At 61.7% G+C, this 51,688-nt stretch carries 53 protein-coding genes; 10 read left to right on the top strand and 43 right to left on the bottom strand.

What is annotated here, in order from left to right; all coding sequences use genetic code 11:
- Nucleotides 1-443 precede the first annotated feature (443 nt).
- Complete coding sequence (locus IEX25_RS16260) at nucleotides 444-785, bottom strand: hypothetical protein (RefSeq protein WP_188716409.1); 342 nt, start codon at nucleotides 783-785, stop codon at nucleotides 444-446.
- A 149-nt stretch (nucleotides 786-934) separates the two neighbouring features.
- On the opposite strand from IEX25_RS16260, the gene IEX25_RS16255 reads away from it, so the two are divergent.
- The 3 genes from IEX25_RS16255 to IEX25_RS16245 are packed head-to-tail and all read left to right on the top strand — an operon-like array spanning nucleotide 935 to nucleotide 1,523.
- The gene (locus tag IEX25_RS16255; protein WP_188716407.1) at nucleotides 935-1,117 is read left to right on the top strand and encodes a hypothetical protein; all 183 of its coding nucleotides are present in this window, start codon (nucleotides 935-937) and stop codon (nucleotides 1,115-1,117) included.
- The gene (locus IEX25_RS16250; RefSeq protein ID WP_188716405.1) at nucleotides 1,114-1,362 is read left to right on the top strand and encodes a hypothetical protein; all 249 of its coding nucleotides are present in this window, start codon (nucleotides 1,114-1,116) and stop codon (nucleotides 1,360-1,362) included. The genes IEX25_RS16255 and IEX25_RS16250 overlap by 4 nt, the downstream gene beginning before the upstream one ends.
- Nucleotides 1,359-1,523, top strand: a complete 165-nt coding sequence (locus IEX25_RS16245; RefSeq protein ID WP_188716404.1) for a hypothetical protein — start codon at nucleotides 1,359-1,361, stop codon at nucleotides 1,521-1,523. The genes IEX25_RS16250 and IEX25_RS16245 overlap by 4 nt, the downstream gene beginning before the upstream one ends.
- A gap of 3,284 nt (nucleotides 1,524-4,807) precedes the next feature.
- Here IEX25_RS16245 and IEX25_RS16240 read toward each other — a convergent pair.
- From IEX25_RS16240 to IEX25_RS16220, 5 genes are read right to left on the bottom strand one after another with little or no spacing between them, the layout of a single operon-like run.
- Nucleotides 4,808-6,823 (bottom strand): DEAD/DEAH box helicase, encoded by a 2,016-nt coding sequence (locus IEX25_RS16240; RefSeq protein WP_188716402.1) that lies wholly within the window; start codon nucleotides 6,821-6,823, stop codon nucleotides 4,808-4,810.
- Nucleotides 6,823-7,503, bottom strand: coding sequence for a hypothetical protein (locus tag IEX25_RS16235; protein WP_188716399.1), 681 nt, complete (start codon nucleotides 7,501-7,503; stop codon nucleotides 6,823-6,825). Before IEX25_RS16235 ends, IEX25_RS16240 begins: the two co-directional genes overlap by 1 nt.
- On the bottom strand, nucleotides 7,503-8,504 hold the full coding sequence (gene cas7d / locus IEX25_RS16230; RefSeq protein WP_188716397.1) for a type I-D CRISPR-associated protein Cas7/Csc2: 1,002 nt from the start codon (nucleotides 8,502-8,504) through the stop codon (nucleotides 7,503-7,505). The genes IEX25_RS16235 and cas7d overlap by 1 nt, the downstream gene beginning before the upstream one ends.
- Before the next feature lie 8 nt (nucleotides 8,505-8,512).
- Nucleotides 8,513-11,410, bottom strand: a complete 2,898-nt coding sequence (locus IEX25_RS16225; RefSeq protein WP_188716396.1) for a hypothetical protein — start codon at nucleotides 11,408-11,410, stop codon at nucleotides 8,513-8,515.
- 11 nt (nucleotides 11,411-11,421) lie between these two features.
- The gene (locus IEX25_RS16220; protein WP_188716394.1) at nucleotides 11,422-12,126 is read right to left on the bottom strand and encodes a CRISPR-associated endoribonuclease Cas6; all 705 of its coding nucleotides are present in this window, start codon (nucleotides 12,124-12,126) and stop codon (nucleotides 11,422-11,424) included.
- A gap of 80 nt (nucleotides 12,127-12,206) precedes the next feature.
- On the opposite strand from IEX25_RS16220, the gene IEX25_RS16215 reads away from it, so the two are divergent.
- On the top strand, nucleotides 12,207-13,175 hold the full coding sequence (locus IEX25_RS16215) for a WYL domain-containing protein (protein ID WP_188716392.1): 969 nt from the start codon (nucleotides 12,207-12,209) through the stop codon (nucleotides 13,173-13,175).
- Here the strand turns inward: IEX25_RS16215 and IEX25_RS16210 are convergent.
- From IEX25_RS16210 to IEX25_RS16115, 20 genes are all read right to left on the bottom strand, one after another.
- Complete coding sequence (locus IEX25_RS16210; protein ID WP_188716390.1) at nucleotides 13,165-15,636, bottom strand: phospholipase D-like domain-containing protein; 2,472 nt, start codon at nucleotides 15,634-15,636, stop codon at nucleotides 13,165-13,167. The two genes, IEX25_RS16215 and IEX25_RS16210, sit on opposite strands and share 11 nt — an antisense overlap.
- Entirely contained in the window at nucleotides 15,633-17,219 is a 1,587-nt protein-coding gene (locus tag IEX25_RS16205) for a hypothetical protein (protein WP_188716387.1), read from the bottom strand. Before IEX25_RS16205 ends, IEX25_RS16210 begins: the two co-directional genes overlap by 4 nt.
- Nucleotides 17,212-18,114, bottom strand: a complete 903-nt coding sequence (locus tag IEX25_RS16200; protein ID WP_188716385.1) for a DUF429 domain-containing protein — start codon at nucleotides 18,112-18,114, stop codon at nucleotides 17,212-17,214. The genes IEX25_RS16205 and IEX25_RS16200 overlap by 8 nt, the downstream gene beginning before the upstream one ends.
- Nucleotides 18,115-18,432: 318 nt before the next feature.
- On the bottom strand, nucleotides 18,433-18,585 hold the full coding sequence (locus tag IEX25_RS20440; RefSeq protein ID WP_368856829.1) for a YdcH family protein: 153 nt from the start codon (nucleotides 18,583-18,585) through the stop codon (nucleotides 18,433-18,435).
- A gap of 83 nt (nucleotides 18,586-18,668) precedes the next feature.
- Nucleotides 18,669-19,804 (bottom strand): IS3 family transposase gene (locus IEX25_RS16190; protein WP_370463878.1). Its coding sequence is split into 2 segments (ribosomal slippage): nucleotides 18,669-19,543 and nucleotides 19,543-19,804, totalling 1,137 coding nucleotides; the frame shifts between segments, so codons are not numbered across the junction.
- 504 nt (nucleotides 19,805-20,308) lie between these two features.
- A complete protein-coding gene (locus IEX25_RS16185; RefSeq protein ID WP_188716381.1) occupies nucleotides 20,309-21,055 on the bottom strand; it encodes a fumarylacetoacetate hydrolase family protein in 747 nt (248 codons plus the stop codon).
- The gene (locus IEX25_RS16180; protein WP_188716379.1) at nucleotides 21,052-21,990 is read right to left on the bottom strand and encodes a sugar kinase; all 939 of its coding nucleotides are present in this window, start codon (nucleotides 21,988-21,990) and stop codon (nucleotides 21,052-21,054) included. Before IEX25_RS16180 ends, IEX25_RS16185 begins: the two co-directional genes overlap by 4 nt.
- A gap of 3 nt (nucleotides 21,991-21,993) precedes the next feature.
- Complete coding sequence (locus IEX25_RS16175) at nucleotides 21,994-22,914, bottom strand: NAD(P)-dependent oxidoreductase (protein ID WP_188716377.1); 921 nt, start codon at nucleotides 22,912-22,914, stop codon at nucleotides 21,994-21,996.
- The gene (locus IEX25_RS16170; RefSeq protein ID WP_188716376.1) at nucleotides 22,911-23,645 is read right to left on the bottom strand and encodes an amino acid ABC transporter ATP-binding protein; all 735 of its coding nucleotides are present in this window, start codon (nucleotides 23,643-23,645) and stop codon (nucleotides 22,911-22,913) included. The genes IEX25_RS16175 and IEX25_RS16170 overlap by 4 nt, the downstream gene beginning before the upstream one ends.
- A 52-nt stretch (nucleotides 23,646-23,697) precedes the next feature.
- The gene (locus IEX25_RS16165; RefSeq protein ID WP_167624112.1) at nucleotides 23,698-24,495 is read right to left on the bottom strand and encodes a transporter substrate-binding domain-containing protein; all 798 of its coding nucleotides are present in this window, start codon (nucleotides 24,493-24,495) and stop codon (nucleotides 23,698-23,700) included.
- A gap of 19 nt (nucleotides 24,496-24,514) precedes the next feature.
- The gene (locus tag IEX25_RS16160; RefSeq protein WP_167624111.1) at nucleotides 24,515-25,171 is read right to left on the bottom strand and encodes an amino acid ABC transporter permease; all 657 of its coding nucleotides are present in this window, start codon (nucleotides 25,169-25,171) and stop codon (nucleotides 24,515-24,517) included.
- A 1-nt stretch (nucleotide 25,172) separates the two neighbouring features.
- Complete coding sequence (locus tag IEX25_RS16155; protein WP_188716374.1) at nucleotides 25,173-25,841, bottom strand: amino acid ABC transporter permease; 669 nt, start codon at nucleotides 25,839-25,841, stop codon at nucleotides 25,173-25,175.
- A 66-nt stretch (nucleotides 25,842-25,907) separates the two neighbouring features.
- Entirely contained in the window at nucleotides 25,908-26,915 is a 1,008-nt protein-coding gene (locus IEX25_RS16150; RefSeq protein WP_188716372.1) for a LacI family DNA-binding transcriptional regulator, read from the bottom strand.
- 130 nt (nucleotides 26,916-27,045) lie between these two features.
- Entirely contained in the window at nucleotides 27,046-27,306 is a 261-nt protein-coding gene (locus IEX25_RS16145) for a DUF6525 family protein (protein WP_188716370.1), read from the bottom strand.
- A gap of 5 nt (nucleotides 27,307-27,311) precedes the next feature.
- Nucleotides 27,312-28,532 (bottom strand): GTP-binding protein, encoded by a 1,221-nt coding sequence (locus IEX25_RS16140; protein WP_188716368.1) that lies wholly within the window; start codon nucleotides 28,530-28,532, stop codon nucleotides 27,312-27,314.
- An 88-nt stretch (nucleotides 28,533-28,620) separates the two neighbouring features.
- Entirely contained in the window at nucleotides 28,621-29,478 is an 858-nt protein-coding gene (locus IEX25_RS16135; RefSeq protein ID WP_229665337.1) for a DUF1206 domain-containing protein, read from the bottom strand.
- 199 nt (nucleotides 29,479-29,677) lie between these two features.
- Nucleotides 29,678-30,742, bottom strand: coding sequence for a DUF4942 domain-containing protein (locus tag IEX25_RS16130; RefSeq protein WP_188716366.1), 1,065 nt, complete (start codon nucleotides 30,740-30,742; stop codon nucleotides 29,678-29,680).
- A 4-nt stretch (nucleotides 30,743-30,746) separates the two neighbouring features.
- Nucleotides 30,747-30,911 (bottom strand): hypothetical protein, encoded by a 165-nt coding sequence (locus IEX25_RS16125; protein WP_188716365.1) that lies wholly within the window; start codon nucleotides 30,909-30,911, stop codon nucleotides 30,747-30,749.
- The gene (locus IEX25_RS16120) at nucleotides 30,908-31,381 is read right to left on the bottom strand and encodes a hypothetical protein (RefSeq protein WP_188716363.1); all 474 of its coding nucleotides are present in this window, start codon (nucleotides 31,379-31,381) and stop codon (nucleotides 30,908-30,910) included. The genes IEX25_RS16125 and IEX25_RS16120 overlap by 4 nt, the downstream gene beginning before the upstream one ends.
- Nucleotides 31,382-31,391: 10 nt before the next feature.
- Nucleotides 31,392-31,649, bottom strand: a complete 258-nt coding sequence (locus tag IEX25_RS16115; RefSeq protein ID WP_188716361.1) for a hypothetical protein — start codon at nucleotides 31,647-31,649, stop codon at nucleotides 31,392-31,394.
- A 601-nt stretch (nucleotides 31,650-32,250) separates the two neighbouring features.
- On the opposite strand from IEX25_RS16115, the gene IEX25_RS16110 reads away from it, so the two are divergent.
- On the top strand, nucleotides 32,251-32,556 hold the full coding sequence (locus IEX25_RS16110) for a hypothetical protein (protein ID WP_188716359.1): 306 nt from the start codon (nucleotides 32,251-32,253) through the stop codon (nucleotides 32,554-32,556).
- 355 nt (nucleotides 32,557-32,911) lie between these two features.
- Here IEX25_RS16110 and IEX25_RS16105 read toward each other — a convergent pair whose 3' ends face one another.
- Together IEX25_RS16105 and IEX25_RS16100 are read right to left on the bottom strand one after the other, a co-directional pair.
- Complete coding sequence (locus IEX25_RS16105; protein WP_188716357.1) at nucleotides 32,912-33,511, bottom strand: hypothetical protein; 600 nt, start codon at nucleotides 33,509-33,511, stop codon at nucleotides 32,912-32,914.
- A 96-nt stretch (nucleotides 33,512-33,607) separates the two neighbouring features.
- Complete coding sequence (locus tag IEX25_RS16100) at nucleotides 33,608-33,823, bottom strand: hypothetical protein (protein ID WP_188716355.1); 216 nt, start codon at nucleotides 33,821-33,823, stop codon at nucleotides 33,608-33,610.
- Nucleotides 33,824-33,927: 104 nt separating this feature from the next.
- Between IEX25_RS16100 and IEX25_RS16095 the strand changes: the two genes are divergently transcribed.
- Entirely contained in the window at nucleotides 33,928-34,089 is a 162-nt protein-coding gene (locus IEX25_RS16095) for a hypothetical protein (RefSeq protein WP_188716346.1), read from the top strand.
- A 7-nt stretch (nucleotides 34,090-34,096) separates the two neighbouring features.
- On the opposite strand, the gene IEX25_RS16090 is transcribed toward IEX25_RS16095, so the two are convergent.
- Together IEX25_RS16090 and IEX25_RS16085 are read right to left on the bottom strand one after the other, a co-directional pair.
- Nucleotides 34,097-34,345: a DUF982 domain-containing protein gene (locus IEX25_RS16090; protein ID WP_188716344.1), complete on the bottom strand. Its 249-nt coding sequence runs from the start codon at nucleotides 34,343-34,345 to the stop codon at nucleotides 34,097-34,099.
- A gap of 63 nt (nucleotides 34,346-34,408) precedes the next feature.
- Nucleotides 34,409-34,708 (bottom strand): hypothetical protein, encoded by a 300-nt coding sequence (locus IEX25_RS16085; RefSeq protein ID WP_188716342.1) that lies wholly within the window; start codon nucleotides 34,706-34,708, stop codon nucleotides 34,409-34,411.
- Nucleotides 34,709-34,793: 85 nt separating this feature from the next.
- Between IEX25_RS16085 and IEX25_RS16080 the strand changes: the two genes are divergently transcribed.
- From IEX25_RS16080 to IEX25_RS16070, 3 genes are all read left to right on the top strand, one after another.
- A complete protein-coding gene (locus IEX25_RS16080) occupies nucleotides 34,794-35,021 on the top strand; it encodes a type II toxin-antitoxin system VapB family antitoxin (protein ID WP_188716340.1) in 228 nt (75 codons plus the stop codon).
- Complete coding sequence (locus IEX25_RS16075; protein ID WP_188716338.1) at nucleotides 35,021-35,464, top strand: hypothetical protein; 444 nt, start codon at nucleotides 35,021-35,023, stop codon at nucleotides 35,462-35,464. Before IEX25_RS16080 ends, IEX25_RS16075 begins: the two co-directional genes overlap by 1 nt.
- A 133-nt stretch (nucleotides 35,465-35,597) precedes the next feature.
- Nucleotides 35,598-36,113 (top strand): hypothetical protein, encoded by a 516-nt coding sequence (locus IEX25_RS16070; RefSeq protein ID WP_188716336.1) that lies wholly within the window; start codon nucleotides 35,598-35,600, stop codon nucleotides 36,111-36,113.
- A gap of 148 nt (nucleotides 36,114-36,261) precedes the next feature.
- On the opposite strand, the gene IEX25_RS16065 is transcribed toward IEX25_RS16070, so the two are convergent.
- The 4 genes from IEX25_RS16065 to IEX25_RS16050 are packed head-to-tail and all read right to left on the bottom strand — an operon-like array spanning nucleotide 36,262 to nucleotide 37,865.
- Nucleotides 36,262-36,429, bottom strand: coding sequence for a hypothetical protein (locus IEX25_RS16065; RefSeq protein WP_188716334.1), 168 nt, complete (start codon nucleotides 36,427-36,429; stop codon nucleotides 36,262-36,264).
- Nucleotides 36,426-36,605 (bottom strand): hypothetical protein, encoded by a 180-nt coding sequence (locus IEX25_RS16060; protein WP_188716332.1) that lies wholly within the window; start codon nucleotides 36,603-36,605, stop codon nucleotides 36,426-36,428. Before IEX25_RS16060 ends, IEX25_RS16065 begins: the two co-directional genes overlap by 4 nt.
- A complete protein-coding gene (locus tag IEX25_RS16055; protein WP_188716330.1) occupies nucleotides 36,602-37,318 on the bottom strand; it encodes an ArdC family protein in 717 nt (238 codons plus the stop codon). The genes IEX25_RS16060 and IEX25_RS16055 overlap by 4 nt, the downstream gene beginning before the upstream one ends.
- A gap of 7 nt (nucleotides 37,319-37,325) precedes the next feature.
- Nucleotides 37,326-37,865, bottom strand: a complete 540-nt coding sequence (locus IEX25_RS16050) for a hypothetical protein (RefSeq protein WP_188716328.1) — start codon at nucleotides 37,863-37,865, stop codon at nucleotides 37,326-37,328.
- 803 nt (nucleotides 37,866-38,668) lie between these two features.
- Here IEX25_RS16050 and IEX25_RS16045 point away from each other — a divergent pair.
- Nucleotides 38,669-40,192: a S1 family peptidase gene (locus tag IEX25_RS16045; protein ID WP_229665335.1), complete on the top strand. Its 1,524-nt coding sequence runs from the start codon at nucleotides 38,669-38,671 to the stop codon at nucleotides 40,190-40,192.
- Between the two features lie 116 nt (nucleotides 40,193-40,308).
- Here IEX25_RS16045 and IEX25_RS16040 read toward each other — a convergent pair whose 3' ends face one another.
- From IEX25_RS16040 to IEX25_RS20155, 9 genes are all read right to left on the bottom strand, one after another.
- A complete protein-coding gene (locus IEX25_RS16040; protein ID WP_188716324.1) occupies nucleotides 40,309-42,060 on the bottom strand; it encodes a restriction endonuclease subunit S in 1,752 nt (583 codons plus the stop codon).
- Nucleotides 42,057-43,505: a class I SAM-dependent DNA methyltransferase gene (locus tag IEX25_RS16035; protein WP_188716322.1), complete on the bottom strand. Its 1,449-nt coding sequence runs from the start codon at nucleotides 43,503-43,505 to the stop codon at nucleotides 42,057-42,059. The genes IEX25_RS16040 and IEX25_RS16035 overlap by 4 nt, the downstream gene beginning before the upstream one ends.
- 3 nt (nucleotides 43,506-43,508) lie before the next feature.
- Nucleotides 43,509-45,950: an EcoAI/FtnUII family type I restriction enzme subunit R gene (gene hsdR, locus IEX25_RS16030; protein WP_188716320.1), complete on the bottom strand. Its 2,442-nt coding sequence runs from the start codon at nucleotides 45,948-45,950 to the stop codon at nucleotides 43,509-43,511.
- 4 nt (nucleotides 45,951-45,954) lie between these two features.
- Nucleotides 45,955-46,386, bottom strand: a complete 432-nt coding sequence (locus IEX25_RS16025; protein ID WP_188716319.1) for a type II toxin-antitoxin system VapC family toxin — start codon at nucleotides 46,384-46,386, stop codon at nucleotides 45,955-45,957.
- Nucleotides 46,387-46,397: 11 nt separating this feature from the next.
- Nucleotides 46,398-46,640, bottom strand: a complete 243-nt coding sequence (locus IEX25_RS16020) for a FitA-like ribbon-helix-helix domain-containing protein (protein WP_188716317.1) — start codon at nucleotides 46,638-46,640, stop codon at nucleotides 46,398-46,400.
- A 312-nt stretch (nucleotides 46,641-46,952) separates the two neighbouring features.
- A complete protein-coding gene (locus IEX25_RS16015) occupies nucleotides 46,953-48,317 on the bottom strand; it encodes a hypothetical protein (protein WP_188716315.1) in 1,365 nt (454 codons plus the stop codon).
- 153 nt (nucleotides 48,318-48,470) lie between these two features.
- Nucleotides 48,471-49,328 (bottom strand): HNH endonuclease, encoded by an 858-nt coding sequence (locus tag IEX25_RS16010; RefSeq protein ID WP_188716313.1) that lies wholly within the window; start codon nucleotides 49,326-49,328, stop codon nucleotides 48,471-48,473.
- Between the two features lie 2 nt (nucleotides 49,329-49,330).
- Nucleotides 49,331-50,974 carry an AAA family ATPase gene (locus IEX25_RS16005; protein WP_188716311.1) on the bottom strand — a complete coding sequence of 548 codons (1,644 nt, stop codon included), beginning with the start codon at nucleotides 50,972-50,974 and terminating at the stop codon, nucleotides 49,331-49,333.
- 379 nt (nucleotides 50,975-51,353) lie between these two features.
- A partial coding sequence (locus IEX25_RS20155) for a hypothetical protein (protein ID WP_229665330.1) occupies nucleotides 51,354-51,688 on the bottom strand: 335 nt, incomplete at its 5' end.

The raw sequence follows: 51,688 nt of genomic DNA, 5'->3' as shown, positions 1-51,688 counted from the left end.
GAGCGCGATGCGGACAGGAAGGTTTCGGGGAGGTGGTGCTTCTGTACCTTCAAGCTACCGAACACTTCAGACAGTTATCTAAGGCGCGATGAAACGGTCGTTTGTTGACATGTGCAACCCAAGGTGCCGCTGACCGGCGCTGTCGCTGAGAAGGGCAGGTGGCCAGATACCGGGCCCGCGTTCTCCTATCAGGGCAGCACTTCGGTAGCCCAAAGCCGTTCGAGAGGCGTCTTTTTGAACGCAGAGTGGGCTTCTGACGGCACTCTGCAGACATTGCCAAAAGAGAACCGCTTACCGGCTGTACATCAACAATACTCGGACTGTCCCCCTGATCCGCATTTCAGCGAATTACTGAGGCCTCTCTAAAGTTAAGCCGGTAAATACTACTCAGTTGGCTGAGGCTGTTAGCAGGTAAGTGGGGCAGATTGCGCGGCGGTGTGAGTTTACGCCGGTGGCACGCCCACCAGATCGGGTAGCGGGGGGATGCGCTCTCCAGTGCCGCTGAGGCCGAGGCGATCGCCGAGATAGGCAAAGAAGGAGATGCCGAGCTTTCGGCAGGTCTTCATCAACCCGAGCATGACGTCGCGGACTTGCCGGTCAGCGGCGCTCATGGTGCTGTCCGAGATCCGGCGCTTGGTTATGCAGGCACGCAGGTCGTTTTCGCAGGCACTGGTGTAGAGCGGGCTCGGGTCGCTCCTGGATTGTCTCGCAGCCCTTGAAGCGCGATCCCCTGGAGTTTCGGCTGTCAGCACCTTCTCGCGGCTGACACGATCGGTCTGGCTCACCTTCATCCTGGCTGTGCCGTGTCCATCAGCGTGGGCATCAGCAAACAGGCCACGTGCTTGTCATCGCGAGCATCCTCGCCGGGCTTGTCTGGATCGGCAATGCAGAGGATCATTGGCACGGTCGTCACGATTGCTTCTAGGGGGAATGCATGACCGAGGATGACATGGAAGCGGAGACGCGCAGGCTCAACGCCGAGACCCGCTTGCTCTTGGCGAAGCGCGAGCTGCGCGATGCCAAGTATCCGTGGCTGATGTTCGTGCCTTGGATGATGGTGGGGGCCATTACCGCCACAATCGTAGTTATGCTTGTGCTTGTGGGGGCAAAGTCATGACCGAGACCAAGAGCCTCGTGCTTGAGCATCTGCACGCCTTGCTTAAACGCCAAGACGATATGCACGCTGACCTGCGGGAAATGCGCATGTGCATGCGCGCAATGAACGGGCAGCTCAGCTCCCTTGATCACTTGGTGTCCGCTCTTGTTACCGCAACCTCGGCCAGTGATGGTGAGATCGAGCACCTCAAGGACCGCCTCGACCGCATCGAATGTCACCTCGATCTGACCGAGAGCCAGCGATGACCGTCACCAAGGAGCAACTGCTTGAGGTTCTGCAGGACATACACAAGCACCTTAAAGAAATCGAGCGCATGCTGGACGAGGCCAATGCTGAAGCACGCGAGCACCGGAAACAGATGCGCGTCCTGGCCCAGACTCTCGCAGACAAGGCCAAGTGCTCCTAACCCGTTTTGGGGAACTGGAACCTGCCCCATTACGGCAGAAGGAGGACGCCCATGTCTCTCCCAACCCCACATGTGGAACTAAGAAGCCAAGTTTGGAACCATCACTTATGTTGGGTCACGAACTCCCAACCCCTCGCGGGGAACTGAAACCACTCCACGCAGCCGCGCCAGTTCGGCGGCTTGGGCTTCCTTCTAATCCCAGGCGGGGAACTGGGACATACAGGCAACCTCGGCTTCGTTGAAGCGGACAGCGTATTCCTAACCCCTCCTGGAGAACGGGAACCTTCCGGGCCGCGTCCGCGAACTGACGCACCTGATGCTCTCCTAAACCCTCATGGGGAACAGGAACCAGCCTGCGCGCTCTGGTTGGCCATCTCCCGGACGGTCTCCTAACCCCTCATGGGGAACGGGGACGGTTGGGGGGTTGTTGTCGGCGCTGATCTGCTCGACCTGCTCCTAACCCCTCATGGAGAGCTGGAACAAGCCTTCCTCACCAGCAGAGTCCGAGCCGCATATCTTCTCCTAACCCCTCATAAGGAACTGGAACCATGCCGCGCGACTGGTCTGGCCGCAGCGTTTCGTACTCCTAACCCCTCATGGGAAACTGGAACCCCGTGGCCGAGGTCAGCCAGGGCAAGACCGGCTTCAACTCTTAACCCCTCATGGGGAAGGGGAACGGGCCTGCCGCTCGGCTGCGCGCTCTTCGATCTCTGCTCCTAACCCCTCATAGGGAACTGGAACCGATGCCAATAATCAGGTCAGCTTCGGCGGCTTTGCCCTCCTAACCCCTCATGGGGAACGGGAACCCGGGCAAGCGATTGCGTGGGCGCAAGCTGCATCACGCATTCCTCCTAACCCTTCATGGGGAATGGGAACTGGCTGGAGGGTGCCGGGAAGAGCAATTTCCTTGTACTCCTAACCCCTCATAGGGATCTAGAACTTGGCGATCGCGGAATAGATCGGGGTTTCCTCGGGGGTCTCCTAACCCCTCATGGGGAACGGGCGACGAGCCAGCGGGCTTGATACCATTCGGACTGCTCCTAACCCCTCATCGGGAACTGGAACCCGACAGGTGCGCGTGGGTAATCGTTTCACCACGGGCGTCCTAACCCCTTATGGGGAACTGGAACGTGGCGGGCCGCGTCGTCGTGCTGACCACCGACGGCAAGTCCTAACCCCTCATGGGGAACAGACACGGGCCTGATCGAGCGTGTCGCGCTCAAGCCGGTGATCTCCTAACAGCTCATGAGGAACAGGAACGTGATAATCTGTTCACGGCGAGCGCGTTCCGAGAGGATCTCCTAACCCCTCATGGGAACGGGAACCTTCATCGCCTTGTCCTTGGTCAGCCCGTTATCGCGCATCTCCTAACCCTTAGTGAGGAACTGGAACGCGGTCAGCCAGCAGCGGGATGTAGTGGTAGACACGCTCCTAACCCTTCATGAGGACCTGAAACTCCAAGTCTGGAACCATCACCTGTGTTGGGTCCACGAACTCCTAACCCCTTTTATGGGGAGCTGGAACAAGCCGGTTGGCGCGGCGGGCACGTTGGGGTTTGCTACCTCCTAACCCCTCATGGGGAACGGGAACGAGGACCCCAAGCGCCCGTCCCAACACAATACTGAATGGCCGTCTCCTAACCCCTCATGGGGAACAGGAACTCCTCCAGGGCTTTGCCGAATACAGTGTTTCCGACCTCCTAACCCCACATAGGGAACGGGAACGTGCGCCCGACTGACGACGGAACGCCTTGCCGGGATACTCCTAACCCTCATGTGGAACAGGAACTGTCCAGCGACCGGTTCAGGACGTTGCCGAAGATTGCCTCCTAACCCCTCATGGGGAACGGGGACCCGGCCCCGCGCCCCCTGCCGAACTTGGAGGATGCGTCTCCTAACCCCTCATGGGGAACGGGGACCTGGTGCCTTCTGGTCCGCAGTCATCATCGCGCTTGTCTCCTAACCCCTCATGGGGATCTGGAACGTGCGAATGTCCCCTTTCGCTTCCCCGGTAAGGGCGTCCTCCTAATCTCTTATGGGGACCTACAACCTTCAGAGCTCGATCTATCGTTGGCTCAGCCCAGACAACTCCTAACCCCTCACGGGGAGCGGGGACCCTCGTTGTTCAGGTCCTTACCCCATGCCGGAAGGTTTTCCCAACCCCTCCTGGGGAACGGGAACGCGGCATGGGCAGGAGAGATGCAGGCGGCGGGATCGGTCTCCTAACCTCTCATGGGGAACGCGACGACGGCGATGGGCTTGGCGTTCAGGTCGGGCTTCTTCTAACCCCTTATGGGGAACTGGAACGGGCATGTAGAGCGGCAGCCCGGTCAGCTGCATCTGCTACTAACCCCTCGGGGGAACAGAACCCACCTCACGCAGCCGCGCCAGTTCGGCGGCTTGGGCTTCCTCCTAACCCCTCCTGGGGAACTGGTACTGGAAGCGTCGTTGGTCGCAGGCAGCCCGTCGGCGTTTTCCTAACCCCTCACGGGAGCTGGAACCTGAGCGCGCTCGTCCCCGCCCCTGCCGTGCCGGATCTCCTAACCCCTCATGGGGAACTGGAACACTCTGCCGTCCATCGTGGCCTGATCGAAGTCAGGGACTTCCCAACCCCTCCTGGAGAACGGGAATACGCTTTTAGTCATTAATTACGATTTCCGGATCTTTGATCTCCTAACCCCTTATAGGGAACAAGAACCACCTTGGCGAAGGCAGCTGTTTGCTTCGCAAGCTCCTCCTAACCCCTCATGGAGAACGGGAACTTGCCCAGATTTTCTTGGCTTGCGGATCGTTGATACGCTCCTAACCCCTCATGGGGAACAGGAACGCGAGGTTGTCGAGCGCGTGGCCGTGATGCCGGAAATCTCCTAACCCCTCATGGGGAACGAGAACTACAACCCCGCCCGAATGGTTCGTGCCGGGCTATCACTAACCCCTTAGGGGAACAGGAACGGTCAGCAGGCCGAAGCCCTCGTTCGACACCTCGTTCTCCTAACCCCTCATGGGGAACAAGGACGCGTAACGGGATGGTCCGTTAGGTCAGCAACAGGCGGCTCCTGCTCCCCGCTGGGAGCAGGACTAATGGCTTTCCAACAGTTTCAAAAAGCAGTGTTCCTAACGCTCAAAGGAGTGTGCCTCAATGCGGACCGTAATTCCTATCAAGTGCATGATGCTCTGAGGCATCATCTAATCAACAGGTCCACTTCATGGCCCCAAACAGCAGCTCGTAAATCATGAGCTTCTGTAAGATCCTAGATCTGGAGAACCAGTATATCCCCTCAGCGATCAATGGGCTGTATTGCTATTGGCTGTATCCATGAGGCCCTCGAATGTTGGCACAATTCGAGTAAGCCGGATCAGCCGCTCTCCAATTTCCCGTGCGGTCCGCTGCTCTGCCTTCAGATGATCTCTTTCCGCCTTGCGCAGGATCGTCAGGCAGCCTTCAACCAGACGATTGATTTCGAGAAGGGGTGTTTCCCCGACATGGGGAAGCAGGATCTGTTCACGTTGCCGTACCCGCCGATCATAGCTCAGGTCGCTTAGAGCCTGCTCAAGCGACATGGGAATTGAGACTTCGATCCCGCCATTATCGAGCAGCCTTGACGGCATGTTCGACAGCCGCTCATCCGAAGCCCAGATGTGCCATGGCACCTTTCGGCGGTTCCCGTCAGGATCTACCAAGGAGACAGCTGGAGCGATCATCCGGAGCCTTAACGCCTCTTGGAGGAAAGCCTGGCGCCAATTCTGAGCAGAATGCAGCTCGATCTTGCCTAACTCACCAAGCCAAGCCGCCATGGCTGCGGCCTTTTTCGGGCGGTAATTCCTGAGCGTGGTTCGGATACCTTTATATCCTCGCCTCACCAGTCCCTCCTCCATAGCGCACCAGAAAAGTGCGGCGGCCCAGGCCGCCGACTGCGGCATCTTACGGAAGGTGCCATCAATCTGATCAAGATCATGCTCAGTTACGTCAAACCGCGCCCTCGCTCCGTCCAGAACACAGTCGATGAAGCGATCAATGGAAACCACCGGAGTTTCCGCGAGCAACTGACGCCGAACATGGCTGTACCATCCGGGCTCCGACTTCTCTGACCTGAATGATGTGACGACGACCTGACCATCCATGTCACCCCGTGCCACCCGGCCGATCCTTTGAACAAAGGAGCAGGGGTCGTGCCCGGGATTCATCAGGATCATCCCAGCTCGAAAGGTCACCCCCATCTCGACGCTCGCTGTTGCGATGAGCACTCGGTACTTGAGCGGGTCCGCAGCTCGGCCCACGACGAAAAGCCCATTCAGATCAAGATCGGTCGAGTCGTCGACTGAACTGATCGCCAGCCGCTCTGCCCAACTGATGCCGATCCCGTCGAACCAAGCTGCAAGGGCCTGTTTCGATGTCTGGAGATCCCGGACGGAGTCGAAAATTAGAACTACTTGTCCTGCCTTGCTATCGTTAGGGCGGGACAACGTTTCGATGATCTCCCGGCGGAAGGCTTCCAACGCCTCGACCATCGACCCATCCCGGCGGAACGTGACGGTAACATCACCATGGATCGCCCGCATGCCGACAGTCTCCTCAGGTCCACCAGTCACGACCGTTTCAGCTTCTACAAGGATGCTTTCTCGCGGGATGCCAAAGTGAACGAGCGAGGTGACCAGATCTATTGGGGTCGCTGAAAGAAAGGTGAGCTTCGCTTCCGTGGCATCCTGAGCCAGGAAGGTCGCGATTGCCATTGAAAGACCCATGCCGCGGGCCTCGATCGTGTGGAACTCATCAAAGACAACATGGTCGAGCCGAAGGAGATCGACGATGGACTGCACATCGGCTCCACCCTGAGTGAAAGCAGGCTTTAGCAGGTAGTGAGCAACACTCTCTGGGGTGGCAACGATCATGAGTCCCCCTTGTGGAAGACTCGCCTCCATCCGGATCTCCCGGATGCGGCGGCGGTTCACGTCGGCCTTGGGATCCTCTGCCCGAATGCGGCGGCCCTCGTCAGACGTCCAGAGACAGACCCGTTCAAGAACCTGGTCTTCCGCCATGCCCACATCGAGCAAGTCCTGACGAAGCCCTTCTGCAAGGTTCTGGGCCAAGCGCCGGGTTGGGACAATGAAGAGGATCCGCGCCCCTCGCTTGCGCATTGCAACTTGAAAAACGTAGCTCTTGCCCGCTCCTGTAGGAGCCGAGAAGATCCGTACCGGTTCCGGCGCGTCGAGCATCTGCTCTTGAAGAGGTGAAAGTCCCTCCTCCCCCACGGGAACAGCGTGCCGTGGAATGACGAATGAACACCGATCTTCCTCAGGCATCAAAAGGTCCTCCAAGAGCCGACGATGCGAGCTGCGTCCTCAAGCGGTTTCAGGCTTGTGAACTGCATGTCGTAGAGGGCGAAAACATCAACCTCCATATTCGGGTCAGTCGCCGGATCCTGGCCGAAGAGATGGGCCGTGTGGGCATTCAGACGTACGGCTGCCACATCAGGGGCTCGCTCCAGCTTGACGATCCCACCAAGGTGGCGGCCAGTCCGGATGATCAGGTAATCGATTTTCCGGCCGTCTGCCTCGCTTGCCATAAGGAATGGATCCGGTCCAAAGATGGCACCCTCGTAAATCGTTCCGGGGGCGACCTCCTGGATGTAGAACCAGGTCTTGAGGTTGCCTGTACCGGTGGCATCCATGATCTTCTTTTGGTAGCCGCCCTCGCTGTCCAGGTTTAGCCGCTTACCGATCTGGGGCAGGAGGGACGGGTTGACCGCCGTGAACACCGACGCCATCCATGGCAGGACCTCCAGGTCCCGCCTGTAGTCCTTTACCCTTGGAAGAGCCACGGAGGACGAAAGCGCTCCCATTGCATTGGCAATCGCATAGCTCATGGATCGGTCAGCCAGAAACTCCGCGATTGTTGCCGTGCCTGATGGTACAGGGAGGCTGTGGTAATGGAGCGGCGACAGGGTCGTCGCCCGTACTGGGGTGACGCCGGGCACGGTCATCAACTGATTCCTTCAAACCAGGCGTTGAAATAGGACGAGACTTTGCCGGCCGACGCGAGATAGCTGGCGCGCATCTCGGCATCATCGCCCTCGAGCATAGAGATCATTCCCTTTTGGCGATCCGCGATTTCGCTTCCAGGGACCACAACTGGCCAAGCGTCCTCGACCAGTCCACGGATCGCCGTTGCTGCAGCATCGGCGGTCGAGATGTCGGCACCGGCTGTACGAAGGGCGGTGATCATGGCGTAAGGACTGGCGAGTTCACGCTCGAAGCGGCCTCCACAAATTGCGACCACATGGTTCTTTACATTGACGCCGTAGATTGAGGTCTGGCCTCCGTAAGAGCCTGCGAGGCTGATCGACAGCAGAAGATGGTCGAGAGCCTCAGCCGGGGCCGTACGCCCGTTCATCGAAATTGCCTGGAGAAGCAGAGTGCCAGGTTTCACGAAGTGCCGTTCGAAGATGTTCACCGACGGCTGCTTTGTTTCCGCGTTGAAGAGGGTGCCATCCTCCGATGCGCGGTTGTGGAAGGTTCGGTCGACCGAACTGCCGTAGTCTTGCAGGGATACTGCATCCGAATACTGGGCCGCAGCCTTTACAGGCAGAAACTTGTTATCCTGCGTTGCGCTGTCACCGAATACGAAGGTGTTCAGGTCGAAGCGATCGCCAGCCTTCTCGCCCTTGCGGAGTACAGTCTTGTTCTGGGCCAAGGTACCGCCTGCGTTGAAGAACCGCAGGACCTGGAGCCCTCGGGCGCGCTCTCCGAATTTAAACTTGTTCGCAACTGCGCGCACGTGACGCTCGCCACCAACCTCGATGTCAGTGATCTCGGCGTCGGCATTACGGAAGGAGGCTGGAGAGATGACCTCACGCAGGACGAAAAGGGTCACGGAGCCTAAGTTCTTCAAGGCAGGCTGTGCGTAGGTCTTGTCCTTGCCTTGAGCCTCAAACAGGAGTTCGTCCAGATTGCCCAGGAAGGGCTTGATGTCATTGATCGGCATGGTGATCCTCACTTACCGGGTTCAGTTGTTTCCAAGGGCGGTGTTTCGGCGCCAGAACGGGGCCGGTAAGACTCCTCTGTGAAGGAGACCTGGTAGATGGCGAAGGCGATGCGACGGTCCTTTGAGACTGGCGGGCGGCTCCGAAACGTTTGGGGCCATGCCTGGGTCACGAAAACGGTTGCCGCGTCATGCGCCGCCTTTCGTGGAAAGGGTCCGTCTCTAAAAGAACCTCGATGATCGAGGCGCGCTGAGCGTTCAAACTCGGCCTCGAGCTGACCGGCGATGGCAGCAACCATCGCTGCCTCGGATGTTTCCCCGATCCGGATGCAACCCTCGACAGTATCGAGGGCGATCCTGAGCCCAAGGTTAAGTTCGTTGTTGCTGGCGTCCCGCTTTGGTGCGGCCTGAACCCGCGCCATAGCACGGGCAAATTCGATGAGCGCACTGCCCTTTTCAGCCTGCATTGCATATTCCTTTTTGGCGATGGTCATGAGAGCCATGCGCAGACCAACCAAGGCCTTCGCACGATCGTCAGGGAGGCGGTCTAGAATGAGGATCGCTTCACAGGTGGCGCCGAAACGGGTTTCCGGATCGAGGATCCGAAGCGCGACCTCGAGGCCGACGTTCTGCATATCCCTTGCGCAAAGCTGCTCGGCAATCCCGAGGAAAAAGATTGCCTCCGGAAGCTGTTCAATCCGAAGGCTGTTGCCCCCAAACGCTTTGCGCAGGGCCATCGGAAGGATGTCGAAGTAAACAAAGCCAGCCTGCGTCGAGGGCATTCCCTGGAAGACATGGACGGGGCGGCCAAGGCGGAGAGCGGACTCCATCATCATGCGGATCAGCGTGATCAGGTCTGCCGTCCGCGCCGGAAGGCTGACATGCCGGGCAAAGACCTTGCGCGCGCCATACTGATCCCGGTCCACATAAACCTTCCGCCCGGATTTCAGGTCGAGGCGCATCAGGTCGTAGTGATTGAGATCCAGAAAGGTATCGCGGAGGTCACTGCTCAGGCCCAGGGTCGCAAAGAGACCCATGGCTGTGGGTGAGGAGACGTGGGCCGGAATATCCCCAGCAAAATTTCCCGTCCTGTCCGCCTGCATCGTCCGCAGACGATGTTCGGCGACGGCGAAGTCCGCCACGAGGGTCTGCGACTTAGCGCTCTCGTGGGACTCGGGCCGCCCTTCGCGCCCAGAGAAGGCACTCACTTTGAGACCATCAATTCCAGACTTCGAGTTGATGGCAGCCTCGGCTGTCACCGGGGCATTGGTAAAGTGGCAATAACCGAAGGGAGCATTGACCTCCGCATCAAGGAAACGGCGCCGAAGGGTAACGTCGAGCCATTTCCGGGCCGCTCTAATGAAGCGGCTGCTTGGGTCGCCGATCTTTTCGAACAGACCGGCACGATCTGAGCCGTCACCGCAGAGCCATAGAGACAGTAGCCCATCGGAGCCGAAGACACGGTGGCGCAGATCGGGGTCGCGTGCTCCAAGGGCAGCGATCCAGGCCGCGAGGAGCGACTGGCGGCTACCCTGATGCTTGGTTTCTCTAACCCATTCTGGAGCTTCGAGGCCGAGTTCGAGGGCGAGTTGGAGAAGTTCCTGCTCTCGCACGGCAGCGTCCGGTACCTGAGTAGCCAACGCCTTTACGGTGGGCTCGGAGCATCCGAGGGCCATCACGATGCTTGCGGCATCCCTCAGGATCGCCAAGCGAGGGTCGTCCTCATCGGATATGAACCAAGGCTGGAAATGCTTGCCAGTGAACTTTTCGATCCCCGAGAAGGTTGGCGCAAATCCGAGTTCTCCAAAGAACGCCGTCATGACCTGCCGCCAAGCATTGTCGTTCAACAGATGAACGTGAACATAGAGAGCCTTTGACGCCTCGCGGCTGTCATCCCCAAAGGCCTCTTCTAGGTCTCCAATCTCAGCGCCGCCATCCATGATATCTCGACCACCTCGCGCGCTCACCTCGATCCGAAGATCGAGCCGCAGGCGCTTCGAGGCTGAACTCAGGGCCACCTCCATCGCCTCCTCAGCGACATCCTTCTGGCACACCAGAAGCAGCTCCCCGTCATGGTGCACCTCGATGAGGGGAGGGCATCCCTTCCGATCGTAAACAGCCACCGAGAAGGCTCGCTGAAGCTCGTCGAGAAGGAAGGGCGTGTGCGGCGACTTCAGGCTGAAGGCCGTCCAACCCTGCGTCACGGCCTTCGTTTGAAGATCCTCGAAGCGCTCCATTTCTTTGACAATATCGCCAATGGGGCGGGTGGTATCGAGGAAGATCCCATCGAGACGGTCAGCCAGCCGGACGTAGAGGCTATCCTTGGCCTCATCAATCCGAAGAAGCTTCATCCCGGGCGCACTCATATTGCTGCGGCTGATCTCGACGGCATTAATCCGTGCCAGGAGCGTCTCGGCCGGTATCTGAGCACCATGCAGGGCGAGAAACGACGAAATGCCGTAGCGGTCCATCAGCTCCATGATGTGAGCTGCTGTCAGTGCGTCGCTGCGGGACAGGCCGAGCATCTTGTCCGCATCATGGAGGAACGCCGTGGCCATAATCCGGGCGAGGCGGACAGGAAGGACGTCCTCATGGATGCCCGCTTCCCTCAGATCGATCTCGGCGAACACGGCTGCACCGCGGGTCACACTGGTGAGATGATCGAGAAGGGTCACGTTTCGGAATTTCAGTCGGGCAGAGAAGGCCTCTCGATCCACGTAGCCGCCCTTCCCGGACATCATCATAAGACGGGGTGTGCGGGATTCCATCCGCTTGCCGGCCGCGATGTCCTTCTGCTGAGTTACGGCGAGGGGGCCGTTATAGGCTTCTCGTTCCGCTTCCGAGAAAACATGTTCCGCAATGACGGAGCTAAGGAAGTTCTGAAAGAGGCGGGTCGAGACAGGGATCATCTTGGCCTCACTTACTGGGGTAGGATCGGGCAGCCAAAGCCGGCGCGGGTCTTGGCACCGAGACCTGCCATGTAGGCAAAGCGGACATCCTCCGGATGCCCTCGCATCGTAAGAGGAAGACTAAAGGCCGGCACGATCACCTTGCGGCCATTGGCTGCTTTGCGCAGATGAACAAGGCGCCGCGTCACCCCAACTGCCAGTGTCAGAGGATCAGCCGAGAATCTGATGTCCATCTCCCTGCCAGCACGACGCTCGAGGCCGCGACGGAAAGCGGCATCAAAGTCGACACTTCCGAACTCCTCGATCCATTCAGTTTCCGGGTCCTTGCCGAGCGGCTTGATCAGGATTGGACTCGCAAAAAAGACAGCCAGTTCGGACACCCCCTCAGCGGGCAAGCGCCCGAGGTGCCGACGGGCACCGGAACAATCGATGACGTCACCATTGGAGGAGTGAACTCGGATCCACTCGGGCCGGATCTGCATCAGACCGCGGGCGATCATCTCGGACGGCGTGGAGATCGTCAGGCCAGTGATGTTTGAGAAGCCGTCTGCCTGCGCTACCCCGCTCATCCCGAAGGTCCAAGGCTGCGCCTCAGGACCCACCATATCTTTGGAAGCGATCCCGGCCTTGTCCAGCGCGGCCACAATCGCAGCATTCATGCTGTCACAGTACCGAACTCGCTGTGGCTTTTTATGAAGATCAATGAAGATGCGCATGGCCAACCTCCTTCTGCTTGATAGAAAGTGACAGAAAGGACAGCTAATCATCAACAACTCTACGTGTCATAAAATCTGACATGAAGAGTAAGCTTCTTGATGCAAAAGTTTTGGAGTATCTTGCCTACTGGGAGCGTCAGCTCACAGCAGGCAGGCTGGCGGCGATGATGTGTGTGGAGCGTCAGCACGCCCAGTCTCACATGATTACGCCCTACGAGACGCACCCCCTCACCGTTGGGAAGCTTGAGCGTCATGGGCGAGTGAAGCAGTTTCCTGCGCTGTCAGGAGACGGTTCTCTGCCAGCTTATGCGGGCACAGCCCCCGCTGATGTACTTCAGACCCTGGCGGCACTCGAGTTTATGACCAAGGGTCATAAAGACACCTATAGAGATGGTTGGACCGGTCCTGTGGGATCTGCCGTCCCCTTGGAGAGATTGCCGGTCTTGGATCAGCTTCATGCTTCACATGAGGCGTTCAGAACCTTGTTCTCGGCATGTGCACGACAGGTCGCAGTGACCCTTCGCTATAGATCCAGAACCTCCGAGGCGGTTCATATGACGGTCAGCCCACACGCGCTCGTCGACGGATACCAACGCCCTCATTTCAGGTGCTATGTCGTTGAAGGAATGGCAGAGAACACGATGCTTGCTGGCCGGTATTTGCCTGGAACGAAAGGAAAGTACTGGTCAGATATCGTTCCTTACCGTGTCCTCGAAATAGAGGATGAACATCCGCAGAGTTACGTAAATGGCCGCGGCGACACCGATTGGCATCAAAAGGCCACATTACTGTTCAAATTAAGTGACTTGCTAAAGCCGCCACTGCGCGACGCTGTAGCCCAAGAGTACGAGGGCGCAGAGGGCTTTCACTATCCCTACCTGCTCATGCGGTCAGTTCGTGTCGCACTCATGCCATATATACGAAGGTCTCTACGCTGGCGTGTGTTTGATGACAGCCATCCCAACGAGATGTTTGTGGAAGTAGAAGGTGAGGAGCGAGACAGAATTATTTATGCACTGTTTGGAGTTAAGGGCTCGATCAGCCCTTAACGGCAGCGGCCTCGCGGTGTGCACTCTTGGAGAACAGCGCTTCCACCATCGCTCGGTGAGCGCTTGCGACCGTCTCCCCTTCGATGCCCAGCCACTTCCCATAAGCTTCGCTCATCGCGCTCATGAGGCCGGTCACGTCCGTACCCAACAGCTCGGCCTTGGTCGGCAGCGTCAAGAGATAGGCGATCTCGGCGAGTGGCTTGACGTAGCGCTTGAGGCGCTCCCGTTCGCGCGGTGAGACCGGTGCCGTGAGGCAGGCCTGCAGGCACCAGTAACAGGTCGCCCAGCATTCTAAAATGTCGTCTGGAACCTGATCGTGCTCCCCGGTCAGGTAGAGGTGGCGGATACCAGGGGTTTTGCCGCCGAAGAGCTCGAAGAGAACGCGCCCGATCACGGTCGGCCAGCTGTTCGGATCGCCCTCCGGAGGCAGAACCTGCAACCGCGATCCTTTGGCTTTGGAGTCTTTCGTAGCGGTTACTGGAAGGGCGGCCGTGCAGACGATCATCAACAATGCCCGCAGGCGGATGATGTCGTGATTGTCGAGTACGCCGCTTTCCCTGCGATCTCTGATCCGCTTGCTGAATGCGGTTACGGCGGCGACGATCTGCTCCTTCGTCGCCTTCTTCGCCGCCGCCGCCCTTCGATGCTCCGCCCGCTCGCGCTCCTCTTCCTCGTGCCGCGTCTTCTCGGTGTCGAACTCTTCACCGGCATCGAGCGCAGCCTGGCCATTGGCAGTCTCATCGCCGAGGTCGAATGCACCGGTCGGCAGCGGAGCATCCTCCTCATCGTCCCGCTCATCGGCGCGGAGGCCAATCACCCGGTTGAGAAAGCTGCGCACGACGGAAGCGTCGCTTCCGGCAAGGCTGTTGTGGGGGAGCTGGTTTTCCGTGCGTGGCCTTCGCCCGGCGATGAACTGCTCGTAGCTGAGCGTCCTGTACGCGGGAACGCCGCTTTCTTCTTCCTTGCGCACCTTCGGGGCTGAGATGGGTTCTTTGTCCGACGGCTCACCGCGTTCGATCCGCTCGAGAACATTCAGAACGTCGAGAAGCATCAGGCTCGCTTCGGTCTCGTCGTCCAGTTGCCGTAGTGCATTGTCGGCCTGGCGGGAGGACGTTTCTCGGACGACTGCACGTAGGCGATCGATCAGCGTGACGATCGATGGTGCGGAAACCCGCCCATCTTCGTGCTGAACCCGTGCGAACGCTGGGCGCTCCTGCGTTTCGCCGATCTCGAACCGCTTGGTGTCGCCGCTGCTGGCGAGCGGCATGAGGCGGCAGGGCATGGGTTTTCCATGCTGGTCGAGGAGAGTGATGGTGCACTCTGTCGGATCGAATGCGTCTGCGGGGTGCCAGGTGAGCGTGTCGACGCGGCACTCGAACCTGCCTGAATTCAAAGCTGCCAACTCGCCCAGCGGCAGCTCCTCGTCAAGGTTCAGGTCCGGTAGAGTGGCCGGATCGAGTTGCCGCTCACTCGTCAGAATGGCGCCGAGGCCGAGCGCATCGGCCATGGAACCGGGCGGGATGCGGCGATAAAGGCATGCCTCTTCGTTCGATCCTGCGAAGTCTGCATCGCCGAGCGCGGGTAGAGTGCAATTAGCGCTGCCCACCAGTACATGATCGGCGGTCGCCGTTTGAGCGATGATCGCCTTTGCGTGAATGAAGCGGCCGTTGCGGAAGTCGCCGCGGTCATAAAGGCGCACCCCCTGAACTTTGCCGAGCGCCCACTTCGGGAAGACAGTGCACTCAGGATCGATAAGAACCGAGATATCGCCAGGAGAGAGGCGCTCCGTCAGGTAGGAAAGCGCTGCCAGGTGTGGGTCCCAGTAAGGGCTGATGACGATCAGACGCTCGACGGGCTCGCCGACCAGGTCCGTGAAGCGCTTGCCGATGCCCGAAGTCTCCCCGGTGGTCAGAAGGGCGGCGAGCGTTCCGTCTGCGAGACCCACCGGGCCGGTCGCCGGGGCGGCTTTGGCGAGCCAGGATGCGCGTGTGAGCATCCAGTCGACCTGAGCCGCGGTCGCCTGCTGATCGTTGTTCAGAAAGCGGGAGAGATAGTGCCATCCCGCAGCAACGAGTTGCTGTTCGCCCGAACCTGGTTCGTCGGACATGACCATACCGGCGAGTTCGAGGTTTCCGCCCAAGCCTGGCGTCGTCAGGTTCGCGGAGCTGACGATCAGGCGCCCACGGCGGCGGCCAGTTTGCAAGAAAAGCTTCGGATGGAACACTCCCGGCGCGCCGATGCCGTTGATCGTGTAAAGTCGTCCCGCATGGTGGGGTAGCGCAGATGCTCCGCAAAGCGCATGAGTGAGCATGCGTCCGTCGGCGAGAACGAGATTGTTGCGACACCCGGCACCACGGAGCCGCGGGAGCACGATGTTCTCATAGGCATCAAAATCAATCCCGAAACTGGTCGCGACGCTCGTATGGAATTCCTTATCAGCAAAGCGTTCATAGAGCTTCATGCGACACCTGCCGCTGCCGCGCCGTATACAGTGAGCCCTTGGTTACCGACCAAGTGAATGTCTTTGAGGAATGTGATAGCGGGGCCGAGGCGCGGGTTCGTGAAGACTGGTCCATCCTTACCACGCAGCCTGAGCTTCCCTTCGTCCCGCTCAATCAGGAACGTGTAATCTCCAGCCCGGAGCTTTTGCAGGGCGACCCACAAGTGCCGCTGCACTACGCGCTGTTCCAGAATTCTTGCCAAAAGCGCTTCGAAGGGCTCGCCCGCATATGCTTCAAGGAAACGGGTTTCCGTCAGCAGGGAGTGAAAGGCTTTGGGATCGAACCGGGCGAGGACGGTGGCGATGTCGCGGTCTTCGTCGCGCACCCGCCTATGCAGGATGCCAAGAAGCCTTACCGCATTCCAGGCGATCTCCGGTGGGCAAACAATCATGTCGTTTCGCCCCGCGCGCTTCATAATAGAAACGGAGAGTGAGAACTCCGAGCCGTCGTCATCCGCTGCATAGGCGTTCAAGGCAGGAAGCGAGGCGTCGACGAAGGCGGTCCAGTGTGCCGGCGTCCCGGGTATCGTCTCCAGTATCTTCTCGACGCACAATGGGATCAGCCGCGACAAAGCAATGCCGGCCGGGTACTCGGCGAGAGTGTCGAGGGTGAACTTAAGCAGCGTTTCATAGGCAACGTGGCAGAGATCGTTGGCGTGATAGATCCACCATAGCCGGCGTTGCGCCTCGAGCTCGGGCGATCCGAGATCAAGCGCGCGACCATTCTGGTCGCAGCCAGCGAATAGTATCCAGCGTACTTCCTCGGGATTGGGATCGCGCCCGAGCAAGGCCGTGATCTTTAGTATTAGCAGGATGCTGTCGCGACGAGCGCACGCTCGGCCATCGGTGGGATCAAAGGGCGCGAGCAGGAGCTCCTGATAGAGATCACGCTCTTCACCTGAAAGCGCGATCTCGGATGGGGCGAGGGGACGGAGCTCGTCGAGCTCGTCATTCGTTACGTCGCCGCGTTGCACAATGTCATAGAAAGCCCTCGCCAACTCACCCGCGCTACTCTCGAAGACGGCTGCCAACCTCTCGCCGATTTCCTTACTGGGCAATGGAAGTTCGTGTTCGTTCGACGAGTCGAATATTCGGATCTCGAACAGCTGGCTGCGATAGGCTGCGCCATACGCGCCCCAGGCCTGCTTCAGGTAGTAGTTCTCGCTGCCGGGCTCTGCTGCCTGCGCGAAGTCGATGAATCCGTTTTGATTTGAGTCCAATATTTTCTGCGCCCATTCGATGCCGGCGACGCCGCCCTCGCCGCCGTGCCGGTAGGCGATCAGCGCATAGAGCGCTTCCGCGCGGCGGATGAAACGCTTCCAGGCCTCGGGGTTGGTGTCGCCGATCTTCTGCGCATAGGTTCGGCAGAGCCAAGCGTATAGTCCGTAGTATCGTATCCGAAGCGTCACGTTGCTGATGCCGGGAAGGAAAGTCTGGTACAGGCTGACACTGCTATTTTGCATTCCCAGCGGATCAAGGCCGTTCTTCTTTCTATACTCGGTCCACACCGGGTAGTTTATGGCTGCGCTTCCCTCATCACCCATCGGCGAAGACCCTTTCAGTAGTCGAGCCCTTGTGCTTCCTATCGGCCTCTTGCTGGAATGGGCCGTGAACGCGCCGGGGTACGGTGGGGGCCAGGTGCGGGTCTGCGATCCATCCTTCCAACCGATCCACTGTCTCGGGGGCGCCGAAGCGCTCGATGCGCTGCCGCCATGCCCACGCCGCTTGGACGGCACAGAGAAGGGCGTCGAGGTGATCGGCGCCGGGATCGTCGCAAAGGCCGTCCTGTGCGTATATGCCGAAGCCGTAGCGCCGTGGCGCTTCCTCGCGGAGGGCTTGCAGCAGAGCACCGCGCGCTTCGTGCTGATCGGCGGTCTGCTTCTTCCGTGTGTCGTTCTTGTAGCTGCGGCGACCGATGAACTGGCGGGCGAGAACGCCTGGATATGCCTCTATGGCAATGCGTTCCGGATCACCTTCCTGCAGGTGGGGAATGGTCACCCTTGAGGCCAGCAGGCGCGGGGCGCCCTCGAAGAACATCAGACCGACGGGTACGCCGTAGAGTTTTTGCGGGCTTATCGAACCCGCGGCCTCGTCGGTCGCGCGGCGATGTTCTTTATCGCCAGCAACACGGTTCTCTTTATAGCCGTTCAGCGCCTCACGGAAACCGTTTCGACCCAACTGGCCTGCATGGTGAACGTATGCGGCCCATGACTGGGGCCAGCCGATGGTCTCGACAAAGCGGCGGGACTGGCCGAAGGGAAAGTCAATCCCGGCAATCCATGGGCCGGGCATTGCGAGGGCAGCTTCGAAAATTTCATAACTATGCCACTCCTGGAAAGACTGCATGCGCAGGGCGTGGTCGTCCAGCGTGCAATAAATACAGGTGATGGGCTTACGCCGTGAGGGTCTGCTTGTGAAATCAATGCCCAGAATCTTCATAGTAGAACGGATAGCCAAGACCCGGGGAAAGTTCGAGGTTTTTGTTCTTCAAGTCCGTCAGGGCTCAAAAGCAGATCTGATGGTGAGGCGGCGTAAACAAGGTAAGCGCGCGGCCCAAGTGCCGATCGAAATTCCATAAAACCCGTTCATCGCGGCCGCGATAGCGCCTGCAGGGCCTCATAGGCAGGCTGTTCTAGCAGGCCGCTGAAGTAGTCAGGCTTGGGACAGCTATGTTATAAAAAGAGAAAAGCCCCCGGCAATTACCGGGGGCCTTGCTTTCTGGAAGCTGCGCCGGCAGGTGCCGGCGCTGGCTTGGCCTCAGGTCTCAGCGGTTTCGCGCTGCAGCAAGGCAAGCTCGTCCTTGATCTCGAGCTTTTCCTTCTTGATAGCGGCGATCTCCTCGGCGCCTGCCGAAGGGCGCTTTAGAAGCTCCGCGAGCTGATCCTCGAGCGCCGCGTGACGCGCGTTCAGCGCTTCGATCCGGCCGGTGATAGAGGTGGTCCGGGATTTCCGACCAGTTTGCCGCTTCGCTAAGCTCGGGCATGGGGTTCATGTCAGGCAGCGGCTTTCAGGTTCTGGTTGGCGGTATCATAGACCTCAGCTGGCGTCAGCAATCCATGCGATGAGTGCGGACGTTTTTTGTTGTAATAGCTGATCCAGGCGCCGATCCCCTTGCGGGCCTCGGAACCGGTCTCAAAGGCGTTCAGGTAGACACATTCGTATTTGAGGGAACGCCACAGCCTTTCGATCATCCGGTTGTCGATCCAGCGGCCACGCCCATCCATGGAGATCTTTACCTTGGCATTCACCAGCACCTCGGTGAACTCGGTGCTGGTGAATTGCGAGCCCTGATCGCTGTTGAAAATCTCGGGCGTGCCATATCGGGCCAGCGCCTCCTTCAGAGCCTCCAGGCAGAAGCTCGCGTCCATGGAGTTCGACAGCCGCCAGCTGAGCACCTTGCGGCTGTGCCAGTCCATGATCGCCACCAGATACAGGAACCCCCGGCGCATGGGGATGTAGCTGATATCGGTGCACCAGACCTGATTGGGGCGGGTGATGGACAGGCTCCTGAGAAGGTAAGGGTAAATCTTGTGCTCCGGGTGCTTCTTGCTGGTCTTTGGCTCCTGATAGATCGGCACCAGACGCATGAGCTTCATCAGCCGGCAGACCCGATGGCGCCCGCACCGATGCCCCTCTCGTTGCATGTGGCGGGCCATCTGCCGTGAACCATGCCACGGCGTCTCGAGGAACTGCCGGTCGATAATGGCCATGAACTTCAGGCTCTCGGCGCTTTCGCCGCGTGGCTGGTAATAAAGGCCGGAGCGCGCCAGCGACAGCAGGCTGCATTGCCGCCGGACGCTGAGATCAGGGTGATCCTGCTTCACCGCTTTTTGCCTCCAGTGCCGAGAATGAGACTGGAGGCTGCGGACAAAAAATCGCGTTCCACAACCAACTGGCCGATCTTGGCATGCAGCTTCTCGATCTCACCGGCGGAAATCGCCGGCTCGGCAGCGTTGTTGCCGTCAAAGGCCGAGGCCATGTTCTCAATCGCGGTTCTCTTCCAGCCCGTGATCATGGTGGGGTGGATGTCATACTTCTTGGCCAGCTCAGCCGTCGTCAGTTCCTCGCGAATGGCTTCAAGAGCCACCTTCGCCTTGAACTCCGCCGAATAGCGCTTCCGTTTCGTCATGCGGATCAGTCCTTCGTCAATCGCCAGAGCTTAGCGACTGGTCCGAATTCCTGCGACCACCTCTGAAAAGATCGTCCAGACCGCAAAGCAGACGGTGAAGGCTGCGGTGGACAGGCTCAGCGCGCGACGCGCATCGCCGGAGGCAGCGGGAATGGGGACGGACATGGATGCTCCGATGGCTGACGGGGATCAGTGGCTGTCAGAAGCGCGATGCCGAGAAGCCGGGCAGGACCGGCCACACCGTGACGCTTCGGGAATTGCCGCATCGTTGCGAGCGGGCCGGTGGCGCTTCGTTGCGCCGGGCCATGAACCAGTCCTTAGCTTATGAGGGGTGCCCCCGCCCATCCATTCGGCGTTCCCCGCCCGCTGAAGATGTTTTCAGGGGCAACCTGCCTGCTTTGTGCCTGCAGTGCCTGTATCCTGGTCAGTTTGGAAACCCGTGCGGGACGAGATAACGGGCTTGAAGTCGATCGGGCAGAATCATCTTGTCGCTCGAGGCAACGGTTATTCGGCCTTGTAGTGCAGGCTGGCCGAAACCTCGGCCCCGCAGGCGGTGGCGCGGGCGCGCGTGGCGCCGTTCAGCGGCAGCGGGCCGATCCTGGCCCCGGTGATGATAAGATCGCCCCGGCGCAGCGGCAGGCCTTGCTGCGCGGCATGACTGGCAAGCCAGGCCAGGAAGGACAGGGCGTCGTCCGGGCCTTGCACGGTTTCGGCGGCCTCGACAAGCTGGTCGTCCAGCCACAGGCGGATGCCCAGCGGTCCGCTCGTCGCCTCGCGCCAGCCCTCCAACGGGTCGCCCAGCACGATCCCGCCCGCGCTGAAGGCGTCGGCCATGGCCTCCAGCGGAGCGACCGCCGTCCGGTCGGCAAAGCGCGAGGCGACGATTTCGAAGCAAAGCCGCACCTCGGCGATGGCAGCCAGGACCGCGGCCTCGTCCGCGCCGGGGGCAAGATCGGCGCCAAGGATCAGGGCGGTCTCGACCTCGATGGAGGCGTCGGGGGGCAGGGGCGGCGATGTGTCGCCCGAAGATGCGATCAGCCCGCCGGGCAGGGCGCCGGCATGACGGTCGCGACCGCCCAGCAGCGCCATCTTCCAGGCCCCTCCGCCCAGTTCGGCGATCACCGCGCGCTGCACGGCATAGGCCGCCGCCGTATCGGGCGGCGTCACCGGCAGGCCCGGCGGACGGGGCGCGCCCTTGCGGATGTCCAGCAGCGTGCGGGCGGCGGCGGCGGCGTCAAAGGCAAGGGTCATGGCAGGCTTTCGTTCGTTGGCAGAGCGGGCATCGCGGTGCGGGGAATGACTGCGCCCGGATGGGTCACGACAACCGAGGCAAGCCGCGCTCCGGCGGCAATGGCCCTGTCCACCGCCAGTCCCGCCAAGCGCGCGGCAAGAAGCCCCGCATCGAAGCTGTCGCCCGCGCCGGTGGTATCGACAGCCGCCACGGGGGGCGGCAACTCGTGTCGTTCACTCCTGTCGCTTCCGGTGGCGCAGCGCAGGACGGGTCCGCCGCCGGTGGTCAGGATGATCTCGGCATCGGTCATGCGGCGCAGGGCGGCGATGGCCTCGGCCGGGTCGGCGCTGCCGAAGCAGGCCGCCATGTCGTCAAAGGAAGGCAGCAGCAGCGAAGCCAGCTTTGCCGCACGACCGATCACATCCCTTGCGGTCGCGGCATCGGGCCACAGGGCAGGGCGGTAGTTGGTGTCAAAGACCACGACCGCCCCCTGCGCCCGCCGCTGGTGCAGCGCGTCCAGCAGCGCCTCTCGCCCCTCCGGGCGCAACACGGCCAGGGCCACCGCGGAAAGGAACAGCGTGTCGGCATGATCCAGGGCGCTAAGGTCGGTGCTGTCTTGGAACATGTCCCGGAAGGGCGACTGGTCGCGCCAGTAGGCGAAGCTGCGCTCGCCTGCCGCGTCGGTGGCGACGAAGCTGAGACCCGGCCGTGCGCCCGGACGTTCCAGCAGGAAGCGGGTATCGATGCCTTCCCCTGCTATCTGTGCGCGAAGCCACTGGCTGTGCGGGTCGTCCCCCAGGCAGGACAGGTAGCCGACCATTCCCGGCCCCATCAGCCGCGCCAGGTAGATGGCGGTGTTCAGCGTGTCGCCCCCGGCCCTGCGGTCGAAGGTCGAGGGGGCGTCGCGCCGGCTGGTGAACTCGATCAGCGGCTCGCCGATGGACAGGACGCGCATGGGTCAGCCGGGATAGGGGGTGGACAAGGGCTGGCCCGCGAAATGGGCGGCGAGGTTGTCCAGCACCAGTTGCGCCATGGCCCTCCGCGCCTGGACCGTGGCCGATCCGATATGCGGCGTCAGCACGCAATTCGGCGCATCCAGCAGCGACTGCGGCACGTCCGGTTCGTCGTCGAAGACATCCATTCCCGCCCCGGCAACGGTGCCCGAATGCAAGGCAGCAGCCAGCGCCGCCGTGTCCACGACCGGCCCGCGGGCCACATTGACGACGATCCCCTGGGCGCCGAGCGCAGACAGGACGGCGGCATCGACCAGGCTGCGCGTCGCCTCGCCACCCGCTGCGGTCACGAACAGCAGCTCACAATCCTGCGCCAGGCTGACCGCATCGGGGCGGAAGCTGTCGGGGCTGTCGGGCCTTTCGCTTCGGGCGGTATAGCTGACACCCATCCCCAGACCGCGCAGCATGTCGGCCAGCCGCCGGCCGATGCGGCCATAGCCGAGGATCCCGGCCCGCCGGTCCAGGACCGAGGAAGCCAGCCCCAGCTTGCCGCCCCCGACCCATTGGCCCGCGCGGACGAAGCGGTCGCCCTCGGCCACCTGCCGGCCCGTGGCGAGCGCCAAGGCCAGGGCCATTTCCGCCACGGCCTGCGACAGCACGTCGGGCGTCGTGGTCACGGCGATGCCGCGGCGCGCGGCCTGGGCCAGGTCCACCGCATCGACGCCGACGCCGTTCACCGCGATCAGCCGCAGCGCGGGAAGCTGCGCCATCTGCGCCGTCGACAGGCCGACATTGCCTGCGGTCACCACCGCCTCGACATCGGCGGCATTCGCGATGTCGCGCAGGACGTGATAGTCGCCTTCCAGCCGCTGGGCCATGTCCTGCGGCTTGAGGTCGGCGAGGCAAAGGATCCGGGGCCGGGTCATGCGATCTGTCCCAGGAAGTTGCGCAGGCGGTCATTCTGCGGGTTGCCGAAGAACGCATCGGGCGCGCCTTCCTCGACGATGACGCCCTTGTCCATGAAGATCACGCGGTCGGCGACGGCGCGTGCGAACTCCATCTCGTGCGTGACGCACAGCATGGTCATCCCCTCGCGGGCAAGGTCGATCATCGTGTCCAGAACCTCCTTGACCATCTCGGGGTCGAGGGCCGAGGTCGGTTCGTCGAACAGCATGATCCGCGGCTTCATGCACAGCGCGCGGGCAATGGCCACGCGCTGCTGCTGGCCGCCGGACAGCTGGGCGGGATACTTGTCGGCCTGTTCGGGGATCTTGACGCGTTCCAGGTAATGGCGGGCGGTCGCCTCGGCCTCGGCGCGCGGGGTCTTGCGCGTCTTCATGGGCGACAGGACGCAGTTCTCCAGCACGGTCATGTGCGGGAACAGGTTGAAGTTCTGGAACACCATGCCGACGTCCTGGCGCACCTTGGCGACGTTGTCGCCGCCCGCGGTCAGTTCCACGCCGTCCACTACGATGGAGCCGGACTGGATCGGTTCCAGCTGGTTGATGGTGCGGATCAGCGTGGACTTCCCCGACCCGGACGGGCCGCAGATGACGATGCGTTCCCCCCGCCGCACGGTCAGGTCGATATCCGCCAGGGCATGAAAGCCGCCGTAATACTTGTTGACGGCGCGCATGATGATCGCGTCTTCGGTCATGGTCCTGCTCCCTGCAAGAAGCGGCCCGGCCGCGGGGGCCGGGCTGTCGCGGTTACTCGGCGGTCTTGACGAAGTCGGGCAGCGGCTCGCCCAGCCATTTCTGGTGGATTTCGTCCAGTGTGCCGTCGCTGCGGGCGGTCTGGACAAAGGCGTTCACCTTTTCCAGCAGCGCGTCGGATCCTGGCGCCACCGCGATGCCCTGCACCTGGCTGGACAGGTCGAACTTCTTGTCGAACTTGCCTGCCGCGACCTTGTCCACCTGCAGGAAGACCACGTTCGACAGGCCGATCAGGTTGACCTGGCCCGACAAAAGCGCCTGCACCGCGCTTGCGTCGTCGTCGAAGCGGCGGATTTCCGTGCCTTCGGGGGCGACCTCGGTCACGCCGGTGTCCTGGGTCGAGGCGCGGGCCACGGCAATGGTTTGTCCGGCCAGGTCGGCGGGTTCCGCCACCTCGGTTCCCGTTGCGCCATAGACGGCGATGCTGATGCCCGCATAGGGGGCCGAGAAATCGACTCGCTGGGCCCGCTCCTCGGTGATGCCGAGCGAGGCGACCAGGACGTCCACCTGCCCCGACAGCAGGTAGGGGATGCGGTTCGGCCCCGTCACCGGCACGATCTGCGCCTGCACCCCCAGCGATTCCGCCAGGGCCTTGGCCACGTCGGCGTCATAGCCGTCGGGCGTGCCCGAGGCGTCCTGGATGCCGAAGGGCGGGAAATCGACCAGCATCCCGACCTTGATCGTGCCGGCGCTTTCGATGGCGGCCAGGTCTGCGGCGGATGCGGGCATGGCAAGGCCCAGGGCCAGCGAGGACGCGGCCAGGGCGGTGAACAGGCGACGGTTGAGCTTCATGGTTTCTCCTCCTCGAGATTCAGCGGGTGACGGCAAGGCGCATCCGCGCCTCGAGCCTGCGGGCCATCAGCGACAAGGGCCAGCACAGGATGAAATACAGGATGGCCACGGTGCCAAAGACCAGGAACGGCTTGAAGGTGGCGTTGTTGACGATCTGGCCCGCGCGGGTCAGTTCGGTGAAGCCGATGATGGATGCAAGCGAGGTGCCCTTGATCAGCTGCACCAGGAAGCCCACCGTCGGCGCGGTGGCGATGCGCATGGCCTGGGGCAGCACCACATGGCGCATCCGGTGGGGATATGACAGCGCAAGGGCCGTCGCGGCTTCGGTCTGGCCCGAGGGGACGGCCTCGATGCTGCCGCGCCAGATTTCGCCCAGATAGGCGCTTGCGTGCAGCGTCAGGGCGACGGCGGCGGCCAGCAGGGGGTCGATCGGCAGGCCCACTACGGCCAGCCCGAAATAGACCAGGAACAGCTGCATCAGCAGCGGCGTGCCCTGGAACACCTGGATGAAGCCCGCCGAAATCCGGCGCAGTGCCTTGCTGCCCGAGGTGCGCGCCAGGGCGATCAGCAGGCCGCCCACCGCGCCGCCCAGGAAGGCCACGGCCGACAAGACCAGCGTCCAGCGGACGGCCATGACGATGAACATCACGTCGGCGGATGAAAACTCGCGGATCATGTCAGCGGCTCGCGGGATAGGTGAAGAAGGCGCGGCGGACGACGCCGAACAGCGTGGAAAAGCCGAGCGCCAGCAGGAAATACATCACCGTCAGGACCAGGTAGATCTCGAAGCTGGCGAAGGTGCGGGCGTTGAGGTCCGCCCCCGCCGAGGCCAGGTCGTTGGCCGAGATGACCGAAACCACGCTGGAGGTCAGCATCAGGTAGATGAACTGGCTGGTCAGCGCCGGATAGATGTTGCGCAGCGCGGGCACCACGACGACATAGCGGAAGATATGGACCGGGCTGAGGCCAAGCGCCCGCCCGGCCTCGATCTGGCCCTTGGGAATGGATTCGATGCCCGCGCGGATGATCTCGGTCCCGTAGGCGCCGACGTTGATGACAAGGGCCACAAGCGCCGCCGTGTTGGGCGACATCGAGATGCCTACGGCGGGCAGCCCGAAGAAGATGAAGAAGATCTGGATCAGGAAGGGCGTGTTCCGGATCACCTCGACATACACATCGACCAGCCACCGCAGCGGGCGGATGCCCGAGGTCTTCGCGACCGCGCCCAGCAGCGAGACGACAAGGCCCAGGATCATCGCCAGGAACGACAGCCGCACCGTCAGCCATGCCCCGTAAAGGAGCAGGTCGAGGTTATCGAAAACCGGCTGGAAGTTGAACTGATACATCTGCCCTCCCCTGCGGATGTGTCGCTTCCCTTATTTAGAACGATCTAAAACAGAATCGACTGGAAGTCAAACCTTTTGGAAGCTGCTGTCCCTGACGACCAGCCGGGGGGCCACGATGTCGCGTTGCGGCACCGCGGCCGGATCGGCCAGCCGACGCGCCAGAAGCCCTGCCGCGTTCCGCCCGATGCGTGGCGCGTCCATGGCGACGCTGGTCAAGGCGGGATGGGTCAGTTCGGCCAGGGGAAGGTCATCCAGGCCCACCACCGCGATGTCGCGGCCCGGTTCGCATCCCGCGCGGCGCAGGCCCGCCATCAGGCCGGCCGCAAGCACGTCGTTGAAGCACAGGACCGCATCGGGCCGTGTCCCAAGCGCGAGGATCTGCGCCGCCGATTGCGCCGCGCCTTCCCAGGTCAGGTCTGCCTCGACAACGCCCGCATTGGTGATCCCGGTTTCGGCCAAGGCGCGGGCAAAGCCCGACAGCCGTTCCTCTCGGGCCGAGGTACGGGCGGTGACGGACAGGAATGCAAGGCGGCTAAAGCCTTGTTCGACCAGATGGCGTACGGCAAGCCCGACGGCCGCGACATAGTCCGCGCCGGCGAAATCCAGCGGCGGCCCCACTTCGCGAAGGGCCTGGACCAGCGGCATTCCCCATCCCGCGATGCGGACCGAAAGCTGGGGTTCCGTGCCAACGGCAGGGCAGAGGATGACCCCGTCCACCCCATGCCCGCGAAACCGCTGAAGGATGGCGTCCTGGCGCCATGGATCATCCCGGCTGTTGGCAAGCAGCACCACACGATCGTCCTGCGCCATCACATCCTCGACCCCCGACAGGAACTCGGTGAAGAACGAGTTGACGAGGTTGGGCACGATCACGCCCACCGTCCGGCTGGAATTATTGCGCAGCCGCGCAGCGCCGATGTCGCGGACATAGTCCATCTCGGCCATGATCCGCTCGACCCGCTCGCGGGTGTGGTCGGCAACCAGGGGGGATTTCCGCACCACCAGCGATACCGTTGCCCGCGACACCCCCGCGGCCTGCGCGATTTCTTCCAGCGTCACCCGTTTCTGCCGCATTCGCCGTCCCCCCGTGGCCTTGCGTTATGCGCCAGGGGCGGGGCGGGCTGTCAAGCCTGCTGCAGAACGGCAGTGCGATGACGACCGTCAAGTGGATGCCTGCACCGGTGGGACGTCGAGTTGCCCTGTCTCAGACCGGATAATCCGGCCCCCACGTCCTGATCGCGTCCCGGCGCAGCATCGCGCGTTCAATGGCGTCAAGCCGGTCGCAGCGGTCTTCCGCATTGCCGTTCCGGCCCGCCTTCCGCCAGATGCGCGCGGCTGAACGCGCGCTCCAGGGCAGGGCGGCCCGGGCCAGCCAGCCGCGAAGCTCTGGCGGCAGATGGTCGAACTCCTCCATCGGCCGGGCGCGCAACCGTTTCCGGAGCGAAGTCGAAAGGTTCCCGCCCATGGTCGTCAGGCCGCCCCGCGAGCGCCCCAGGCGGGGAAGGGGTCGGGCAGCTTGGCCCAGCTTTCGGGGGCGAAATCGTCACCGGCGACAAGGGCGGCGTCAAGGGCACCGGTGATTGCGGCAGGGTCCATGCCTGCGCCGATGAAGACGATCTCCTGCCGCCGGTCGCCCCAGGGATCTTGCCAAAGGCGGGCAACGGCATCCAGGCCTTCGGTCACCGTGGGCCAGTGCTTGCGCGGCACGCCCGCCCACCACCGCCCCAAGGGACTGACCGAGGAGATCGCCTCGGCCAAGCTGAACTCGGCCACCCAATCCGGGCGCGAGGCGATCCAGAAATGGCCCTTGGCCCGGATCACGCCGGCCAGGTCGCCGTTCAGAACCGCATGGATCCTGGCGGGATCAAAAGGCCGCCGCGCGCGATAGACGAATGAGGAAATGCCGTATTCCTCGGTCTCCGGGATGTGGCGGTCGAAGCCGTAAAGCTCTTTCGCCCAAAGCGGATGCTGATACGCCCGGTCAAAGTCGAACAGCCCGGTATCGAGGATCAGCGCAGCATCGACGCGGGCGAAGTCGGTCTCGATCAGCCGGGCATCTGGGTTCAGCGCGCGGATGATGCTGCGTGCCTGGGCCAACCGGTCGCGGCCCGCGGCCGTGATCTTGTTCAGCACGATCACGTCTGAAAACTCGATCTGGTCGGTCAGCAGGTTGGCCAGCGTCCGGTCGTCGCCACCGCCCAGGCTTTCGCCCAGGTCGGACAGGACGTCGTGGCTGGAGAAATCGCGCGTTAGGTTCGCGGCATCGACCACGGTGACCATCGTGTCCAGTCGCGTTACGTCCGAAAGGCTGTGGCCTGCATCGTCACGGAAATCGAATGTCGCGGCAACGGGAAGGGGTTCGGCGATGCCGGTCGACTCGATCAGCAGATAATCGAACCGGGCTTCTCGCGCCAAACGGCTCACCTCGGCCAGCAGGTCGTCTCGCAGCGTGCAGCAGATGCAGCCGTTGGTCATCTCGACCAGGGTTTCCTGCGACCGCGACAGTTCGGTTCCCGCGCGAACCAGGTCGGCGTCGATATTGACCTCGGACATGTCGTTGACGATCACCGCGACGCGGCGGCCGTCGCGGTTGTTCAGCACATGGTTCAGAAGCGTGGTCTTTCCGGCGCCCAGGAAGCCCGACAGGACGGTGACGGGCAGACGGGGATCGTCCAAGGATGAAGGGGGCATCGGCGTGTCCTGAAACGTAATAACGTAACACTCCCTATATCCGGTCACCGGGACGCCATGCAAGAGGCGATTGCGCCGGGGCTGCGGGTCAGCGGCCCCCGGTCGCCCCGCCGATCAGCTTGTCCGCCAGGCTGCGGATGTTCGGATCCGAGGCTTTCGGGACGATACGGTAGGCCGCATTGACGAAGCAGAAGATCGCGAATCCGACCAGGCCCAGGCAGACCCCGATCACCAGAAGCCGCCCATACGCCTGTTCCGACAGCCAGGAAAACGCCTCTCCGACGCCGCCGGCCTCTTGGGGATTGGCCCGCCAAGCGGCGAACAGGAACAAAAGCCCGATCACCCCGATGACGACGCCCTGCGCCATCACGCCTGCCTTCAGCACGCTGTTCCACCGGGCGGTGAAGTGGTTGGCGCGCAGGTGCTTGCGATAGTCGTTGCGCCAGCCTTGCCGCAGGTAATAGGCGCCGGCACCCAGGATCAGCAACGCGACAAGGCCGATCAGCCAGCGGCCCCCCGGCCAGGCCATGATCGCACCGACATAGCGCGGGATGCTTGAGCGTTCGCCTTCGGACCCGGAACCGAACAGCAGCGAGAAGGCCAGCACCCCGATCCCCAGGTGGATGATGCCCGTCACCACCATGCCCAGCCGGGCGACAATGCCCTTGGCCTCGCTGCCGTAATCCTCAAGATCCCAGACGGCGTCGACCACGCGCCAGACGGCATAGGCCGGCATCCCCAGAAGGATCAGGAACAGCGCCGCCCCGCCGCCCCAGCTGTTCTCAAGCCAGCCAAGGGCCGAGGACGTGTCCTGCGCCTGTCCACCGCGATAAAGCGACCAAAGCGAAATCCCCGCCACCGCCAGATAGACCAGCCCCCGCCCGCCATAGCCAAGCCGCATCAGCGGGATCGCCCATCCCATGTCGTTTCCAGCCATCTTCGCCATGTCTCATCCCCCTGCTTGCGCCTGCGCCACCGGCGCGCCTATCGCAACCGGGTCGACATGCCCTGCGCATGCAGGCGCAGCACGTCCTCGATCTTCCTCATCGGCAGTCTCCTCATCGCGCCCCTTCTTCCGCTGTCGCAACAGCTTCTGGGTAGCGCAGGTGGTCTGCCTCAGACCCGCCCCGCGTGACGGAGCCCGCTCAGATCAGCCTGGTCGGATGCGGCTGGAACGGGTGGTCGGATGATCGTGGAATGCCCGGTCGGATGTTCATGGAATGTGTGGTCGGATCACCGTGGTGCGCGCACACCTCGTCCATGATCCGGCCGTCACCGCATGACGGCTCAAGGATCTGCTCGCCGCCTGACAGGTGCAGGGCGCTGACAATCTCCTGCGCCACGCGGCGGGGCGTGGGGTAGAATTGCAAATCGCGGACAACCTCCGTGCTTGGCCGCTTTGCCTCGGCCTCAGTGGGTGCGTCGGGAAGAACCTCGCCATAGAACTCGGCCAGGGCGCGGTTGATGTCGCGCCGTCCATCCTCGTTGAAGATCAGATGCACGTTGCCGTTCTTGAAGGCGCGGATGAAGCCCGCGCAGCAATCGGCCTCGCCGTGCCGCTCGGCCTCCTTCATCATGTCGGCAAACTCGCGGTATTCATAGCGTGGCTGGCCGCGATAGACGCGCAGGGCGTTCAAGGTGTCCTTCAGCCGCTCCTGGCCCCATCCGTTCCAGCCGGTCGCGCTGCCGATGATGATGCGCTTGGGCAGGCCCTCGACGCCGATCTTGACCTTGGAATGGCTCTTATAGGCGGGGTCCAGATCGCAGAAGCACTCGGCCAGACCCTTGAGGACGTGAAAGCGGGGGTCCAGCGGGTAATCCCCGAACACTTCCGCAAGATTGGGCAGGGTGAAGGGCAGGGGGTTGGTCAGTTTCAGATCAAGCTGCTTGCGGTCCTTGGCACTGGCAATGCGCTCGATCTGCAAGCCGTCATAGACATGCTTCCAGGCCGAACGCAGCAGGGCAAGGCGCACATCGCGTTCATAAAGGCTCGGGCTGCGGGAAAAAATCTGCCCGCCATAGGCTCCGCCGATGCAGGCCGCGACGTTGATTGCCGTCTCGGCCTGGTTGAACTCGGCAATTGCCTCGGGAATGGCCGCGGCCTTCTCGTCATACTCGGCCACGATCTCGGACAGGCTGCGGCGCAGCGCCGGCGCTGCATGTTCCTGCGTCTCTCCGATCTTCGGAAACTCGGTGTTGTGATAGGTCATGTCGTCATCCTTGGCCCAGGAAACGCTCGAAGGCGGTTCGGCCGTTGTCCGTTACTTCCCAGACCTCATGGCCGTGGCGGCGCGCGAAGCGCCAAGCCATGGCCTCGGTGTCATGGGCGCGGGGAAGGGCGCAGGGATGCGCCCTTGTCTCGATGATCCGCCATGTCATGCGGTCGCCTCCTGCCGGGCGGCGAAGGCATCAAGCATGAGATACAGTGTTTCCATTGAGGGACCGTCGCCATAGACAACGGCGCGGCCCGCAAGGGTCGGGTCGGCTTCGCACTTGGCGCGGACGCGCCTGTCATGATCGAGATAGGCGTTGACGGTGAAGCGGCTTTCGCCTGCGCCGCTGTCATAGAAATAGACGTGCCACTTGAGAAGCTGGCCGGGGTTGTCGTCGGCTTCGGCCATCAACTCCTGCGCGGCCAGGGTCTGAACCTCGACGGACCGGGCGCAATCGCGGATAAAGCCGTTGCTCTTTGGTCCCTTGAAGTCGGCGCTGTCGCGGATGCCGAACACGTTGCCTGGGCAACGCTCGGCCACAAGGCGGGCCAGGATCTGTGCGCTGCGGGCGCTGCCGGTGGCGGCGACATAGGGCGCCGGGTGCATGTCGATCTGGACCACGGAAAAATAGGTCATCGCCGCCTCCTTACTGGCTCAGGGCGGCATAGGTGCCGCAATCTTCGTAGCGGATGATCGGTTCGCCGGTCTTGGACAGGCCGCCCCAGCAGGGGCCGACGAAACCTGCAATTTTCGGCTGGCCCTGCAACTCAGGGCGCAGGCGGGGGCGGGTCTCGGTCCCTGTGATCTCGGTGCCCATGTTCTCGACCCATGCGGCCAAGTCGTCGGTCAGCACGCGGCTCATGCCGCTGTCGTCGGTCATGGTGACAATCTCGAACAAAGCCATTCCGGCCTCCTTGTGGTGGTGCCCTTTGCCGGTCTGGTGCCGGATAATCGGGCGGGGTTTCTGGCGAGGACCGCGAAGCGGCGCCTCTCCTGAAACCCTGCCTCCCGGCGAGGGCAGGAGGGGGACCCAGGCAAGGTTGGACGTCAGGGGCGAAGGGGAGGGGGATCACCCGGCCTGCACGAAGCCGCAGGCGCAGGAAGGCCGGGGAAACCCCTTCGCCCCGTGAAGCGGACGGCCTTGCGTGGGGAAACCGGCGGTTCCCATGAACGGACACGCGCCCTTCGCGCGTGGCCCCACAAAGGGCAGGGGCGTTCGGCTTGTCCGAATCCCCCGGCCAGGCGCGGTCCCGCGCCTTTGCCTCGATCCCCGCCCTTCGCGGGGGTCTCTCCATCATCTTTCCCGCTCAAAGCTATCCAGCCTGCCGCCCCTCTACAGGCGGCGGGCCTTGCAGGGCGGCGAGCTGGACGCGCCCATCAAAGAGCGAAGGGAAGCGAGCCGCCCTGTGGGAAGGTTTGACCAATGGTATGGGAGTCAGCCACAAAGTATTGACGGCAATGTTCCAGTGGCATTTCTGCTGTCGTATCAGTGAGAGACGTTAAGAATGGCAATTGAATTAGCTGTTGCGGACTACCTGCGGTTTGCAGGCACAGGCTTGTCATTAACGGGAACCAGTATCTTGGCTTTCCGAGTTACGGGGCTTCTGAAAGCACTAGGGGAGGTCGCGAAAATACATGAGCAGAACATCAAGCAGCTTGCAGTAGCTGTGGAAAACCCACGTGTAGACCTCGTGTACGCAGTCAACTCGCCTAAATGGATCGCTGATGCACAGCGGCAGTGGGCACTGTGGCTAGGCTTTTTTCTAACAATTTTTGGAGGTGCCCTCCAGTTTGCTTCTACGATTTTTTGACGCTGTTGTTGTCTGCCATTAGACAAAATTAGCCAGCTTGGCATGCAACTGCTCTAAATGCACCCAACCGCCCGCCCGGTTGACCACAGGCTGACGCTCGATCCCTGTGGTCTCGCTTACAGCCTGCTTCGGCCTCCCGCCTCCACTCCCAAGGTCGTTGCGGCGCGAGGCTGGACAACCGGGTTCCCCCGCAAGCGATCTTCACCCGACAGGGCCGAGACTGGACCCGTTAGCCGACTATTGCGGCTTTTCCCGCGCTGGCTGGCTCGGGACGAGACAGACGGCGCGGGAAAAGCCGCAAAGGAGGGGCAGGGGTCAAGGCTCGGGGCGAAGGCCGGCGACAGCCGGGCGCAGCCTAGAGCGCGGTCCCGGCCAAAGGACGGGAGGCGGCATAAAGAAGCCACGAGTTGATGAGGACATAAACTATTACAACTGCTGCTAGATATTCAATATATATGTTTTTCTTTATAAGACCATAAACTACTGCTGGCGCAGCAAAGACATACATACCGATGGCAATCATCATGGTAATGCCATATGCCGCCCAAAAACCTGCAGTATGCTCGTTTTCAAATATGACCAGCACTGCGGCAAGAGTAAAAACAGAAAATATTGCAAAGACAAATCCGTCCCATAATATCATGGGAGCTTTAAGACCTTCGCTCCTTGTCTTGTCATTAACATCATCTTTGCGCCTATAGCTCATCGCAGTATAATATACTACCATTGCTAAAAACGCTCCCACTGGAATATTGAAGGTTTTTAACGTTATCGGTGCAGCATCAAACGCAGCTTCTAAATAGGCCAGAACCTCATCAGCCTTCGAAAATATCATTACTAATATTGCCGTCAAGACACCGAAGCCGAAGGATACTTTTAGATTTAGCCACCTTTCATGCAAGAAACTTAATAGCTCTTCGTCTTTAATGTGCTTCTTAATATCTATCTTGAACATCGAACCACCTCCTAGATGTTAGAAGTGAAATAATGATTTTTCGTCTCGTAGCAAAGTGATATTTCATTACTGAAATGCTTGCCGAGATTCGTCCTGTCACTGGTTACTTGCAGCGTCATAGTCTGCCAGCAGTTTTTCCAGGCCCAGCATGTCGCACAAGAACCTGACCGCCTCCGGGTCATTTTCTTCTGCCTGAAAGGCCGTGGCATAGAAGTTGTCGGACAATGCTTTGAGGGCACTGGCCCGTTCGGGCGTGAGGTCTTCATCGGTCGATGCGTATTCAATGTCGGCGGCGGCGTCCCGGGCTGCCATGACGATTGCCGTGACGATTATTGGCAGATTTCCAGTCATTGCCTGCTTGTGTTGGGTAAGGTTTATGGCGGCGGACCAGACAGCGGAACAGGAAGGAATGGAAGATGGCAGATGATGTTGTTCGCAAGGTGGTGGGCTATCTGCGGCAGATCGAGGATCTGGCCGATAAGGGTGATCTTGACGGTGTTCTGCTTGAGGCGCGTCTTGCGCTTCGTCTTTGCAATGCCCCGTCCCGCAGCGACACGACCTCCGGCGCGGGGGCGTGAGCCACTATCAATCGCGAACGAATACCCCGGCTGACGTTAGTGCCTGGATGAACTCGGCCCTGACTTGCTCGGGCGTCACAGGGCCTTCGGCAAAGGCGATGCAGGAACCGGCCGCCTGTCGGTAGGCAGGATCGGCCGGATCGCAATGTTCCATCAAGGCCCTGCCCATGCCGTTGGCATCATTGACGATGCGAAACCGGTTGTCGGTCTCCTGGTAGGCTACGGGCCTGATCGTGCGCAGCCCATCCTTGGTCATCGTTGCCTCCATACCTGTGAAGGATCAACGCGGCATTGGGTGCGATGTTTCCGCGACGGGGGCTCAGGCGCGGCGGCGCAGGATCACCAGATAGAGGAACATGCCCCAGGCAAAGAGGTCGACCACCCGCTGGATATAGACCAGCACGAGGTGCAGGCCGTTGCCGATGAGAGGCAGCAGCGTCAGCGCCTCGCCATGATAATAGAGCGTCATGGCGAAGGCGAAGTTGACCAGCAGCAGCAGGACCGCCGCAGCCTTCAGCCCGCCGAGTTCGTCGGCGGGCGTGCCGTGCGCGAAGCGCAGGGCATCGACCGGCTGCAACACCAGGAAGCGGATGCGGCCCGTCAGGGTATCGGGTGGCATGGCCTGAACTTCATTCTAACTTGCCCCTGATTATGCCATTGTATAGACTAATTCGCAATTACTGTGCATACCCACTAGGACGCACATGGGCAAGTTATCCATCCGCGATGAAGGCGTGAACGATCTGGCGGAAACGCTGGCGGAGATGCTCGGTGTCACCAAGACGGAAGCGGTGCGGCAGGCGATCCAGCACGAGATCGAGCGCCTGCGATCCATCCCGACCATCGAGGACCAGATTGCCGCCTTGCAGGAGAAGGTGAAGGACTACGGCTTCAAGTCTACGCACATCGTTCCGCCGAAGGGCAAACGCTGATGTTCATTGATAGCTCTGCCTTCCTTGCCATCCTGGGCAACAGGTCTGACGCGGCCTTGCTGGTGGAAAAGATCAAGAACAGCCGCAAGCCGTGCAAGACCTCGGCCAGCGTGCGCCTCGATGTGGTCATGGCCTTGGCCGAAAGCCGCGCGGATACGCGCGGCGTCTCTGCCAAGGCGGTTGAACAGGCCACCGAGATATTCGACAGCCTGCTTCAGATCCTGAACGTCTATGAAATCGTGGTCAGCCCGCGCATCGCAGCGGATGGATGCAGGCTTGCGGCCCGGTTCGGCCCGCAGGCGGATCACCCGGCGAAACTGACGGTGCAGACCTGTCTGGCGCTTGCGGCCGCGGAGTCGCTGCACCTGCCGGTGCTGCACAGCAACCCGGCGATCGACAGGATTACGCAAGAGGACTGGACCGCATGGCGGGAAGCAGGATGACGGTATCCAAAGATGCCGCATCAACCTTCATGTTCGATGATGCGCCCGCTAGTTCCTGCGTAGTATATCGCCTGACAACCCGAGGCAGATCGGTAATGATGAGGCCTCTACCCTAAATTTTGCGAGGCTTCGCTTGTTGCTTCCTCTCTTTGCATCTCTCGGTCTCGTCGCCGTTCCTGCAATCCTGATTGTCGTTCTTGCCCGAGTGGAAGGAAGTCGTATCGTAAACGCGCTTCGCTTTGCCGCCGCTTTTCTTCTTTTTGCTCCGCTTGTTTTGGGCTTACGCAAGCTCATCAATGCACCAATGACTTGGCCTGACATGGGGCATTATTTAGGGGGCAGCGAGGAGCAGATAGCCCTTGTCGCGTTTCTTTTCACTTGTGGTCTGCCTGGCTTACTTTGGCGTCGCGCACCACGAAGGGGCTTCTTTGTCGCTTATCTCACCTTCCGCGCAGTGCTCACGTTCCTCGTGACTGCTGGAAGCATTGTTAAGCGCGGGCTTCAGTCTGGGCTTCCTGAAATTCTCGCGTATGTAGCTATTGCAATTTTTCTTTTCCTCTGGTCACGCCAAGGAAAAGCAAACGGTGACGTTCGTTCAGAAGCTCGCAAGCAATACAACCAGCGGGTTGAACCCACTTTTAGAAGCTGATGGCTGACGGCGCAGCCGTCTCCGCTTGGCCGCGTTCGCGGCTCCTGCGCGGACAGCGCAGGGCCAGGCGGGGCGGGGCCGGCGGCTCCGCCCCGCCTGGTCAACCAGATCGACACGGAAAAGCCCCCGCTGCTGCGGGGGCCGGGTGTCAGATCGCGCTGATAAGCCGTTCTCCGCGCGTGGGGTGCATTTCGTAAATCAGAACCTCGATGCCGAGGCGGGCGGCGCGGCGACTGCCGCGCAGCTCCGCTTCTGCCAAGGTCGCGCAGATGATGGGCAGGTCGTCGGGGTCGTCCCGGATCTCGTAGGTCGTCACAAGGAAACTCCCGGCTTGAGACTTCCGGCCGCGTCCAGCCAGCCGCGCGTGGCGGCGCAATCCATGCAGATGCAGGTGCCGGTTCCCTCGACCACGACCGGCGCGAGATAGACCCAAGGGTTGTTCCTGCCGCATTTGCGGCAGGACAGGACGGGCAGGGGGTGGGGGCCGCTCATGCGGCCGCCCCTTCTTCCTTCTCGGCGGGCTTGCCTTTTGCCAGCCATTCGGCGGCCTTCTGCGCCTCGCTGGCGGCTTTGAAGATCAGCCGCTTGTCGTCCGCCATAGCGCGCAACCAACTTTGGACATAAGCGCCGGACTGGTCAAAATCGGGGGTCAGGCCAAGCCGGGCGCAGGTCATGCAGTTGCCAATCTCGGCGATCAGTTCCTCGAACGCATAAGCCTTGCGGTCGTTGAAGCGGGAAAAGCGGTCAAGGCGGCTCTTGTGGCCGGTCCAGTGCGTGGCCTCATGGGCAAGCGTGGCATAGTAGCCTGCGGCGCTGTGGAACGTCGCAATCGGCGGCATGTGAATGAAGTCCTCGGCGGGGTTGTAGAAGGCTTGCGGCTCGTCACTGGTGCGAATGTCCGCGCCTGTGGCGGCGAAAAATGCGTCAAGGGCGGGGTCGGCCTCGGTGCCAAGGTCGCGGGCAGGCTCGGCGGGGGTGCCATAGTATTCGGCGGGCAATCCGTCGATCTGCTCGGCATTAAAGACCCGGTAGGCTTTCAGGTAGGGCAGGCGGCGTTCCTCGCCGGTGTCCGCGTCCTCGCGCTCAAAGGTGCCGTATTTGACAACGGTTGAGGATTTTTCACCCTTGCGGACCTGTCCGCCTGCTTCTTGGGCCTGCTTGTAGGTGAACCAGCGGGCGGCGCGGTTGGGGCGCTTGCGCCCCACCGGCCGGTCACTTCATGCCTTCGGGAAGCCATGCCGCGATCTTCGCGGCCTGTTCCTCGGTGACGGCAAGGGCGCTGCACAGATCCCCGTCGCCCCGGAACAAGGCTTCAAGCCGCTCGGCCTTTTCGCCCTTCTTCATCTTGGCGAAGGTGGTTGCGGTCAGATGCTCGGGGGCGAGGTCCAGCAGGTCGCGCCATAGGTCATCGAGATAGCCGCCAGCCACGCGGGAAAAGAAATTGGCGGCGGTCGGTGTCCAGACTTCGCGGATACTGGGCTGCGTTTCCTTGTCCAGCATGGCCGCCATGTCCGTGCTGCCACCGCGATAATGCGCGGCAAGGAAGCGGGCCAGTTCGCCCTTCACATGCTCTGCACCCTTCTTGCGAAAGGCCCGGAAGGACTTGGCATGATCCTTGCCAAACATATCGCGGGCCGGGTTGTCGGTCAGCCGCGCGTCAAGCTGGTAGCCGTTGGCCTCGGTTGACGGCCAGTTCGGAACGTCCTCGGTGGAGAGGCCAAACGGCTTTTCCCAACGCAGCGCATGGCTCAACTGATATCTGCGTCAGCGGTCCCGCCCGAAGGGACGAGATGGGCAGGGTAGGGTGACCAGAGCCGGCGGGCGAGGGACTGGCTCGGGACGAGACAGGCATCCGCGCGCCGCAGCCGAGAGCATCGCGCTGACCAGCTCGGGTGGAGGCCGGCTCGCCGGCCGGAACCGGGGACGCGACCCGAAGGGGGACGCCCTGTTTAGTCGAGGAACAGGGCTGAAACCTGCATCAGAAGACCGAGGCCGGCGGGCAGTATGAACCGAGTATCGTGTAAGCTCTGTGCGGCTTGCCCGAAGCGCTCACCGTGGCGCCCAGTTCGACACGCTGCGGCTGCATCTCGTCACGCTGGCCGCCATCATTGCCTTGTGGGCGTACTCGGTTGGGCTTGAACCGGGTGTTTGGCCAGTCTGGCTAACCGGGTCTCGGACCTGATCTGAATGAGTTGATCGTCATTGAGGAGGTTTTCGCATGCGTCGTCTTGCACTTGCCGCAGTCGGCATTGCCGGTATCGCCCTGCCGCCGCCAGCTCATGCCCAAGAACGCTGAGCCTCGCCCTTCGTGACTGACACGCAGAGTTATGGATCGGAAATCTGCGGCCGCTCGGACCGCGGTCGGGGGATTTCTGTTTCCTTGTTTCCTGCAACAATGACGGCAACACCGGCAAGGCGACATGCGTCTATGAGCGGCCCCATATCATAAGCGATATCTTTATGCAGTTTTGGCTAGGCTGCTTCATCCATGCCTTTGACAGTGCGCCAGGCGCGCATGACAATGGGGCGAAGGTAAAGCCATCTGCCGGGTGCGTATGCGCAAGATAGCCGCCATCAGTGTCGTGATCGGGATTGCCGCATCTCCGAGTCATTCCTTCACGGTTGAAGACATGTGGGGCGAGTTCGACGCCGCATCGCTCACCTATGATGAAAAGCGGTTTCTCCAGATCAGCCTCGCCTTTGAGGGCACCTACACTGCGCTGATGGACGGCGCATGGGGCAAGGGGAGCCAGCGCAGCTTGGAAGAGTGGGCGGTCCGGAACGATCTTGATCTGCCGGTGGAGAACTGGGAGGTCGTCCTGCTGGCGACCGGCGGCCTCGAGCGCTTCGAGGCCCAAGGCTGGGAACAGCGCTATTTCGAGCCCATGGATATGTCTTTCGCCGTCCCTGCAGGCCAGATGCAGGCCCAGCCGAGCAGCGACGCGTTCCTGAACTATGCCCACACGGCCAGTTCCCTGCGCTATTCCCTGACAATCGGAGATTTGCCCCAGGTCACGCAGATCCACAACTATGCCTTGGGAAGCGCCCTAGCCATCTCGACGCCCTACACGCTTCGCCGCGACGCCGTGCAGATCACCTCCGTCGAGCAGCCGGAAGGAAAACTGCTTTACGTCCGGTCCGACCTGCGCCGTGGCGGCTGGTCGACCATCGTCCTGTCCGTCCTTACAGGCGACCGCCACCTCCTGAATGCAGTATCCGGCAGCATTGCGAAGGGCCGTCCCGCGCCCTTCGATCTTCCCACAGGCGGAAAAATCGCTACAGGCATCGGCTCTATGGCGACGATTCTGAAGGAGCTCGAAGACGACAAGGCAGACGGTGGTGCTGACGCATTGACCATGGAGAGGGGCATGACCGTACCGCCTGCGGCGCCTGTCACCCCGCAGCAGCCTGTCGTGGCTGCCCCGCAGCCGATGCCAGCTGCACCTGCGGAGCCAACGAAGACGGGTAACGGCACGGGCTTCGTTGTCTCGGCAGAGGGTCATTTGCTGACGAATGCCCATGTCGTGGAAGGATGCGAAAGCCTGGAGGTCGCGGGCCATCCGGTCCAAGTGCTTTCGGTCGATGAAGGCTTTGATCTTGCCTTGCTGGGGGGTGCGCCTTTGTCAGCGGACGTTGCCGCGTTCGCGCCTCGCCCGGCATCCCTGAACGCGGACATCACCGTTGCAGGCTATCCCCTGAACGGCCTCCTGTCGGGACTGAACGTGACACGGGGCAGCGTGACGGGGCTGAAGGGACTGGGGGGCGATGCGACGACGATGCAGATATCGGCCCCGGTTCAGCCTGGCAACTCGGGCGGCCCGGCGGTCGATTCATCCGGCCGTGTGGTGGGTGTGGTCGTGGCCAAGCTGGATGCGAAGAGGGTGGCGGACGCGACCGGCGATATTCCCCAGAACGTGAACTTCGCGATCCGCGGCGAAATCGCCAAGCTGTTCCTGTTCCAGAACGGCGTGGAGCCGGTCATTGCAGAGGACCTGGCCCAACCGCTGGATCCGGTGGAAACGGCGCGCCATTTGGATCAGGTGACGCGCTTGGTGGAGTGTTTTGGAACGGTGCGGTGACGGTCATGGCGTGCCGCCGGGCCGATCCGCGACAGGCAAGGCTGGCCCGATCGGGAGGGCATAAGATGGCACTTTCGCTGGGCCGCAGCAGGCGGCGCGAAGCCGGGCAAGGGTGCCTACTCGGCCGCCGCCATCGTTCTGGCAGGCGGAGCGAGGGCTTCTTGCAGAAGCGCCTCGAGAAGGCGGGCTCGGGTAGTGTCGGCGGTGGTGAGGGCGGCCTCCAACCGATCGCAGAGGGCCATGAGGGCATCGACCTTGGCCACGATCCGCAGTTGTTCGGCGAGGGGTGGGAGCCAGAACGAAAGGTTGCCGACTTCTGTCAGGTTAACGTTTTTCAGCCCGACTGCTGAACGAATAGGGCGCTCTATCTGCTCCCGAACAGCGCCTGAGTTGAGGGCCAGCCAAATATAGCGAGAGTTGATGGCATCCCTGAGTGTTTGCAGGCGCACCAAATAACCGGCAAAGGCCATGCCAGCGGCTTCAGGCGGAACCACTGCTGCGCGCCCGACAATATCCAAGCTGCCGTTTGACCGGATCAGCAGAAGATCGTCTGCTTCCAGGGACAGCGCCTCGCGGTCTGCCTTGGAAAGCGGGCCGTGTTTCATGTCGTCGAGAACGACCTGCCCGCTCGACACGTTCGGAATCCTCAGAACTGGGACGAGCCGTTTGTCGTAGTCGCACTTGATCGACGTGCCATAGCGCATGGAGACGGCCACGTTGTCGAGGCGCACGGATGCCCAGCCTGTGGGAAAGTCGGCGTTCATGGTCTCTGCCTCGGCCGGAACTCCTTTTGCTCGGGCTCCTTTCCGACCTTTCGCATCGGCCTTTGCCGCTGCGATCCGCTTCAACAACTCCGACGCCGGTTCATCGGCCGGGTCCTGCTCCACCAGCTTCCCGCGGACGGCGAGATTGAGGATGGTCTGACGGAGGGGTTTAATCTGGTCGGGGCGGGTGGTGAGAGCGGGGAGCGTGGCAAGGGCGAAGCGGGCGTTGACCGGGAAATCCGCTGCATCCGCATCGGGCGCGGTCAGGCGGGCGAGGCTGGCGGCGGTCAGCCGGTCGCGGGTGGCCTCGCGCGCGGTGCAGGCCGTCTCCAGCCGGTCCAGAAGCGCCATCAGCTCCTCCACCTTCGCCACGATCCGCCGCTGCTCGGCGAGGGGTGGGAGGGGAAGGGCAACGGTGTGCAAGTCGCCGAGGTTCAGCTTGTTAGTATGGGTCCCGCCGCCGATCTTGATTCGATCGAACTCGTCCTCAACGAACGGTGAGTTGAGCAGAAGGCGAAAGAACTCCGGCAACAGATTCTGATGGTCAAAGCGGATGAGGCCAACGCTTACGAATAAACTGAACTCGACATCCGTATCGACGAGGACGGCCTTTCCCAAGGTGCCGATGCGTCCCAAGAGAATGTCGCCTCGCCGCGCATCGCAGCGTTGGTAGAGCACCTGATGCTCTGATTCAGGGATGAACCTCGTATTGCTCAAATCGAGTTTGCCACCACTGAAATCCTTTACGCTGACGAAGGGCACGCCTTTTTCAACGTAGGTCGGCGTCTTGTGCGCACCGTCTGTAATCTTCATGGAAACGGTGCCAAGCTCGGTCAGCCCCCAGCCTGTCGGAAGTGTGAAATCAAGCGGTTCACTTCTTTCTCGGGCCTGCAGCTTGCGAACCTTCATCTCCCCAGCCTTCACTAGCCGCGCCTTCTCCGCCGCAATCCGCTTCAGCAACTCCGACGCGGGTTCGTCGCTCGCGTCCTGCGCCACCAGCTTCCCCCGCACGGCGAGGTCCAAGACGAAACGGCGCAGGCGGGGAACCGCGTCGGGAGCCTCGGCCACCCGTTCGTAGAGGGTAAGCAGCCGTTCCGCGTTCATCGGACAAGCGCCTCGAACAGGATCGTCTTCAACTGGTCACGGATTGCCGCCACCTCGCTCTCGGCGGCGGTCAGGTCCTCCAGCAATGTCTCGGGGTCGCCGTGATCCTCTGCCACCGTGTAGGGGTTCCTGATGTCGAGGTTGTAGCCACGTGCCTTCACCTCCTCGGCGCTGACCTTCCAAGCGCGCTCGGTCTCCTGCCGCTCCTCGCGGCGCGGCCCGCCCCACCAGGCGGCGCAGTCCGCCAGATGCTCCAGCCGGATGGGCCGGGTCATGGAATAGGCCTTCTGCCCCTCGGGCACCTGATGCTCCCAGAACCAGATGTCCCTGGTGGGCGCGCCCTTCTCGAAGAACAGCAGGTTGGTGCCAATCGAGGCATAGGGTCGGAAGACCGAGTTCGGCAGGCGCACGATGGTGTGGAGATTGCATTCCTCCATCAGGTGCTCCTTGAGCCGAGTCTTCACACCCTCGCCGAAGAGCGAGCCGTCAGGCAGCACCACCGCCGCGCGGCCGCCGGGCCGCAGCAGGCGGATGATCAGGGCGAGGAACAGATCGGCGGTCTCGCGCGTGCGGAAGTGCTGGGGAAAGTTCGACTCGATCCCGTCCTCCTCGCGTCCCCCGAAGGGCGGGTTCGAGAGCACGATGTCCACCCGCTCGTCCTTGCCCCAGGAGATGTAGGGACGCGCCAGCGTGTTGTCGTGGCGCAGAAAGGACGGATCCTCGATGCCGTGCAAAAGCATGTTGGTAACGGCCAGCATGTGGGGAAGCTGCTTCTTCTCGACCGCGCGCAGGCTGGCTTGCAGTTTCGCCTCGTCCTCGGGGCGCTTGACGGAATGCTCGCGCATGTGGCGGATGGCGCAGGTCAGAAAGCCGCCCGTGCCGCAGGCAGGATCGAACAGGATCTCGCCGGGCTTGGGGTCGGTCATCTGCACCATGAAAGCGGTAACGGCGCGAGGGGTGTAGTATTCACCCGCGTTGCCCGCTGATTGCAGGTCGTTCAACAGCTGTTCGTAAATGTCCCCGAAATGCTGGCGCTCGGAAAGGTTGTTGAAATCGACGTTGTTAATGCGGTTGACCACCTGCCGCATCAGCTGCCCGGACTTCATGTAGTTGTAGGCGTCCTCGAACACGTCGCGTACGGTGCGCGCGCGGGGCGTGGCAGGCGCCAGGATCTTCAGCGACGGGAAGAGGTCGCCGTTGATGAAGGCCAGCAGATCCTCACCCGTGATCCCTTCGGGGTCTGCGGCCCAGTTGCGCCATTGCAGGCGAGCAGGGATGGGCGAGCGGTAGTCTCCCTTCAGGAGTTCGAGCTCCTGATCCTGATCGTCGATGATCTTGAGAAAGAACATCCAGGTCAGCTGGCTGATGCGTTGCGCATCGCCATCGACGCCGGTGTCCTGACGCATGATGTCCTGGATGGATTTGACGAGGGTGCGGACGGACATGGGTCAGGCGGTATCCTTGTAGAGTTCGGACTGCAGGCCGTGGACGGCCTCTTCGAAGCCGGGTTTTCCCCCGAAAGCCCGGATGAGTTCAATGGGGGTGCCAAGGGCCGAGAAGGGCGCGATGCGCAGCACGTTGGCGTCGTCGAGGTTCAGCACGCCCTCGTCGGCATATTTGGCGAGCAGCGCGTCGAGGACGGCACGGGCCTTGTCGCCATAGCGGGTGAAGGCGTCGCGTTTCCTGACGTTCTCGGCACGCTCGCGGCGGGTCAGCGTCTTGGCGTCGAAGGCGATGTGGCAGATCAGATCGAAGGGATCGAGATCGCGGCCCAGTTCCTCCCGGATCGGATCGAGCGGCAGGCCCTCGGCCGCTAGTTCCTCCAGGAGGGCGCCCTTGCGCTCGGCCCCGTTCCAGCGTTTCAGGAAATCATCAAGGCTAGCAAAGCGCTTGCGCAGGGCGCGCTTGGTGTAATCGCGCAGCGACTCGGTGACGAGCCTGCCGTTCTCGTCGAGATACTCGATCCGCTCGGCCACGATGGTGGCGCCCACGCCATCGACATAGACCTTCTTCTGCGGACCGCGAGGCGGCGGCGGCAGCCCCGGTTCATCGACGATGGTCTCGTCTTCATCAGGAGTGTCGGGCAGGGGTTCGCCGTCCTCGTCGGTCGGCGGGGCGTCTGGTGGGTCCATGGACCCGTCGTCCTGCGGTTCGTAGATCTGCACCGGCTCGCCATCGAATGCCGGGTCCGCGAAATGGCTGGATGCGCCACGGAAATCGAGGAGTGTGAAGTAGTATTTGCACGTGTCCTCGTGCACCCGGGTACCGCGGCCGACGATCTGCTTGAACTCGGTCATCGAGCCCACCTCGCGATCGAGCACGATCAACCGGCAGGTCTGCGCGTCCACGCCGGTCGAGAGAAGCCGCGAGGTGGTGACGAGCACCGGCCAGCGGCATTCTGGATCTATGAAGTTCCCAAGCTGGGCCTGGCCCTCAGGGTCGCCGCCGGTGATGCGCATGACGTAGCGCGCATTCTCGGCGACAAGATCGGCATTCTCGTTGATCAGTGCCCGGCGCATGCGGTCCGCGTGTTCCTGATCGACACAGAACACGATGGTTTTCTGGTAGCGATCACCGCTTTCCTTCAGGAATTGCGTGACCTTCTGCGCCACAAGCTTGGTGCGGTCATCAATGACCAGGGCGCGGTCGAAATCCTTGGTGTTGTAGATGCGGTCCTCGACTTCGATCCCGTCACGGTCGAGCTGGCCCTTCTCGGGACGGTACCCTGCCACGTCGCGGTCGATGTGGACCTTGACAACCTTGTAGGGCGCCAGGAAGCCGTCGCGGATGCCCTGCTTCAGGGAATAGCTGAACACCGGATCGCCGAAATAGGCGATGTTGGAGACATATTCCGTTTCCTTCGGCGTGGCGGTCAGGCCGATCTGGGTAGCGGAGGAGAAGTAGTCGAGGATCTCGCGCCAGGCCGAGTCTTCGGCAGCGCTGCCGCGGTGGCATTCGTCAATGACGATCAGGTCGAAGAAGTCGGGCGAGAACTCGCGAAAGAGCTTCTGCCGCTCTTCGGGGCCGGTGATCGCCTGGTAGAGCCCCAGATAAACCTCATAGGCGGTGTCGATGCGGCGTTTCTTGTCGAGACCGAGGGTCAGATCCTCCGTGCTGCCGTCTTGCCGTCCAATTGTCTTGGCCTTGGTCGAGAGCTTGGCCATGGTGCCGCCGAACGGACGGAAGTCGTTGACCATGGTCTGGTCGATCAGGATATTGCGGTCGGCCAGGAACAGAATGCGCTTCTTCTCGCCGGCCTTCCACAGGCGCCAGATGATCTGGAACGCAGTGTAGGTCTTGCCCGTACCCGTCGCCATGACGAGCAGCACGCGGTCCTGCCCCTTGGCGATGGCCTCGATGGCGGCATTGACCGCATTGACCTGGTAGTAGCGCGGGGCTTTTCCGCTACCGTCGTCGTAGTAGTCCTGCAAGACCACCTGTTCTGCCGCCTTGTCGAGGCCCTTCCAGGCGCAGTAGCGCGCCCAAAGATCGGCGGGAGAGGGAAAGGCTTCGAGCGGCAACGTCGTCTCGCGCGGATCGCTGGCGCCGGTCCGATCATGGAACACAAACCCGTCCCCATTCGAAGAAAAGACGAAAGGGATGTTCAGCGCCTCGGCATAGTCCAGGGCCTGCTGGATGCCGTCGCCCACGCTGTGGGTGTTGTCCTTGGCCTCGATCAGCGCAATGGGCAGGTTGGGCTTGTAGGACAGGATGTAATCGGCGCGTTTGCCCTGACCACGGGTCACGAGCTTGCCGCGCACGATGATCCGGCCCTTGGTAAAGCCCACCTCCTCGCGGATCTGCGCCATCTCGTCCCAGCCTGCCATGCGGAGCGCGGGCGTGATGAACTTGGTGCAGATGTCGCGTTCCGAAAGGCTGCGCTTGTCCACGGGCTCAGGCTCCGGCGTCAGATTGCCAGGGATCGACCACAGCGATGCCGCAATTTTCGAAGTCGGTCACGTTGCGGGTGGCCATGACGGCGCCATGAGCGCGGGCCGTGGCTGCAATCTGGCAATCGGGAAAGCTGATCGGCCGGCCGACGGCCTGCCGGTTGACGAAAATGGCGGCAAAGGCGACGGCCGCGGCGCTGTCGAAGGGCAGCACCCGGCCTACGAAGTCCTCGGAGATCATGGCGTCGATCTCCGCGACCAGACGCTCACGCCGCTTGCCTGCGGGAAGGGCTGCCGCCCCACGCCGCAACTCGGCCTCGACAACGGCGCTAAGATGGAGGGCTGCAGCGGTCTGATGCCCGAACCACGCCAGAACGGTCGGGGAAGGTTTCGGACGCATCAGTTCGGAAATGACGTTGGTGTCGATCAAGATCATGGACGTGCGGATCAGTCGAAGCGCGGCGGCTCGGGCATGGGCTCACGGGGCGGCAGCTCAAGCTCCACCCCGCCTAGGGCGGCAAACCGGCGATGGATCACCTCGCCCAAATTTGCGGCCGGTGTCGGCTTGCCCACTGCTTTGCGCAGAATGTCGCGCGCCTCTTCTTCCATGGACCGGCCATGCTCGGCCGCCTGGACCCGTAAACGGTGCTTCAGGTGATCGTCGAGATTGCGGATGGTGATGCTGGCCATGATGATCCCCTCCTACACTGGAAGTGTAAGCATCGATTGCATCGCAATCAACCGGTTCTTGCTGAAACAGCTTGGCTAGCCCAGATGTCAGCCTTCCTACCGTTTACTGGACATTCAGCCTGCACATGCAAGAATGACTTATCGAACTCCTCCCGATTGAAGCGCAACCGTTAAAAAGGGCGGAAAGGAGCCCGATGGAGGTACGGCATAATAACTGACACGATTGCGGAAGTTGTCGCTCGGGCAGCCCGCGGCGAGAAACGAGGTTCAGCCTTCCGCGATGGAGGGGGTTCATTAAGTGCCGCGGGCAGATCACCGCCAATGTGGTCCATCCTTGGTCGACGCGTTCGGTGTCAGAACGAGAAAGCCCTCCGGGAGCGGTGGTGAGGATTTGGCTCGGATCGGTATCAGCGTCCGCGTTTCGTCAAATGCCCAAGCTTCGTCTGGCGGAGACTCTGGCGCGAGGAAATGCACGTAGGCATATTCCAGCGCTACATCCTTCGGATCGAAGTTCTTCAAAGACTCCTCAATCCGGGCGAGACGAAGTTCCTCTACGTAGTTTCCTTCGACCGCCTCGAAGCCGACATGGACAATCCCGGGTCGATCCTTCGGCAGCTGGCCAGTGCCGTCGGCGACCTTGCGTAGGACGTCCCTTGCGCGGCCGGATATCGAAGCTTCGGACTTGGGAGTCCACTCAAAAAGGGCTGCGAAGTCACAGTCCTCTATGTATCGGGGATTGTCGGAGGGCTTCATCCTGCAGATTGAGACAACACTCTGGTGCCTGATATAGCGTCCGGTGAGGAGCTCCTGCAGGCGGCTACCATTCGCCAAAATCAGGTTGTCACGCAGTACTTCCCTCGCAGGGGCCAGGTCGAGATCACCAATCTTGCCGCGACCGTGCTCATCCTCCCACTCTAAGGCAAGCTGTCCGGAGTTGATCCAGGCACGGGTCTTCATGGTAACATAGTCTTCCGCAACCGCCTCGAGTGGAGAGAAAAACTCTACGCTCGCCATGGCGCTTCTTGCGAGGCCGACCAGTAGCCTCGCACTGTCGTGCCACAGTTTTCTGGCAAGGGTGCGTTCCTTCTCGCCATATTCACTTGTCTCCATACGTTTGCACTCGATCGCATAGATGCGGCCATTGATCTCTGCGTCTAGGTCGTGTGTCCTCGGGCCACCGGGGGCCTCGGGCACAAAACTGACCTTTGCCCCCGCCCGAGCGTAGGCGGCAGCAACTAGAAGTTCGAACAGAGGGCCATTGGGCTGGGCCTTTTCGGCTCTCACCATTCGTCGGATCCTGCCGTCGATCCCTTCCACTTTGCGCAATACATCAATGTTTCTGCCGATCGCCATAAATATCGGAACTACCCGTGATCCGAATGTCGGCTCATAGTTCCAGATGTGATCTATTGACGCCTCTGCGAGAAAAAGCTGCCAAGCGAAAGCGTCCTTGGTATCAAAAAGCCTACCAACCGTGTCAAGTCTGGGACCGTTGATTGCCATATCATAAAGGCGGTGAGCGACCGAATGACGGCGTGTGCGCCACTCCTTCTCAGGAATGAAGGATCTGAACCATTCCACCGCCAGGCGAACCTCAGGATTATCTGGGAACTTATCTGGCCGGGGACTGTCAAACTCAAAAAAGTCCTCAGGTATCTTAAACTCACTGCGGGCCATGCGAAACTTTCTTACATACCAATGCGGATTTTATAGGTGCCCCAAAGGGAGCCACCAATCGCCGATGGTCGGCGTCCGCGAATCTAATGAAGGAAGATAGGGCACAACAGTTTCCAGATTGACCGGTTGGCGATGTTGATTTTGGCGCGTTTGTCATGCCGGGTTCATCGCGGGCGGGGGCTTGTCGAGGTAGGTCCAAGGGTCGTCAAGAAAGGCATCGCAGGCCGCGAGGCCCCGGAAGAGGGCGGCCCGCCAGTGGTTCAGCCCGAAGTCTTCGTCCAGCGTGTCGGCACCATCAAGCAGGAACTGCCGAAGGAGGTTACGCTCCCCTGGCTTGTCTCGAAACAGCCGGAGCGCGACCTTTTGGCTGAAGATGAAGATGTTGATGGCACCCGGGTGTCGCTCGGTGAGCCTTATGCGTTCGAGCTGGAACGTCAGTCGGTCGGCAAGTGCCGGCGATAGGCCTGCTGGGTCAATCGAGAATGCCACTTTGAGCGAACCATCCGCATACGTCACGTTCGCCTTGAGGAACGTGACGGAGGGGATCTCCTGGAAGTACGCGTGGATCATCCCTTGGCCGGCCAGTGCTGCCAGCGTCCCCTTCGCCCTGTTGCAGGGCTGGCAGCTGGGTACGAGGTTGCGAGGATTGATGGCGAGCGCTCGATAGTCATCCTTTGGCAGATGGTGGTCTAGCGTCGTGGCGTCACCTGATCCGCACAGCGGGCATTCCATGACCGCGCTGAGAAGACGACTGCGGAGTGAAGCAAGCCGCTGGCCCTTCTGTACTTGATTGTAGGCGCCGTGCAGCGCGTCAGCGCAGCCAGCGAGCGCCAAGGGCAGCAGCGCCGTGTCTGGCTCGCCGAGCCGCTGGTCGTACTCGGCATAGAGGCTGTGGATGCCGGCGCGCTCCGCGGCGCTCAGGTCGTAAACCTTGTCGCCGTTCTTCAGCGTCAGCGCCGTATCCAGCTGATCATTAATGTCCCCAACATCCGGTAACCTCACCTTCCACATCGTCAGGCTACTCGCGTGGCGACGAGGCTCATGACGTAGGCACGGGCCTGAAGGCTGAGGCCGCGGTCGAAGCGCCCGTCGATCTGTTCCGTCGTTAGGCCCGCATCGACCATCGCCTTGAGCGTTGCATGGAAGTCCGTGGCTCCGGGATGAAGCCGGAACACCTCGTCCGTGATCTCGCCGATGCTCTCCCCATAGGTTTCGATGCGCGGCGCGAGGATGGTGATCTCGTCGCCGACCCGGTTCACTACCGACACATGCCGTCCGAGCGTTTCCTGCACGACGACTGGGGAGTGCGTGGCGACCACTGCGAATGCGTCGTTCGCCTCCAGCACCAGTCGCACCGAATGCATGAACGCCGCAAGGAGCGGCGGGTGCAGGTGGCTTTCAGGCTCGTCGATGAGGACGATCGACTTGCGTTCTGTTCGCGCAACGAGGGTCGTGGTCGCGTGCATCACAATCTTCAGGCCGGTGCTCCAGCCCATGAATGTGGACTTTGGCTCAAGCGCCAGCAGTTCCATGGGCGATTGGTCCGGGATATCCGAAAAGGACGGGTCAGCGAGCAGGGGGCGGAGGACCCTCAGCAGCAGCATGGACCGGCCCGCATCGAAGATCGCTTGGACAGTCCGAGCATATTCGTCGGCGAGCTGCTCCGCAGACTTTAGTCGGGTCCTAGCTTGGCGGTCGAGTGCGATGCGGTCATCGAGTGCGCCCGAGCGGGCGTCGATCGCGTCCCCCTCGCTCTCAAGACTTTCCTCTAGCTCGGCTGCAATGTCGCGCAACCCGGCGAATGAGTAGCGTCCGGTCCCCGCCCGGAGATCCTTGGCGATTTGGCGGCGCTCCTCAACCCCGACGCCCGGCACCTGAAAGGTGTCGAACGCGCTATAGGCGACCGTCACGACCCGGCTGAACCCAATGCCCGGCGGCTCGATGTTCCCAAGCCGAGAGATCGCCTCGGAACGGCGATCGCGCTGCGATGCGTGGAGGACACGTGCGAGCCTGGCCATCAGGGTGCTCTTCCCGGACCCGTTCCTCCCCGTAAGGACCGCCACTCGTTCCGGCAGCTTGCTCTTTGCCGCATCGAAGCCAATTTCCCAGAGCCCTTCCTGTGCCGGTGCCGCGAAGTCCAGACTCAGCGGCGCCTGCCATCCTGCGACCCTGAAGGTCATGTTGAGGCCCATCGAAGGCAGGGAGTCGTAGTCCCGCTCGAGCAACGTCCGTGCGAGGGGCACGTAACTGTCGAGGTCGAGGTCGCGTGTCACTGAGACGCCCCAGCCTCTCTCCTGCTCGAAGGTTTTCGCGTGAAGCGGGTCGGCGAGGGCGTCGCGGAAGAACACCAAAAGGAAGCTGCGCAGCTCCTCAGGGAACGCAGCGAGGCGCTCGTAGTAGTCTAAGGACTGGCCGAGCGAGCAGAACTCCTCACCCAGCGGTTCTAGTAGCCCCTCCGGCAGCACGCCAACCGGTGTCTCCACCTGACCCCGCTGCAGGATTTTGATGTTACCGACGAAGGCATCTTGGCCCTCCGCGAAGCAATAGACGTGGTATTGCGTCTTGAAGCCGAAATCGTCCCAGGCATCCCGTTGCAAAACGATGTCCGCGAGGGCCGGGGGCGTCCCCCTGGACGGCTTGACAACAACGACCTTCATGATGTGGCTCTCTTCTGCTGCGGAGCTTGGCTTCGAGGCGATTAGCAGGAGCGCCAACCGCGGCATATGGCACCTTGGTGGCAAGCTACGCAGAGCGGGCGCGGCAGACAAGATTCGAACGCTACACTGTGGCAGCCTCGGATATCACGGGACGCTCTGTCACACTAGACGCCCCCTCACTGCAAAACATACCGGACCAGTCAAGTGAGACGTGGCTTGTTTCGCTTTTCTCAAGCAGAGACAGGCTTCGCGACACTAACTCACTCGGCCATGCTGGGCGTCCGCAAGGGGATCCCCTTGCGGATACATGGAAATTAAAACGAGCTTCAGCAGCGTATGGCAGAACTGATCCAGGTCTGACGCTCGATCCACCTGGCGCCTAGAGCGACACCGCGCGTTGATCGGCGTGGCGGCAAGCCCATCGCCTGACGTGCCACTCAGGATTGTCCTGCTGCCAGGGGGCAATGACTGTCTGACCGCTGATCATGCAGGTCATCAGCGAGACCTCGCGGCCATCGAACAGGAGGGAGAAGTCCTTGCAGACCGGACCGGTGGACAGACAGGCCGAAATCAAAAGCTCAATCATGACGGTAATCCTCAACCAGACCTGCCCAACAGCAGGGCGGGCGATGTTTAAAGGGCACTCTTGGGAAGCCGCGTCCAACTTGCGTCCGGTGCGGCGTGGCGACTGGAACAGGCCACTCCAGCAGGATG

It is taken from the genome of Paracoccus acridae (assembly GCF_014642735.1).
Classification (GTDB): domain Bacteria; phylum Pseudomonadota; class Alphaproteobacteria; order Rhodobacterales; family Rhodobacteraceae; genus Paracoccus; species Paracoccus acridae.
This window is presented reverse-complemented; position numbering and strand designations above follow the sequence as displayed.

What these genes read in the sequence shown, in the direction of transcription:
- IEX25_RS16090 (WP_188716344.1), bottom strand. Translation starts at nt 34,345, where the DNA reads ATGACCAAGGATGGGCTGCGCACGATCAGGCCCGTAGCCTACCAGGAG.
- IEX25_RS16185 (WP_188716381.1), bottom strand. Translation starts at nt 21,055, where the DNA reads ATGACCCTTGCCTTTGACGCCGCCGCCGCCGCCCGCACGCTGCTGGAC.
- IEX25_RS16110 (WP_188716359.1), top strand. Translation starts at nt 32,251, where the DNA reads ATGGCAATTGAATTAGCTGTTGCGGACTACCTGCGGTTTGCAGGCACA.
- IEX25_RS16120 (WP_188716363.1), bottom strand. Translation starts at nt 31,381, where the DNA reads ATGACCTATTTTTCCGTGGTCCAGATCGACATGCACCCGGCGCCCTAT.
- IEX25_RS16220 (WP_188716394.1), bottom strand. Translation starts at nt 12,126, where the DNA reads ATGCGCATCTTCATTGATCTTCATAAAAAGCCACAGCGAGTTCGGTAC.
- IEX25_RS16095 (WP_188716346.1), top strand. Translation starts at nt 33,928, where the DNA reads ATGGCAGATGATGTTGTTCGCAAGGTGGTGGGCTATCTGCGGCAGATC.
- IEX25_RS16210 (WP_188716390.1), bottom strand. Translation starts at nt 15,636, where the DNA reads ATGAAGCTCTATGAACGCTTTGCTGATAAGGAATTCCATACGAGCGTC.
- IEX25_RS16170 (WP_188716376.1), bottom strand. Translation starts at nt 23,645, where the DNA reads ATGACCGAAGACGCGATCATCATGCGCGCCGTCAACAAGTATTACGGC.
- IEX25_RS16140 (WP_188716368.1), bottom strand. Translation starts at nt 28,532, where the DNA reads ATGCCCCCTTCATCCTTGGACGATCCCCGTCTGCCCGTCACCGTCCTG.
- IEX25_RS16015 (WP_188716315.1), bottom strand. Translation starts at nt 48,317, where the DNA reads ATGGCCCGCAGTGAGTTTAAGATACCTGAGGACTTTTTTGAGTTTGAC.
- IEX25_RS16125 (WP_188716365.1), bottom strand. Translation starts at nt 30,911, where the DNA reads ATGACATGGCGGATCATCGAGACAAGGGCGCATCCCTGCGCCCTTCCC.
- IEX25_RS16105 (WP_188716357.1), bottom strand. Translation starts at nt 33,511, where the DNA reads ATGTTCAAGATAGATATTAAGAAGCACATTAAAGACGAAGAGCTATTA.
- IEX25_RS16035 (WP_188716322.1), bottom strand. Translation starts at nt 43,505, where the DNA reads ATGTCCGTCCGCACCCTCGTCAAATCCATCCAGGACATCATGCGTCAG.
- IEX25_RS16010 (WP_188716313.1), bottom strand. Translation starts at nt 49,328, where the DNA reads ATGTGGAAGGTGAGGTTACCGGATGTTGGGGACATTAATGATCAGCTG.
- cas7d (WP_188716397.1), bottom strand. Translation starts at nt 8,504, where the DNA reads ATGCCGATCAATGACATCAAGCCCTTCCTGGGCAATCTGGACGAACTC.
- IEX25_RS16175 (WP_188716377.1), bottom strand. Translation starts at nt 22,914, where the DNA reads ATGACCCGGCCCCGGATCCTTTGCCTCGCCGACCTCAAGCCGCAGGAC.
- IEX25_RS16020 (WP_188716317.1), bottom strand. Translation starts at nt 46,640, where the DNA reads ATGGCCAGCATCACCATCCGCAATCTCGACGATCACCTGAAGCACCGT.
- IEX25_RS16150 (WP_188716372.1), bottom strand. Translation starts at nt 26,915, where the DNA reads ATGCGGCAGAAACGGGTGACGCTGGAAGAAATCGCGCAGGCCGCGGGG.
- IEX25_RS16225 (WP_188716396.1), bottom strand. Translation starts at nt 11,410, where the DNA reads ATGATCCCTGTCTCGACCCGCCTCTTTCAGAACTTCCTTAGCTCCGTC.
- IEX25_RS16180 (WP_188716379.1), bottom strand. Translation starts at nt 21,990, where the DNA reads ATGCGCGTCCTGTCCATCGGCGAGCCGCTGATCGAGTTCACCAGCCGG.
- IEX25_RS16215 (WP_188716392.1), top strand. Translation starts at nt 12,207, where the DNA reads ATGAAGAGTAAGCTTCTTGATGCAAAAGTTTTGGAGTATCTTGCCTAC.
- IEX25_RS16250 (WP_188716405.1), top strand. Translation starts at nt 1,114, where the DNA reads ATGACCGAGACCAAGAGCCTCGTGCTTGAGCATCTGCACGCCTTGCTT.
- IEX25_RS16085 (WP_188716342.1), bottom strand. Translation starts at nt 34,708, where the DNA reads ATGCCACCCGATACCCTGACGGGCCGCATCCGCTTCCTGGTGTTGCAG.
- IEX25_RS16100 (WP_188716355.1), bottom strand. Translation starts at nt 33,823, where the DNA reads ATGGCAGCCCGGGACGCCGCCGCCGACATTGAATACGCATCGACCGAT.
- IEX25_RS16060 (WP_188716332.1), bottom strand. Translation starts at nt 36,605, where the DNA reads ATGAGCGGCCCCCACCCCCTGCCCGTCCTGTCCTGCCGCAAATGCGGC.
- IEX25_RS16115 (WP_188716361.1), bottom strand. Translation starts at nt 31,649, where the DNA reads ATGGCTTTGTTCGAGATTGTCACCATGACCGACGACAGCGGCATGAGC.
- IEX25_RS16130 (WP_188716366.1), bottom strand. Translation starts at nt 30,742, where the DNA reads ATGACCTATCACAACACCGAGTTTCCGAAGATCGGAGAGACGCAGGAA.
- IEX25_RS16025 (WP_188716319.1), bottom strand. Translation starts at nt 46,386, where the DNA reads ATGATCTTGATCGACACCAACGTCATTTCCGAACTGATGCGTCCGAAA.
- IEX25_RS16235 (WP_188716399.1), bottom strand. Translation starts at nt 7,503, where the DNA reads ATGACCGTGCCCGGCGTCACCCCAGTACGGGCGACGACCCTGTCGCCG.
- IEX25_RS16240 (WP_188716402.1), bottom strand. Translation starts at nt 6,823, where the DNA reads ATGCCTGAGGAAGATCGGTGTTCATTCGTCATTCCACGGCACGCTGTT.
- IEX25_RS16135 (WP_229665337.1), bottom strand. Translation starts at nt 29,478, where the DNA reads ATGGCGAAGATGGCTGGAAACGACATGGGATGGGCGATCCCGCTGATG.
- IEX25_RS16160 (WP_167624111.1), bottom strand. Translation starts at nt 25,171, where the DNA reads ATGATCCGCGAGTTTTCATCCGCCGACGTGATGTTCATCGTCATGGCC.
- IEX25_RS16005 (WP_188716311.1), bottom strand. Translation starts at nt 50,974, where the DNA reads ATGAAGGTCGTTGTTGTCAAGCCGTCCAGGGGGACGCCCCCGGCCCTC.
- IEX25_RS16155 (WP_188716374.1), bottom strand. Translation starts at nt 25,841, where the DNA reads ATGTATCAGTTCAACTTCCAGCCGGTTTTCGATAACCTCGACCTGCTC.
- IEX25_RS16075 (WP_188716338.1), top strand. Translation starts at nt 35,021, where the DNA reads ATGTTCATTGATAGCTCTGCCTTCCTTGCCATCCTGGGCAACAGGTCT.
- IEX25_RS16205 (WP_188716387.1), bottom strand. Translation starts at nt 17,219, where the DNA reads ATGGGTGATGAGGGAAGCGCAGCCATAAACTACCCGGTGTGGACCGAG.
- IEX25_RS16200 (WP_188716385.1), bottom strand. Translation starts at nt 18,114, where the DNA reads ATGAAGATTCTGGGCATTGATTTCACAAGCAGACCCTCACGGCGTAAG.
- IEX25_RS16080 (WP_188716340.1), top strand. Translation starts at nt 34,794, where the DNA reads ATGGGCAAGTTATCCATCCGCGATGAAGGCGTGAACGATCTGGCGGAA.
- IEX25_RS16165 (WP_167624112.1), bottom strand. Translation starts at nt 24,495, where the DNA reads ATGAAGCTCAACCGTCGCCTGTTCACCGCCCTGGCCGCGTCCTCGCTG.
- IEX25_RS16255 (WP_188716407.1), top strand. Translation starts at nt 935, where the DNA reads ATGACCGAGGATGACATGGAAGCGGAGACGCGCAGGCTCAACGCCGAG.
- IEX25_RS16040 (WP_188716324.1), bottom strand. Translation starts at nt 42,060, where the DNA reads ATGAACGCGGAACGGCTGCTTACCCTCTACGAACGGGTGGCCGAGGCT.
- IEX25_RS16245 (WP_188716404.1), top strand. Translation starts at nt 1,359, where the DNA reads ATGACCGTCACCAAGGAGCAACTGCTTGAGGTTCTGCAGGACATACAC.
- IEX25_RS16045 (WP_229665335.1), top strand. Translation starts at nt 38,669, where the DNA reads ATGCGCAAGATAGCCGCCATCAGTGTCGTGATCGGGATTGCCGCATCT.
- IEX25_RS16145 (WP_188716370.1), bottom strand. Translation starts at nt 27,306, where the DNA reads ATGGGCGGGAACCTTTCGACTTCGCTCCGGAAACGGTTGCGCGCCCGG.